Source organism: Methylobacterium sp. P5_C11, from assembly GCF_054049775.1.
The window spans coordinates 1-55730 of the sequence record NZ_JBFULS010000026.1 but is presented as its reverse complement, the minus strand read 5'-3'; the positions used below and the strand labels follow the sequence as shown (position 1 = coordinate 55730).

At 70.1% G+C, this 55730-nt stretch carries 52 protein-coding genes, 1 tRNA gene and 1 other RNA gene (1 of these 54 running past the window's edge); 27 read left to right on the top strand and 27 right to left on the bottom strand.

The genetic code is table 11. The annotated features are described in order from the left end of the window. Positions 1-403 carry the 5' portion of a thiol:disulfide interchange protein TlpA gene (gene tlpA / locus ACXJKQ_RS15590; protein WP_457106640.1) on the bottom strand. Its footprint begins 239 nt before the window's first position, so the window shows 403 of its 642 coding nt (coding positions 1-403); it begins with the start codon at positions 401-403; its stop codon lies off the left edge, out of view. A gap of 42 nt (positions 404-445) precedes the next feature. Here tlpA and argH point away from each other — a divergent pair, with 42 nt between their 5' ends. From argH to ACXJKQ_RS15575, 3 genes are all read left to right on the top strand, one after another. After that, a complete protein-coding gene (argH, locus tag ACXJKQ_RS15585) occupies positions 446-1825 on the top strand; it encodes an argininosuccinate lyase (protein ID WP_457106639.1) in 1380 nt (459 codons plus the stop codon). Positions 1826-2081: 256 nt separating this feature from the next. Then, a complete protein-coding gene (locus ACXJKQ_RS15580; RefSeq protein WP_457106638.1) occupies positions 2082-2378 on the top strand; it encodes a hypothetical protein in 297 nt (98 codons plus the stop codon). Positions 2379-2486: 108 nt separating this feature from the next. Continuing rightward, positions 2487-3200: an invasion associated locus b family protein gene (locus tag ACXJKQ_RS15575; RefSeq protein WP_457106637.1), complete on the top strand. Its 714-nt coding sequence runs from the start codon at positions 2487-2489 to the stop codon at positions 3198-3200. 8 nt (positions 3201-3208) lie between these two features. On the opposite strand, the gene ACXJKQ_RS15570 is transcribed toward ACXJKQ_RS15575, so the two are convergent. Beyond that, positions 3209-3496 (bottom strand): hypothetical protein, encoded by a 288-nt coding sequence (locus ACXJKQ_RS15570; RefSeq protein ID WP_457106636.1) that lies wholly within the window; start codon positions 3494-3496, stop codon positions 3209-3211. 405 nt (positions 3497-3901) lie between these two features. After that, complete coding sequence (locus ACXJKQ_RS15565) at positions 3902-4579, bottom strand: HAD family hydrolase (RefSeq protein ID WP_457106635.1); 678 nt, start codon at positions 4577-4579, stop codon at positions 3902-3904. 203 nt (positions 4580-4782) lie between these two features. Here ACXJKQ_RS15565 and ACXJKQ_RS15560 point away from each other — a divergent pair, with 203 nt between their 5' ends. Then, positions 4783-5103, top strand: a complete 321-nt coding sequence (locus ACXJKQ_RS15560; RefSeq protein WP_457106634.1) for a PetM family of cytochrome b6f complex subunit 7 — start codon at positions 4783-4785, stop codon at positions 5101-5103. Between the two features lie 26 nt (positions 5104-5129). On the opposite strand, the gene ACXJKQ_RS15555 is transcribed toward ACXJKQ_RS15560, so the two are convergent. The 7 genes from ACXJKQ_RS15555 to fumC all read right to left on the bottom strand — a co-directional run bounded on the left by ACXJKQ_RS15555 (position 5130) and on the right by fumC (position 9932). Next, positions 5130-5624 carry a PAS domain-containing protein gene (locus tag ACXJKQ_RS15555; RefSeq protein ID WP_457106633.1) on the bottom strand — a complete coding sequence of 165 codons (495 nt, stop codon included), beginning with the start codon at positions 5622-5624 and terminating at the stop codon, positions 5130-5132. Between the two features lie 213 nt (positions 5625-5837). Then, a complete protein-coding gene (locus tag ACXJKQ_RS15550; RefSeq protein ID WP_457106632.1) occupies positions 5838-6005 on the bottom strand; it encodes a hypothetical protein in 168 nt (55 codons plus the stop codon). Positions 6006-6066: 61 nt separating this feature from the next. Beyond that, entirely contained in the window at positions 6067-6987 is a 921-nt protein-coding gene (gene mepA, locus ACXJKQ_RS15545) for a penicillin-insensitive murein endopeptidase (RefSeq protein ID WP_457106631.1), read from the bottom strand. Positions 6988-7189: 202 nt separating this feature from the next. Beyond that, positions 7190-7816, bottom strand: a complete 627-nt coding sequence (locus ACXJKQ_RS15540; protein ID WP_457106630.1) for a ParB-like protein — start codon at positions 7814-7816, stop codon at positions 7190-7192. A gap of 81 nt (positions 7817-7897) precedes the next feature. Next, on the bottom strand, positions 7898-8128 hold the full coding sequence (locus ACXJKQ_RS15535) for a ribbon-helix-helix domain-containing protein (protein WP_457106629.1): 231 nt from the start codon (positions 8126-8128) through the stop codon (positions 7898-7900). Between the two features lie 137 nt (positions 8129-8265). Beyond that, on the bottom strand, positions 8266-8469 hold the full coding sequence (locus ACXJKQ_RS15530) for a DUF4169 family protein (protein ID WP_457106628.1): 204 nt from the start codon (positions 8467-8469) through the stop codon (positions 8266-8268). A gap of 53 nt (positions 8470-8522) precedes the next feature. After that, the gene (fumC, locus tag ACXJKQ_RS15525; RefSeq protein ID WP_457106627.1) at positions 8523-9932 is read right to left on the bottom strand and encodes a class II fumarate hydratase; all 1410 of its coding nucleotides are present in this window, start codon (positions 9930-9932) and stop codon (positions 8523-8525) included. A 121-nt stretch (positions 9933-10053) separates the two neighbouring features. Between fumC and ACXJKQ_RS15520 the strand changes: the two genes are divergently transcribed. Beyond that, positions 10054-11442 carry a cytochrome P450 gene (locus tag ACXJKQ_RS15520; RefSeq protein WP_457106626.1) on the top strand — a complete coding sequence of 463 codons (1389 nt, stop codon included), beginning with the start codon at positions 10054-10056 and terminating at the stop codon, positions 11440-11442. Here ACXJKQ_RS15520 and ACXJKQ_RS15515 read toward each other — a convergent pair. The 4 genes from ACXJKQ_RS15515 to ssrA form a co-directional block, all read right to left on the bottom strand. Further along, entirely contained in the window at positions 11439-11573 is a 135-nt protein-coding gene (locus ACXJKQ_RS15515; RefSeq protein ID WP_457106625.1) for a hypothetical protein, read from the bottom strand. The genes ACXJKQ_RS15520 and ACXJKQ_RS15515 overlap by 4 nt on opposite strands. A gap of 69 nt (positions 11574-11642) precedes the next feature. Beyond that, positions 11643-11813: a hypothetical protein gene (locus tag ACXJKQ_RS15510; protein ID WP_457106624.1), complete on the bottom strand. Its 171-nt coding sequence runs from the start codon at positions 11811-11813 to the stop codon at positions 11643-11645. Between the two features lie 63 nt (positions 11814-11876). After that, a complete protein-coding gene (locus tag ACXJKQ_RS15505) occupies positions 11877-12503 on the bottom strand; it encodes an SspB family protein (RefSeq protein ID WP_457106623.1) in 627 nt (208 codons plus the stop codon). Between the two features lie 66 nt (positions 12504-12569). Beyond that, positions 12570-12952, bottom strand: a transfer-messenger RNA (tmRNA) gene (ssrA, locus tag ACXJKQ_RS15500). On the opposite strand from ssrA, the gene ACXJKQ_RS15495 reads away from it, so the two are divergent. The 7 genes from ACXJKQ_RS15495 (at position 12944) to ACXJKQ_RS15465 (ending at position 19730) form a co-directional block, all read left to right on the top strand. After that, positions 12944-13798, top strand: coding sequence for a CPBP family intramembrane glutamic endopeptidase (locus ACXJKQ_RS15495; protein ID WP_457106622.1), 855 nt, complete (start codon positions 12944-12946; stop codon positions 13796-13798). The two genes, ssrA and ACXJKQ_RS15495, sit on opposite strands and share 9 nt — an antisense overlap. 79 nt (positions 13799-13877) lie before the next feature. Further along, entirely contained in the window at positions 13878-14672 is a 795-nt protein-coding gene (locus tag ACXJKQ_RS15490) for a thymidylate synthase (protein WP_457106621.1), read from the top strand. Further along, positions 14669-15160: a dihydrofolate reductase gene (locus ACXJKQ_RS15485; RefSeq protein ID WP_457106620.1), complete on the top strand. Its 492-nt coding sequence runs from the start codon at positions 14669-14671 to the stop codon at positions 15158-15160. Before ACXJKQ_RS15490 ends, ACXJKQ_RS15485 begins: the two co-directional genes overlap by 4 nt. Positions 15161-15442: 282 nt before the next feature. Continuing rightward, positions 15443-16627, top strand: a complete 1185-nt coding sequence (gene hflK / locus ACXJKQ_RS15480) for an FtsH protease activity modulator HflK (RefSeq protein WP_457106619.1) — start codon at positions 15443-15445, stop codon at positions 16625-16627. Further along, positions 16624-17601 carry a protease modulator HflC gene (gene hflC / locus ACXJKQ_RS15475; protein ID WP_457106618.1) on the top strand — a complete coding sequence of 326 codons (978 nt, stop codon included), beginning with the start codon at positions 16624-16626 and terminating at the stop codon, positions 17599-17601. Before hflK ends, hflC begins: the two co-directional genes overlap by 4 nt. Positions 17602-17717: 116 nt before the next feature. Continuing rightward, positions 17718-19259, top strand: a complete 1542-nt coding sequence (locus ACXJKQ_RS15470; protein ID WP_457106617.1) for a DegQ family serine endoprotease — start codon at positions 17718-17720, stop codon at positions 19257-19259. Between the two features lie 150 nt (positions 19260-19409). Continuing rightward, positions 19410-19730, top strand: a complete 321-nt coding sequence (locus ACXJKQ_RS15465) for a hypothetical protein (protein ID WP_457106616.1) — start codon at positions 19410-19412, stop codon at positions 19728-19730. A 164-nt stretch (positions 19731-19894) separates the two neighbouring features. On the opposite strand, the gene serB is transcribed toward ACXJKQ_RS15465, so the two are convergent. Then, positions 19895-20788 carry a phosphoserine phosphatase SerB gene (serB, locus tag ACXJKQ_RS15460; RefSeq protein WP_457106615.1) on the bottom strand — a complete coding sequence of 298 codons (894 nt, stop codon included), beginning with the start codon at positions 20786-20788 and terminating at the stop codon, positions 19895-19897. A 14-nt stretch (positions 20789-20802) separates the two neighbouring features. Here serB and miaA point away from each other — a divergent pair, with 14 nt between their 5' ends. Further along, positions 20803-21732, top strand: a complete 930-nt coding sequence (gene miaA, locus ACXJKQ_RS15455; RefSeq protein WP_457106614.1) for a tRNA (adenosine(37)-N6)-dimethylallyltransferase MiaA — start codon at positions 20803-20805, stop codon at positions 21730-21732. Between the two features lie 130 nt (positions 21733-21862). Here the strand turns inward: miaA and ACXJKQ_RS15450 are convergent, their stop codons facing one another. Next, on the bottom strand, positions 21863-22732 hold the full coding sequence (locus ACXJKQ_RS15450) for an NAD(P)-dependent oxidoreductase (protein WP_457106613.1): 870 nt from the start codon (positions 22730-22732) through the stop codon (positions 21863-21865). 289 nt (positions 22733-23021) lie between these two features. Here ACXJKQ_RS15450 and ACXJKQ_RS15445 point away from each other — a divergent pair, with 289 nt between their 5' ends. From ACXJKQ_RS15445 to ACXJKQ_RS15425, 5 genes are all read left to right on the top strand, one after another. Beyond that, a complete protein-coding gene (locus ACXJKQ_RS15445; protein ID WP_457106612.1) occupies positions 23022-25082 on the top strand; it encodes a carbon starvation CstA family protein in 2061 nt (686 codons plus the stop codon). 7 nt (positions 25083-25089) lie between these two features. Next, positions 25090-25311 carry a YbdD/YjiX family protein gene (locus ACXJKQ_RS15440; protein ID WP_457106611.1) on the top strand — a complete coding sequence of 74 codons (222 nt, stop codon included), beginning with the start codon at positions 25090-25092 and terminating at the stop codon, positions 25309-25311. Between the two features lie 293 nt (positions 25312-25604). Then, a complete protein-coding gene (locus ACXJKQ_RS15435; RefSeq protein WP_042672671.1) occupies positions 25605-25790 on the top strand; it encodes a DUF3606 domain-containing protein in 186 nt (61 codons plus the stop codon). A gap of 93 nt (positions 25791-25883) precedes the next feature. Then, positions 25884-26318, top strand: a complete 435-nt coding sequence (locus tag ACXJKQ_RS15430; RefSeq protein ID WP_457106610.1) for a tellurite resistance TerB family protein — start codon at positions 25884-25886, stop codon at positions 26316-26318. Positions 26319-26642: 324 nt separating this feature from the next. Further along, positions 26643-29927, top strand: a complete 3285-nt coding sequence (locus ACXJKQ_RS15425) for an efflux RND transporter permease subunit (RefSeq protein ID WP_457106609.1) — start codon at positions 26643-26645, stop codon at positions 29925-29927. A 325-nt stretch (positions 29928-30252) separates the two neighbouring features. On the opposite strand, the gene cynS is transcribed toward ACXJKQ_RS15425, so the two are convergent. Further along, complete coding sequence (cynS, locus tag ACXJKQ_RS15420; protein WP_457106608.1) at positions 30253-30741, bottom strand: cyanase; 489 nt, start codon at positions 30739-30741, stop codon at positions 30253-30255. A 309-nt stretch (positions 30742-31050) separates the two neighbouring features. Between cynS and ACXJKQ_RS15415 the strand changes: the two genes are divergently transcribed. From ACXJKQ_RS15415 to ACXJKQ_RS15395, 5 genes are all read left to right on the top strand, one after another. Next, complete coding sequence (locus ACXJKQ_RS15415) at positions 31051-32943, top strand: sigma 54-interacting transcriptional regulator (protein WP_457106607.1); 1893 nt, start codon at positions 31051-31053, stop codon at positions 32941-32943. Positions 32944-33090: 147 nt separating this feature from the next. Then, positions 33091-34392, top strand: a complete 1302-nt coding sequence (locus ACXJKQ_RS15410; RefSeq protein ID WP_457106606.1) for an EAL domain-containing protein — start codon at positions 33091-33093, stop codon at positions 34390-34392. Between the two features lie 150 nt (positions 34393-34542). Continuing rightward, positions 34543-36132 (top strand): tRNA (adenosine(37)-N6)-threonylcarbamoyltransferase complex ATPase subunit type 1 TsaE, encoded by a 1590-nt coding sequence (tsaE, locus tag ACXJKQ_RS15405; RefSeq protein ID WP_457106605.1) that lies wholly within the window; start codon positions 34543-34545, stop codon positions 36130-36132. A gap of 19 nt (positions 36133-36151) precedes the next feature. After that, positions 36152-36892 (top strand): nucleotidyltransferase family protein, encoded by a 741-nt coding sequence (locus ACXJKQ_RS15400; protein WP_457106604.1) that lies wholly within the window; start codon positions 36152-36154, stop codon positions 36890-36892. Positions 36893-37017: 125 nt separating this feature from the next. Continuing rightward, positions 37018-37094, top strand: a tRNA-Arg gene (locus tag ACXJKQ_RS15395). 542 nt (positions 37095-37636) lie between these two features. On the opposite strand, the gene ACXJKQ_RS15390 is transcribed toward ACXJKQ_RS15395, so the two are convergent. The 6 genes from ACXJKQ_RS15390 to ACXJKQ_RS15365 all read right to left on the bottom strand — a co-directional run bounded on the left by ACXJKQ_RS15390 (position 37637) and on the right by ACXJKQ_RS15365 (position 46051). Then, entirely contained in the window at positions 37637-39331 is a 1695-nt protein-coding gene (locus tag ACXJKQ_RS15390) for an AMP-binding protein (RefSeq protein ID WP_457106603.1), read from the bottom strand. Between the two features lie 65 nt (positions 39332-39396). Then, on the bottom strand, positions 39397-40308 hold the full coding sequence (locus ACXJKQ_RS15385) for a hydroxymethylglutaryl-CoA lyase (protein WP_457106602.1): 912 nt from the start codon (positions 40306-40308) through the stop codon (positions 39397-39399). Then, positions 40305-42323 carry an ATP-binding protein gene (locus ACXJKQ_RS15380; RefSeq protein ID WP_457106601.1) on the bottom strand — a complete coding sequence of 673 codons (2019 nt, stop codon included), beginning with the start codon at positions 42321-42323 and terminating at the stop codon, positions 40305-40307. The genes ACXJKQ_RS15385 and ACXJKQ_RS15380 overlap by 4 nt, the downstream gene beginning before the upstream one ends. Before the next feature lie 10 nt (positions 42324-42333). Then, positions 42334-43122 carry an enoyl-CoA hydratase/isomerase family protein gene (locus ACXJKQ_RS15375; RefSeq protein WP_457106600.1) on the bottom strand — a complete coding sequence of 263 codons (789 nt, stop codon included), beginning with the start codon at positions 43120-43122 and terminating at the stop codon, positions 42334-42336. Positions 43123-43132: 10 nt separating this feature from the next. Then, on the bottom strand, positions 43133-44734 hold the full coding sequence (locus tag ACXJKQ_RS15370) for a carboxyl transferase domain-containing protein (protein WP_457106652.1): 1602 nt from the start codon (positions 44732-44734) through the stop codon (positions 43133-43135). Between the two features lie 147 nt (positions 44735-44881). After that, positions 44882-46051, bottom strand: coding sequence for an isovaleryl-CoA dehydrogenase (locus ACXJKQ_RS15365; protein ID WP_457106599.1), 1170 nt, complete (start codon positions 46049-46051; stop codon positions 44882-44884). Between the two features lie 173 nt (positions 46052-46224). Between ACXJKQ_RS15365 and ACXJKQ_RS15360 the strand changes: the two genes are divergently transcribed. Then, positions 46225-46827 (top strand): TetR family transcriptional regulator, encoded by a 603-nt coding sequence (locus ACXJKQ_RS15360; protein ID WP_457106598.1) that lies wholly within the window; start codon positions 46225-46227, stop codon positions 46825-46827. A gap of 665 nt (positions 46828-47492) precedes the next feature. On the opposite strand, the gene ACXJKQ_RS15355 is transcribed toward ACXJKQ_RS15360, so the two are convergent. Continuing rightward, complete coding sequence (locus ACXJKQ_RS15355; protein ID WP_457106597.1) at positions 47493-48314, bottom strand: LuxR C-terminal-related transcriptional regulator; 822 nt, start codon at positions 48312-48314, stop codon at positions 47493-47495. Between the two features lie 688 nt (positions 48315-49002). Between ACXJKQ_RS15355 and ACXJKQ_RS15350 the strand changes: the two genes are divergently transcribed. Next, on the top strand, positions 49003-49206 hold the full coding sequence (locus ACXJKQ_RS15350) for a hypothetical protein (protein ID WP_457106596.1): 204 nt from the start codon (positions 49003-49005) through the stop codon (positions 49204-49206). A gap of 94 nt (positions 49207-49300) precedes the next feature. Here ACXJKQ_RS15350 and ACXJKQ_RS15345 read toward each other — a convergent pair whose 3' ends face one another. Both ACXJKQ_RS15345 and ACXJKQ_RS15340 read right to left on the bottom strand, forming a co-directional pair. Further along, on the bottom strand, positions 49301-50764 hold the full coding sequence (locus tag ACXJKQ_RS15345) for a polysaccharide biosynthesis/export family protein (RefSeq protein ID WP_457106595.1): 1464 nt from the start codon (positions 50762-50764) through the stop codon (positions 49301-49303). Positions 50765-50783: 19 nt separating this feature from the next. Beyond that, complete coding sequence (locus ACXJKQ_RS15340) at positions 50784-51650, bottom strand: glycosyltransferase family 2 protein (RefSeq protein ID WP_457106594.1); 867 nt, start codon at positions 51648-51650, stop codon at positions 50784-50786. A 313-nt stretch (positions 51651-51963) separates the two neighbouring features. Here ACXJKQ_RS15340 and ACXJKQ_RS15335 point away from each other — a divergent pair, with 313 nt between their 5' ends. Continuing rightward, positions 51964-53232 carry a glycosyltransferase gene (locus ACXJKQ_RS15335; protein WP_457106593.1) on the top strand — a complete coding sequence of 423 codons (1269 nt, stop codon included), beginning with the start codon at positions 51964-51966 and terminating at the stop codon, positions 53230-53232. Here ACXJKQ_RS15335 and ACXJKQ_RS15330 read toward each other — a convergent pair. After that, positions 53207-54394, bottom strand: a complete 1188-nt coding sequence (locus tag ACXJKQ_RS15330; protein WP_457106592.1) for a glycosyltransferase family 4 protein — start codon at positions 54392-54394, stop codon at positions 53207-53209. The two genes, ACXJKQ_RS15335 and ACXJKQ_RS15330, sit on opposite strands and share 26 nt — an antisense overlap. 452 nt (positions 54395-54846) lie before the next feature. Between ACXJKQ_RS15330 and ACXJKQ_RS15325 the strand changes: the two genes are divergently transcribed. Beyond that, on the top strand, positions 54847-55068 hold the full coding sequence (locus ACXJKQ_RS15325) for a DUF6894 family protein (RefSeq protein ID WP_457106591.1): 222 nt from the start codon (positions 54847-54849) through the stop codon (positions 55066-55068). The last annotated feature ends 662 nt before the right edge of the window (positions 55069-55730 follow it).

Sequence of the window (55730 nt, the reverse complement as noted above, 5' to 3'; positions counted from 1 at the left end):
TGCGGGTGTCGACGTTGATGGCGACGACCTGGAAATCCGGACCGCCGAGCTGCGCCTGGAGGTGGTCGAGGGCCGGCATCTCGGCCTTGCAGGGCGCGCACCACGTCGCCCAGAGATTCACGAGGAGCAGACGGCCCCTGAGATCGGCGAGCCCGGTCTCGGCGCCGTCCGGACCCTTGAAGCGGATGTCGGGCGCGGGCCGGGCCTGGGGCAGCGCCTGCATGGCGGCGACTTCGCCCTTCGCGGCGGCCTCGACCCGCGCCAGCGCCGGCTTGGCGTCGGCGCAGGGCTGGAGGGCGCCCCCCGTGTTGCCGGGCAGGAGACCGCTCCCGTATAGGGCGAGGCCGAGGACGGCGAGCGCGGCGACGCCCGCGCCGGCCAGGATGGGTGTGCGGCCGGGCATCAGGCTTGCCTGCCGGGACGTTCAGGGCGCGGAAGGATCGACATGAGCAACCGGATGTGGGGCGGCCGCTTCGCGAGCGGCCCGGCGGAGATCATGGAGGAGATCAACGCCTCCATCGGATTCGACAAGCGCCTCGCGCCCCAGGATATCCGCGGCTCGCTGGCGCATGTGGCGATGCTCGGCAAAGCCGGCATCCTGCCGGCGCAGGATGTGGCTGCAATCGAGGCCGGGCTCAAGGCCGTGCGCGACGAGATCGAGGGCGGCACCTTCGCGTTCAGGCGCGAGCTCGAGGACATCCACATGTCGGTGGAGAGCCGGCTGACCGAGATCGTCGGCCCGGCGGCCGGGCGCCTGCACACGGCGCGCTCGCGCAACGACCAGGTCGCCACCGACATGAAGCTGTGGGTACGCGACACCCTCGAGTCCCTCGATCAGCAGGCGGCCGACCTGCAGCGCGCCCTGGCCGACAAGGCGCTCCAGCACGCCGGCACCGTGATGCCGGGCTTCACCCATCTGCAATCCGCCCAGCCCGTGACCTTCGGCCACCATTGCCTCGCCTACGTGGAGATGCTGGCCCGCGACCGGGGCCGGTTCCGCGACGCCCGGGCACGGCTCAACGAGTGCCCGCTGGGCGCGGCGGCGCTCGCCGGCACGTCCTTCCCGATCGACCGGCACGCCACCGCGGCGGCCCTCGGCTTCGACCGGCCCACCGCCAACTCCCTGGACTCGGTCGCCGACCGCGACTTCGCCCTGGAGGCGCTCGCGGCGGCCTCGATCTGCGCCGTGCACCTGTCGCGCTTCGCCGAGGAGCTGGTGGTCTGGACCTCGGCCCAGTTCAACTTCGTGCGGCTGTCGGACGGGTTCACCACCGGCTCGTCGATCATGCCGCAGAAGCGCAACCCCGACGCCGCCGAGCTGGTGCGGGCCAAGAGCGGCCGGATCGTCGGCGCGCTCACCGGCCTGCTCATCGTCATGAAGGGCCTGCCGCTCGCCTATTCGAAGGACATGCAGGAGGACAAGGAGGGCACGTTCGACGCCCTCCAGGCGCTGTCCCTGTGCCTCGCCGCGATGACCGGCATGGTGAAGGACCTGGAGCCCAACGCCGAGGTGCTCGCCCGGGCCGCCGGCTCCGGCTACGCCACCGCCACCGACCTCGCCGACTGGCTGGTGCGGGAGCTCGGCCTGCCGTTCCGGCAGGCGCACCACGTCACCGGCCGCCTCGTCGGCGCGGCCTCCGCCAAGGGCGTTGGGCTGGAGGCGCTGTCGCTGCCCGAGATGCAGGAGGCGGAGCCGCGCATCACCGACGCGGTCTACGCGGTGCTCGGCGTCGAGAATTCGGTGGCGAGCCGCACCAGCCATGGCGGCACGGCGCCCGACAACGTTCGGCGCCAAGCGCAGGCCTGGATCGAGCGGCTGGACTGACCGGATCCCGGGCACGATCGACGCCGCTCCTCGGCCGAGGCGATCGGGTAGCCCGGGAGTCTGGGGAACCGAGGGGCGCGGCCTCGGCCGCCCTTGGGACGGTGCTTCGCGGCGCGGCCGTGTCGAGCGCGCCGCGCGGGTTATCCACAGGCCTCCACCGGAATTGTGCGTTGCAACCATCGTCCGGCACGCGCGTTCAGCCTCTGGCTAAGTCCGCTCGGCTACAAGCTTCGCTGTTGGGATCGGAGTTCGCAGGATGCCTGTCGAGAGTTGGCTGGACCCGGAGGATGTGACCAGCTTCGCGGCGCATGCCACGGCCATGATCGATGCCGCTTTGACCGGTTCGGGCCTGACGCGCGACTGCTACTGGTCGGCCGTGCGCAAGGGCTACAACACCCCCTACAACGACCCGCCCCGCAAGGAACCGGCCCACGCGCGCGCCGCGCCTGTCCAGCCCAACGCGATCGCCGCGCCCTCCGCCCCGGCGGTCGAGACCATCGCGGTGCCGGCCGCCGTTATCGCGGCCCGGGCTTCGGAAGCCCGCGCGCTCTAAAGGACAGGGTAACGCGCGCCGCCATCTTGCCGACGTTTTACGCAAGCTTCACTAATCCAGAACCCCGGTGCGGCGCCTGACGGTGCCGCCCGTCGTCAGGAAGTGAAGATGGTTTGCGTCAGCCGCCTGCTCCCGGCCGGAGCCCTTGCCCTGCTCGCATCCGGGCTCGCAACAGGTCTCCTTGGAGGGCTGGGCGGCGCGTGCCTGTCCGCCACGGCCGTCGCCGCACAGGAGGCCGCGCCGGCGGCGGGTGCGGACGACGCGGCCCCGTCCCGGCGCGGGCGCCGGCACGGGCGCGCGAGGCATGCCGAGAAGAAGTCGGCCACGCCGCCCGGGATGCAGCAGGCCACCCCGGTGGCGATCTTCGGCGACTGGAACGTGTTCGTGAACGGCGACGGCCGCAGCAAGCTCTGCTACGCCATCGCCCAGCCGCAGACGCGCTCGCCCAAGACCCTGAAGCGCGACACCGCCTACCTGTTCGTGAGCGTCCGGAAGGGCGAGAACGTGCAGAACGAGGTGGCGGTGATGCTGGGCTTCCCGTCGAAACCCGCGGCCTCCCAGATCAAGCCCGGCGCGGCGGCCGCCCCTTCCGATCCGAGCCTCAATCTCGGCGCCAGCCGCTACGGCCTCGTGGTGAAGGACGGCAACGCGTGGCTGCAGAACCCCGCCGAGGAGGCGCGGGTCGTCACCGAGATGAGCGCCCGCAACCCCAAGCTCGTGATCAAGACCACGTCGCTCCGCGGGAGTCCGACGAGCGACGAGTACGCCCTCGGCGGGTTCGCGGAGGCGATGAAGCGGACCCGCGACGAGTGCAGCAAGTAGCGCGCGGCTCAGGCGCGGCGCAGGGCCGGCCGACCCGCGCGCGCGGCCGGCCGGGTCTGGGCGTTCATGCGTGCCCGGGCGGCGCGGGCGGCCTGCTCGGCGGTGCGGAAGACGACACCGTCCAGACCGTCGAAATCCCGCGCCGATGAGAAGAATCGGACCCCGCGCCCCTCGGGTACGGCGATTCCGGCGGTGATCTCACCGATCTCGATCACCCGGGCCGGTGCGGTGCGCGGGGCCATCGGGTCGGCGGGATCGGGGCGGTCTTCGGGCGTGAACTCTGCGAAACTGTGCATCGGATTGGGAACTCCCTCGGCCGCGGCGCAAGGCCGTGCCGGATCGCGTCGGCTGCTACGGAGGATCGGCGGGCTATCGTCGACAGCGCCGACGATCGGCACGGGAGCAGGGCGCGTTCGGGAGCGGGAATCGAAAGGACTGCGTTCGACTGATCATCGGACGTCCTCCAGACTGAAGGACCGCGCGGCGCAGGGGCCGTCGCAGTGCTTTAGCGTTTGATCACGCGGCGCAAGCGACGCTTCTCAAATCACCGCGGCCGGAGCGTTCGGCGCCTGGGGCGCGGCTGTTCCGACACCTTGAAGATGGAGGCGGTGCCGCCGGCCGTCAACGGAACGGACTTGCGAATTTCGCGGCCCTTCTGGCAGGAAGCCGGTCCCGGCCGCGCTCCGGAGAGACGGGATCGTTCAGGCCGCGGCGAGGACCGCAGCGAGGGCGGAGAAGTCCGAGAAGATCCGGCTGGCGCCCGCCCGCAGGAGGTCTGCCCCCGCCGGGTCGTGCCCCCAGTGGCCGCCCCCGGTGAAGCCCGCCACCCGCATGCCGGCGCTCCGGGCGGCCGTGACCCCGGGCACGCTGTCCTCGATCACCAGGCAGGCGGCCGGATCGACGCCCATGCGCGCGGCGGCGAACAGGAACAGGTCGGGGAAGGGCTTGCCCCGGGACACCTGCACCGAGGAGAAGACGCGCTCGCCGAACAGGGGCAGCAGCCCGGTCAGGGTCAGGGAGTGGCGCAGCCGCACGGGATCGCTGCTCGAGGCCACGCAGACCGGCAGGTCCAGGGCGGCCACGGCCTCGGCGACGCCGCGCATCGCAATCAGCTTCGCGTCGAACAGCGCCAGGGTCTCGGCCTTCACCGCCTCGACGAAGCCCGGGGGGGCGGTGATTCCGTAATCGCGGGCGATATGCGCCATGATCGAGGGCATCGCCGTGCCGGTGAAGCGCGCGCCCACGGTGGCGCGATCGATATCGACGCCGATCCGGTTGAGCCCCGCGGTGAGGCAGGCGAGGCTCAAGGGTTCGCTATCGACCAGAACGCCATCGCAATCGAAGATCACGAGGCCGAGGTTCTCCGCACGCGCGTCCAAGGTTCACCGTTCCCGCACACGGCCCGCCGCCGCCGGGCGAGGCTGTGGCACGCGTCCGGTGACCGGGCAACAGGCCGTGCCGGCGTTCGCACCGGCCGCTTGCACCGGGCGTCGCGGACCCATACTCCCGTGGCGGGCGCGCCCGCGCACCCGCCACAGCCCACAGGGCAAGGTCGACACGGCACGGCTCAGAAGGCCCCGCGATGTTCCGCTTCCTGGCCCGGGTCCTGGGCTTTCTGCTGATGGCCGGCGGCTTCGTCGCGCTGGTCTATGACGGCGCCCGATCGATCGCCAACAACGGCCTGCGGGTGACGCCGCTCTCCGACCTGATCGCCACCCTGTTCAAGGACAAGGCGGGCGCCCTGCAGGGCAGCGTGGAGGGGGCGGCCCCCTGGCTCTGGCACATTCTGGGCCTGCCGCTCACGCTGGCGCCGGTCTCCCTGATCGGCCTCGGCCTCGGCGCGGCGCTGCTCTGGCTCGGCCAGCCGGGCCGCGAGCCGATCGGCTTCCTGACGAGGCCCTGAGCGTCGCGCGGATTCTGGGCCGGATCCTAGCGGGCCGCGAGCTTGGCTTCGGCCTCGGCGAGGGCGCGTTTCAGCCGCTCGATCTCACCTCTCAGCGCATGGTGCTCGCTCACGTCGAACTGCGATGCGAAGAAGTAGACGACCCGGCCCTCCGCATCCCGCACCGGCCCGACATAGAGGGCGTTCTGGAAGGTCGTGCCGTCCTTGCGGTAGTTGAGGAGGTCGACCTGGACGTCGTCCCCCTGCCGGATGCCGTCCCGGAGCCGGTCGACGGCCGCCGGATCGGTGTCGGGACCCTGCAGGAAGCGGCAGTTGCGGCCGACCACCTCGAGCCGGGTGTAGCCGGTCAGCTTCAGGAACGCGTCGTTCACGAAGACGATCGGGTTGTCGTACTGGGACGGATCCGTGATGATCATCGGCATCCGGGTCGCGCGCACGGCCGCGGCGAAGGGGTCGCCCCGGTGCGCCTCCGCCTTCAGGTTGGCCGGCACATGGCTCGTCGCGGTCCCGCCCGTCTCCATCCAGATCGGTTCCCCTCGCGCCCCGCAGGACGGCCCTTCGGGGGCGTCCCTCGGGTTACAAGCCGGAATTCGCCACCGACGTCCAGCCTCGCGTCGGCGTTTCCCGATGTCGCGGACGCGAAGGCTGTCCCGGTATCCGCGCTGCCCTGTCGGAGCGGTCTCGGCGGCATCGGCGTCAGCGGCGCGGCGGGGCCGCAGATCGCCGCCTGAGCCTCACGGGCTGCTGCCGGGCCGCGTCTGCGCGCCCGGCGCCGCGGGCGCGGAGCGGTTGCCCCCCGCCAGGGGGGGCGTGCTGTTCGGGCTGCGCAGCACGATCAGCACGCTGCCCAGGACCGAGAGGGCGACGGCGGTGGCGAGGAGGAGGAAGAGCCAGCGGGGCATCCGGTGGCGTTAGCACATCGGGCCGGCGGGTCGAACCGGCCGAAGCGCTGCACCACCCCGTCTACGGCGCCTTCAGCACCGTCCGGCAGGCCGAGGGCAGCGCCGCCATGGTCATGGCCGGCTTGGGCTTCGGCGGCACCTTCGGGGGCTTCGGGTGGAGCACCTTGTCCGAGAACCAGTAGCCGAGGTCGTCGCAGCCGTCGCCCGGAGGCGGCGCGCCCTGAGGCTGGCACTCCTCCTGGCCGGCCGGGCAGGAGAGGCGGATATGGTAGTGATAGTTGTGCCCGTACATCGGGCGCACCTTGGACATCCAGCGGCTGCCCGCGGCGTCGCGGCAGAGCGCCTTCTTGATCGCCGCGTTGACGAAGATGCGCTCCACCTCCGGCTGCTCGGCGGTCATCTTGATCAGCTGCAGATGCGTCGGCGTCCACACCTGCGGATCGATATCGAGGCGGTCGGGCCGGACCATGTCGGTCGCCGAGGTCTCCTCGCGCTCCGCCCGGCTCATGCGGTGGTCGGGCATCGGCGTCAACCAGACATCGGCGTCGATGCCGATCTGGTGGGAGGCGTGGCCGGTGATCATCGGGCCGCCGCGGGGCTGGGCCATGTCACCCACGAGCAGCCCCGGCCAGCCGACCCGGGCGGCCTTCTGCGACAGGCGCTCGATGAAGTCGACGAGGTAGGGCGTGCCCCACATCCGGTTGCGCGACGGACGCATGACCTGCCAGTTCTGGCCGTCGAGCGGCAGCGCCTCACCCCCGGAGAAGCAGCCCTTGGCGTAGAAGCCGTAGATATGGGCCGGACCGGAGGACGCCCGGGTGACGCGGCCGAACAGGGCCTTGGCGGGGGTCGAGGGCGCGTCGGGATGCTCCAGGGGCGGCAGCGGCTTCGGGGTGAGGCTGCCGCGGTCCTGGGCCTGGGCGGCGGCGGGCAGGAGCAGGGCGGCGAGCGCGAGGCTCTGGGCGAAACGCGGCATCGGCATGCGGGGTTGTTCGTCCGGCTGGAGAGGGCGGGCGCGGGTGCCCGCGGGACCCTCGCTCAGGGCCGGGGCGATTTTCGGGCAGGCAGCCCGCATCCCCGCGAGCACCGGCCCGGGCACCGAGCCTGCCGATCGGGTTCTCCCTCAGGCCGGTCTCGCGATCCTTCCGACCGCGCGATGCGGACACGCGGCCGCGCCGCGGCCCTCAATGCTGACGGCGGGTCACCGGGCCGGACCAGCCGGGGAGGTAGTCGGCATCCTTGGACTTGGCGAGCGACATCGCCTTCTCCAGGGCGGAGGAGAAATCGCCCTCGATGCGCTTCTCCTTGACGTTGCGCCGCAGGAAGTCGGCCCACAGGAACTCGCTGAACGGGGTCGTGTCCTTGGCGAAGCCGCCGGCCCGGCGCAATTCGCCGGCGAGGCTGCGGTACGGATCGTCCGCCAGGGCATCCACCGACCTCGGGATCTCCTTGAAGGCCTGGCGCACGCCCTCGGCATCGTAGGGATGCACCCAGGACTTGTGGTCGCACACCGTCCAGAACGCGTCCTTGTCGAGGTAGTGCAGGTCGGCCACCACGGTGACGAGAACGCTCTCGACCCCCTCCTCGTGGAGGGCGCAGGCGAGGTGGTGGTGATCGATGATGTAGTGGTGCTTCTTCGGCCCCAGCAGCGTCGGGATCATGTGGGCGCCGAGGAATGCCTTCTTCTTCTCGCCGTCGTATTCCCGCCAGCGGCGCCGCTTCTCCGACACCTCCCGATAGCCCACCGTCATCTGCGTGGGGCGCAGCTCCGCGATCGGCACGGGTTTCAGCAGCGGCTCTCGGTTGGTCATGGGCGATGCTTCCGGCGTGGATTTGTCACGCAAATGTCACAACGCGGCCGCGATCAGAAGAGCGAAGGGGCGGGACCCCTCTCACGTTTCCGGGATGAGGCCCGCGCGAACGGTCTCCAGGACGAACACGCGAATCGCCGACGACAGGTTCTGGCCGCTGCGTCGGGCATCGATCGTGCCGACGAGCGCCTGGACCGACTGGCCACGGGCTTCGGCGATCTCCCGGAGCGCGCCCCAGAACGGATCCTCCAGGGATACGCTGGTGCGGTGGCCGGCGATCATCACCGAGCGCTTGGTGATGCCCGCACTCATGCCGACGCGGCCGCCCTTCCCGTCTTTGCGAGCGGAGCGAAGCAATCCAGGGCAGCGCGATCCTGGTCGGCGTGGCGCAACTGGATTGCTTCGCTCCGCTCGCAAAGACGGTGAGGCTGCCGCATCCGGATCCGCTTTCAGTCAGCTGCGTCAGGATCCGGCGCGCCCCGCTCCAGGCGATGGCCCTCGTGGCGCTCGGTCTCCAGGGCCTTGCGGCGCTGCTGGAGCGTCTTGGCCTTCTTCGGCTGCCCGAAGGCGATCCGGTTGGATTCGGCCTTCGTGTCGGCGTCGGCACGGGCCTTTGCCTTGCGGACCTGACGCAGGTTGATGATCTCGGCCATGGATCGCCTCCCGTGACCGGCGCAGGAGACCCCGCGCCGGCAAGTCCCCAACCTTAGTCGGCGCTCGGCGCCAGCATGGTCTCTGGCCGGACCACGCGCTCGAACTCCGCCTCGGTCACGTAGCCGAGGCGCAGCGCCTCCTGCTTGAGGGTGGTGCCGTTCTTGTGCGCGGTCTTGGCGATCTCGGCGGCCCTGTCGTAGCCGATCGAGGGGGCCAGCGCGGTCACCAGCATGAGCGAGCGGCTCATCAGGTCGGCGATCTTGTCCTCGTTGGCCTTGATGCCGACCACACAATTGTCGGTGAAGCTCACCGCCGCGTCGGCGAGCAGGCGCACCGATTGCAGCACCGCGTTGGCGATCACCGGCTTGAACACGTTGAGCTCGAAATTGCCCTGGCTGCCGGCGAAGCTCACCGTGGTGCCGTTGCCGATCACCTGGGCGCAGACCATGGTCAGGGCCTCGCACTGGGTCGGGTTGACCTTGCCGGGCATGATCGAGGAGCCGGGCTCGTTCTCGGGCAGGGACAGCTCGCCGAGGCCCGAGCGCGGACCCGAGCCGAGGAAGCGGATGTCCTGGGCGATCTTGAACAGGCCGGCGGCGAGCGCCGCGAGGGCGCCCTGGGTGAACACCAGGGCATCGTGGGTGGCGAGCGCCTCGAACTTGTTCTCGGCCGAGGTGAAGGGCAGCCCGGTCAGCTCGGCGACCTTGGCGGCGAAGCGCTCCGCGAATTCCGGATGGGCGTTGAGGCCTGTGCCGACCGCGGTGCCGCCCTGGGCGAGCGCCAGGACCCCAGGCAGGGTCGCGGCGACCCGCGATCCGCCGAGCGCCACCTGTGCGGCGTAGCCGGAGAATTCCTGGCCCAGCGAGACCGGCGTGGCGTCCTGCAGGTGGGTGCGGCCGATCTTGACGATCGACTCGAACGCCTTGGCCTTGGCGTCCAGGGCGCCGTGCAGGTGGGACAGCGCCGGCAGCAGGCGCCCCTGGATCTCCCGCGCCACCGCGATGTGCATGGCGGTGGGGAAGGTGTCGTTGGAGGACTGGCCGCGGTTGCAATGGTCGTTCGGGTGGACCGGCGACTTACCGCCGCGCTTGCCCCCGAGGCGCTCGTTGGCGAGGCTGGCGATCACCTCGTTGGCGTTCATGTTCGACTGTGTGCCCGAGCCGGTCTGGTAGACGACGAGGGGGAACTCGTCGTCGTAGCGGCCCTCGACGACCTCGGCGGCCGAGGCCGCGATCGCGTCGGCCAGCGCCGGCTCGAGGGCGCCCAGATCCTTGTTCACCAGGGCGGCGGCCTGCTTCACGACGCCCAGGGCGTGCACCAGCGGCGCCGGCATCCGGTCGGTCCCGATCTTGAAGTTCTGGATCGAACGTTGGGTCTGCGCACCCCAGTAGCGATGCGCCGGGACCTCGATCGGACCGAAGGTATCGGACTCGGTGCGGGTGGCGGTCTCGGTGGGCGACATCGTGGCCTCTACGTCTGGTGCAGTGCGGTGCCTACTTAAATGAGGCGCGGGTGAATCGCGATGCCGGTTTTCCCGGCACCCCGACAAGAGCGGACCTCTGTTCCCGCCGGACAAGGAGCCGATGAGCGCGACGATCGACCTGCCCGAGCCCCCCACCCGGTTCCGCCCCGCCGTGCCGCCGCGCCTGCGCGAGCCCCTCGGCCTGTTCGCGTTCCTGCGGGCGGCTCGGAAGAACCCGATCACCACCTGGATGGACGCGCATTTCAAGCTGCCGGTGGTGGCGGCCGAAGGCGCGATGGGCCGGATCACCCTGGTGAGCGACCCGGCGCTGATCCGTTACCTGCTCATCGAGAATGCGGACGGCTACCGCAAGGACGACCTCCAGCGCCGGGTCCTCGCCCCCGGGCTCGGCAACGGCCTGCTCAGCGCCGAGGGCGACGAGTGGCGGCTTCAGCGCCGGACGCTGGCGCCGATCTTCAACGCCCGCACGGTCCAGGGATTCTCCGAGGCGATGAACGCGGCCGGCGCCCGCCTCGCCCGCCGCCTCGGCCGCCGGGCTGGCAAGCAGGTCGACGTGGCCCTCGAGATGACCCGCGTCACCCTCGACGTGCTGGAGCGGACGATCTTCACCCAGGGTTTGCCGAGCGATCCGGATGCTCTGGGCCGCGCCATCACGCGCTTCCTGGAGGCGGTGGGGCCGATCGACCCCCTCGACGTGTTCGGCGTGCCCGATTTCGTCCCCCGGATCGGCCGCCTGCGGGCGCGGCCGGCGGGGCGCTTCTTCGCCGAGGTGGTCGACGAACTCATCGCCCGGCGCAAGGCGCTGATGGCGCGGGGCGAGGCGCCCCGGGACCTCCTTACCCTGCTCCTCGCGGCGCAGGATCCCGAGACCGGCAACGGCCTCTCCGACCTCGCCGTGAAGGCCAACATCGTCACCTTCATCGCGGCTGGGCACGAAACCACCGCCAATTCCCTGACCTGGGCTCTGTACTGCCTCTCGCAGGATCCCGCCGCGCAGGCGCGGATCGAGGCCGAGGTCGATGCGGCCGGGCCGGGGGACTTCGCCATCGAGGCGCTGCCCTTCACCCGGGCGGTGATCGAGGAGGCGATGCGGCTGTTTCCGCCGGTTCCGTTCCTCAGCCGGCAGGCGATCCGGGACGACCGGCTCGGCCGGATCAAGGTCCCGCGGGGCTCGCTGGTGATGATCGCGCCCTGGGTCCTCCACCGCCACCACTTGCTCTGGGAGGATCCCGACGCCTTCGTGCCGGAGCGGTTCCTGCCGGAGCGGCGCGACGTGATCGCCCGCTTCGCCTACCTGCCGTTCGGGGCGGGGCCGCGGGTCTGCATCGGCCAGAGCTTTTCAATTCAGGAGGCCGTGATCGTGCTGGCGCATGTGGTCCGGGCGGTGCGCTTCCGGTTACCGGAGGATCACCTGCCGGTCACGCCGCTCCACCGGGTGACGCTTCGGCCGGAGCACGGCCTGCGCATGGAGGCCGTGGCGCGGGGCTAATCGCTCCGGCGTGCCTCGAGCTTGCGCGTGTTGTGGTCGTAGATCCGGCTCGCGATCCAGACGCCGGCAAAGGTCACGGCCGACATCGCTAAAGCGATGCCAAGAATCTGGTTTGCATAGGCCTGGGTCATCCGATCAATCCTCCAGGCGCAGGAATCTGATCACCAGCTGACCCATCAAATGTAGGACGATTGCCGCTGTCAGCAAAGTCCACCCCCCTCGGCGAGCAGATCCAGATGCCGCTGTGCGAGGGGATTGATCACGGCGATGCCGATCGTCGCGATTGCCGACGCGTTCAACAGAATCGCGACCAGCTTAAGGCCCTCGTCGAAGCGCTTCGCGCGATGCTTCCGCGAAGCGACCGACAGCATCGGCTGCGGACCGTGTCGTCCACCGCATGAAGCCCGGGGCCGTCGATTCGGCCCGGGACAGGTTCAGCTCTTCTTGCGGAACGCGTCCAGGCTCACGACCTCGGCGCTGCCTTCCTCGCCTTCTTTCTTGGCGGCGGGGCGGGGCGCCTTCTCGTCGGCCTTGCCGGTGGATTTCTCGCCCTGCGCGGCCGGCGCCGGAAGCCCTTTCGGGGCGCTCGCTCCGATCGTGGCGACTTCGGCGGCCTTGGGGCGGACCTCGCCGGGTTCGGAGCCTGCCCCCCGCGGTCCCGGCTTGGCCGGTGCGGTGTTCGCCTCCTCGGGCGTCTCGCCAGCCTCGCTGAGGTCGAACTTCAGGCCGAACTGGACGGAGGGGTCGAAGAAGCCCGACAGGGCGTCGAACGGCACCAGCAGCCGCTCCGGCACGCCCGAGAAGGACAGCCCGACCTCGAAGGCATGCTCGGTGACGTTCAGGTCCCAGAACTGGTGCTGCAGGACGATGGTCATGTCCTGCGGGTACTTCTCGCGCAGGGCCTGCGACATCCGGACCCCGGGCGCCTCGGTCCGGAACGAGACGTAGAAATGGTGCTCGCCCATCAGCCCTTCGCGGGCCGCGTCGGTCAGCACCTTGCGCACCACGCCGCGCAGGGCGTCCTGTACCAGGAGGTCGTAGCGGATCAGGTCGTCTGCCATCTGCGGTCGCGCTCTAGCCCGGTCTGCGCCCGGCGCCCCGCCGCGGATGGCCGGACCGAGGAATGAAGTGGAGGCTTCTGGTGCCAGGTGCCTCCGGACCCCGCCTATGCGGTGCTACCCGCTAGGACTTCAGATCGGTATTGGGGACCGCTTACGCGGCCACCGCCACCGGAGCAAAGTTGTCGTTGGCAACTCTTGCGAAGGCCCGATAACGGCGGAACCATGCCGAGCGAAAGTCCAACCTTTACGCCCTCGTCGATCCTAACTTCGCCCCCGCCGGAGCCCAGGCTCGTGACACGCCCCTTGCGGCAGCATGTCCTGGGTTCGGGTGGAGGCGCCGGGTACCGCCCCCGGGTCCGATAGGTTTATTGCGAAGAACGTTTATCGCCATAGCCGGCCTCGCGACCGGCACCCAAGATATAGAGGGGATCGGTCCGGTTTTGAAGCCCGATCGTGTCGCGCCGCTGTCTCAGGGCGAGTCTCTCGGCGAGGCTGTTGCCGGAAGCGCGCAGTCGCGTCCCGGCGCGTCGCCCGATGTCCCGCGTCCCGGCGTCGGACGGGCGATCTGGAGCCTCATCGCCCTGGTCGCGCTCGTCGTCTTCTACCTCGGTGCCGCGAGCCTGCTCGCGCTGGGAAGCGTCCGCGTCGGGTTCGATCTGTGGAGCGGGATCGACCCGTTCCTGCCGCCGGAGCGGCGCCCGTTCCTGGGCGCGGTGGAACTGGCCCACCGTGCCTTCGCCACCGATGCCCTCCGGCAGGTGTTCCTTGCCGGTCTGGTGGTGGGCGCCGCGTGGTGGCGGGACCGGACCGGCTGGCGGCGGCGCCTCGCCCTCGATCGTGAGCGCCCGAACGGGATGCGGCCCGTGGCGCTGCTGGGTGTCCTCCTCGTCTGGCCGGTGCTGCACATCGTCTGGGTGACCGGCACGGCGGAGCTGTTCGGCGCGAGCTTCGGCCAGCACGTGCGGCTGTCGCCGTTCATGAGCCAGGCTGCGGTCGCGGCGTGGCTTGCCTATCTCGCGATCCTCGCCCCGGTGGCCGAGGAGCTGCTCCTGCGCGGCGAGGCCTATGCCCGGACCGAGGCGGTTCTCGGACCCAGGGCCGCCATCCTGGTCACCGCGATCATCTTCGCCGCCGCCCACATCTCGTCCTGGGGGCTCGCCCGGCCGGTCTCGCTGCTGCCCCTCGCCCTGGCGCTCGGCTGGCTGCGCTGGCGCACCGGCCGCCTCTGGCCCGGCATCGCCCTGCATGGCTGGTCGAACCTCGCCCTCGTCACCTACCTGCTCTGGCCGCCCTGACCGCCGGGCCGCGTGACGACGGTGGACAGATGCCGCCGTCGAACTTGCCGGGCGCTCCGCCCGCGCGCAGGAATGCACGATGGACGCTTACCAGGACCTGCTGCGGCGCATCCTCGACGAGGGCGCCGCCAAGGACGACCGCACCGGCACCGGGACGCTCTCGGTGTTCGGCCACCAGATGCGCTTCGACCTCGCGGCGGGCTTCCCGCTGGTCACCACGAAGCGCCTGCACCTGCGCTCGATCATCCACGAACTGCTCTGGTTCCTGGCCGGCGACACCAACGTGGCGGCGCTCCGGGCGAACGGCGTGACGATCTGGGACGAGTGGGCGGACGCGGACGGCGATCTCGGCCCGGTCTACGGCAAGCAGTGGCGCTCCTGGGAGAAGCCGGGCGGCGGCACCGTCGATCAGATCGCCTGGGTGCTTGACGAGATCCGGCGCAACCCCGACTCCCGTCGCCTGATCGTCTCGGCCTGGAACCCGGCCGACCTCGACCGCATGGCGCTCGCCCCCTGCCATTGCCTGTTCCAGTTCTACGTGAGCGAGGGGCGGCTCTCCTGCCAGCTCTACCAGCGCTCGGCGGACGTGTTTCTCGGCGTGCCGTTCAACATCGCGAGCTACGCGCTCCTGACCCACATGATCGCCCAGGTGACCGGCCTCGGGGTCGGCGATTTCGTCCACACCTTCGGCGATGCCCATCTCTACCGGAACCACCTGGAGCAGACCCGCACCCTGCTGACCCGCGCCCCGCGCCCGCTGCCGCAGCTGCGGATCAACCCGGAGGTCCGCGACCTCTTCGCCTTCCGATACGAGGACTTTTCCGTCGCGGGCTACGACCCGCATCCGGCCATCGCGGCCCCGGTGGCGGTATGAGCCCGATCGTCTCCCTCGTCGCAGCCGTCGCCCGCAACGGCGTGATCGGCCGCGACAACGGCCTCGCCTGGCATCTCTCCAGCGACCTGAAGCGGTTCAAGGCGCTGACCATGGGCAAGCCGATGCTGATGGGCCGGCGGACCTGGGACTCGATCGGGCGGCCGCTGCCCGGCCGCCGCACCCTGGTGCTCACCCGGGACCGCGGTTTCCGCGCCGCGGGGGCCGAGATCGTCCACGACTGGGAGGCGGCGCTGGCCGCCGCCGCCGGGACGGAGCTGATGGTGGTGGGCGGCGCCGAGATCTACGCCCTCGCCCTCCCGTTTGCCGACCGGCTCCACCTCACCGAGGTCGCCGCCGAGCCCGAGGGCGACGTGCGATTCCCGGCCTTCGACCACGGCCGGTTCCGGGAGACGCGCCGCGAGGCGCATCCGGCGGGACCCCGGGACGAGCACGCCTTCGCCTTCGTCGATTGGGAGCGCGTCCGCTGAGGCGCGCCGCCGCATTTGCGTTCCACGCCGCGCATGCCCACCTGCCTGCCTTGACAGCATGGGGCGTGCGCCCGCAGGTGCCTGTCGGGTGCGCGCTCACGCCGGGTCTGCACATCCTGTGGGATCATGCGCGCGGGCAGGTTCTTAGAGACCCCGATCGGCCGCGATCGCATCGCGGCCGGGCCGGATGGTCGGGACTAGGCGGGCGAGCGTGGCCGTTCAGGCAGGGGGCGCGGGCCGGGATGCGGGCCGGGCGCGGGCAGGCAGGAGACGACGGCTAGAATGCCTTGGAGCAATCAGAGCGGTGGCGGGGGGCCCTGGGGTCGGCCCGGCGGCAACGGCGGCGGTCCCTGGGGTGGCGGCGGTGGCGGCGGCAAGACGCCGCCGAGTCTCGAGGACCTGTTGCGGCGCGGGCAGGATCGCCTGCGCGGTCTGATCCCGGGCGGCGGCGGCACGGGTGGCGGCTACGGCGGCGGCGGATCGACGGGTGTCGGCGGCGGCCGCAGCGCGGCGGTGATCGCCGTCCTGGCCGTGGCGATCTGGCTCGCCACCGGCTTCTACACTGTCTATCCCCGTCAGGTCGGCATCGAGACGATCTTCGGCCGCTACATCGGCACCAAGGGCGAGGGCCTGCGCTACAACTTCCCCTATCCGATCGGTGGCGTGGTCAAGCCCGACGTCGGCTCCCAGAATTCGATCCAGATCGGCTTCCGTGCCGGTCCCGGCGGCCAGGGCCGCACCCGCGACGTGCCGGACGAGAGCCTGATGCTCACCGGCGACGAGAACATCGTCGATCTCGACTTCGAGGTGCAGTGGCGGGTCAACCCGCTGAAGGCCTCCGACTTCGTGTTCAACCTCCAGAACCCGGAGGGCACCATCAAGGCGATCTCCGAGAGCGCGATGCGCGAGGTGATCGGCCGCCGCAACATCCAGGCGATCCTCACCAACGAGCAGTCGAGCATCGCCCAGGAAGTCAAGGAAATGGTCCAGAAGGCCCTCGACGAGTACGGGGCCGGCGTCCGCATCGAGGTGGTGCAGCTCGTCTCGGTCAACCCGCCGCCGGAGGTGCGTCCCGCCTTCATCGACGTGAACGCCGCCCAGCAGGACGCCGACACGGCGCAGAACGAGGCCAAGACCTACGCCAGCCGCGAGGTGCCGCAGGCCCGCGGCAAGGCGTCCCAGATCGTCCAGCAGGCCGAGGCCTACCGGACCAAGGCGACCGCCGACGCCACCGGCCAGGCGGCCCGGTTCAGCGAGGTCTACGCCTCCTACAAGGCCGCCCCGGCGATCAGCCGCGAGCGGATCTTCCTGGAGACGATGGAGAAGGTCCTGGGCTCCGTGAACAAGGTGATCATCGACCAGAACGGGACGCAGCCCGGGGCGGCGACCGCCGCCGGCGTGCTGCCGGTGCTGCCGCTCGCGGAGTTCGGCGCCCGCGCCCAGACCCAGACGGGAGCCGCCCGATGAAGCAGGCCCTCCGCACCGGCCTGATCGCCATCGCCGCGATCGTCGCGATCGGCCTCTATGCGTCGATCTTCACCGTCGGCCAAATGCAGCAGGCCCTCGTCCTGCAGTTCGGCCGCGTCCGCGCCGTCCTCAACGCCACCGGCGAGGAGAAGCCAGGCCTGTACTTCAAGATCCCGTTCATGGAGAACGTGGTCATCTTCGACAAGCGCGTGCTCGACCTCGACCTGCCGGTGCAGACGGTGCTCACCGCCGACCGGCAGAACCTGGAGGTGGACGCCTTCGCCCGCTACCGGATCCTCGATCCGCTGCGCTTCTATCAGGCGGTGGGCAATATCGGGCTGGCCAACCAGAGGCTCGCGAGCTTCACGAATTCCAGCCTGCGCAACGTGCTGGCCCGCTCGACCCGCGACGCCATCGTGAAGACCGATCGCGGCCAGCTGATGCATCAGATCCAGGAGGACGTGAACCGGCAGGCCAAGGCGCTGGGCATCGAGATCGTCGATCTGCGCATGACCCGCGTCGACCTGCCCGCTCAGAACTCCGCTGCCGTCTACCGGCGGATGAAGACCGAGCGCGAACGCGAGGCCGCCGACATCCGGGCCAACGGCGACCAGATCGCCGCCACGATCCGCGCCAAGGCCGAACGCGAGGTCACGGTGATCCTGGCCGAGGCTACCCAGAAATCCGAGCAGCTGCGCGGACAGGGTGACGCGGACAAGAACCGCATCCTCGCGGACGCGTTCGGCAAGGACCCGGACTTCTTCAGCTTCTATCGCTCGATGCAGGCCTACGAGACCGGGTTGAAGGGCTCCGACACGCGGCTGGTGATCAGCCCCAGCTCGGACTTCTTCCGCTACTTCAGCGACCCGCAGGGCAAGGCGGCCGCCTCGGCGCCGCGTGGTCCGCGCGGACCGGTCGATCCGAGCGCGACCACCGGGTCGACGACCGGGGCCGCGGTCGGGACGCCGCGCTGATCGGGGCGCGAGTTGGCGCTCCGGAGCCCGGAGACTACCTTACAGGAAAACCCGCGGGCGGCCGAACCTCGGTCCAGTCCCGCGGGGCCGGAAACGCGTTCTTGAAGAGGTCGACCATGCACCCCGTCGCGAGCGCCCCCGAGGCGTCGTTCGACCGCGCGCAAGCGCAGCCCCGCTCCCGCGCGCGCGCGCTCATGGCCTCGATCCTGATCGGCGCCTCGGTGGCCACGGCAGCCCTGCCGATTCCGGCCTTCGCCAAGGGGCCGGCCTCGCTGGCCGACCTCGCCGAGCAGGTCACGGACGCGGTGGTGAACATCTCCGCCTCTACGACGGTCGAGGCCCGCGGCAGCCGCACCATGCCGCAGGTGCCGCCGGGCACCCCGTTCGAGGATCTGTTCGAGGAGTTCTTCAACCGGCGCGGCGGCCGCGGCGGTGGTGGTGGCGGCGAGGCAGAGGGTCCTCGTCAGCAGCGCAAGTCGAACTCCCTGGGCTCCGGCTTCATCATCGACGCCGCCGGCCTCGTGGTGACCAACAACCACGTCATCGGCGACGCCAACGACATCCAGGTCATCCTGCACGACGGCACCAAGCTCAAGGCCGAGATCGTCGGCAAGGATTCGAAGATCGACCTCGCGGTCCTGCGGGTGAAGCCCACCGCCGATCGCCCCCTGAAGGCGGTGCCGTTCGGCGATTCCGACAAGATGCGGCCGGGCGACTGGGTCATCGCCATCGGCAACCCGTTCGGCCTCGGCGGCTCGGTCTCGGCCGGCATCGTCTCGGCCCGGGGCCGGAACATCGAGTCCGGACCCTACGACAACTACATCCAGACCGACGCGGCCATCAACAAGGGCAACTCGGGCGGTCCGCTGTTCAACATGGACGGCGAGGTGATCGGCATCAACACGGCGATCCTGTCGCCGACCGGCGGCTCGGTGGGCATCGGCTTCGCGGTCCCGTCGGGCACGGCCAAGCCCGTGATCGACCAGCTGCGCGACTTCGGCGAGGTCCGCCGCGGCTGGCTCGGCGTGCGCATCCAGAACGTCGACGACGCCACCGCGGAGGCGCTCAATCTCAAGGGTGGGGCGCGGGGTGCCCTGGTGGCCGGCGTGGACGAGAAGGGGCCTGCCAAGACCGCGGGCATCGATGTCGGCGACGTGATCCTGAAGTTCAACGGCGCCCCCGTGAAGGCGTCGGGCGACCTGCCGCGCATCGTCGCCTCGACCCCCGTGGGGCAGAAGGTCGACGTGGTCGTGATGCGCAAGGGCGAGGAGGTGACCAAGCCCGTCACCCTCGGCCGCCTGGAGGACAGCGACAAGCCGCAGCTCGCCAACATGCGCCAGCCGGAGCCCGAGAGCGCCACCCGTCAGGCGCTCGGCCTTAACCTCTCCGGCATGACCGACGAGCTGCGCAAGAAGTACTCCATCAAGGACACCGTGAAGGGCGTGGTCGTCACCCGCGTCGACCCGAACTCGACCGCCGCCGACAAGCGGATCCAGCCCGGCGAGGTGATTGTCGAGGTCGGCCAGGAGGCAGTGAGCACGCCGGCCGAGGTGACCAAGCGCATCGACGGCCTCAAGAAGGACGGACGCAAGTCGGTCCTGCTCCTGGTGGCCAGCGCCACCGGCGACGTCCGCTTCGTGGCCGTCGGACTCGACTGAGCGGCCTCACCCGCACCGCCGAAGGCCGTCGCTCCACGCGGAGCGGCGGCCTTCGTGCATTAAGGGGATCCGCAGTGACGCGCCGCCGCGGAGCGGCACACCGGCTGTGCGAGTCGGGAAGCGTGTGCTTGCAAACCCCTTGCAAACCCCATGACGGCCGTCGCCTTCGATACCCTGAAATTCGCCCGCGCCCTGCGGGACAAAGCGAAGTTGTCGCCCGAGCAGGCGGAGGGCTTCGCTGACGCGCTGGTCGATGTGCGCGATGGCAATCGGGCGACCAAGGGCGACATCCGCGACGTGCGGACCGAACTTCAGGGCGTTCGAAGCGATGTCGAGGCTCTGCGCATTCAGACGCGCGGCGACATCGAGGCCCTGAAGGCAGAGATGATCAAGTGGATGTTCGGTACGGTCGGTCTCCAAACTATCGTGATCCTGGGTGCGGTCATCACCCTGGTCCGAAGTCTGCACTGACCGCTGAATCGTCCTGTCGGGCCAAGGCCGACATCGAGGCCGTAAAAGGCGCGATCGCCTCCGCGAAGATCGAGACGGTGCGCTGGCTGGTCGGTGCGGTCGGCGTTCAGACCCTTGCGGGTCTCGGCACGGTCATCGCCCTGACCCGCACCCTGCACTGAGCCTCACCCCACGAATTCCGCCGCCGCGTAGCCCTGCAGGTACAGGAGCGCGGTGAGGTCGCCGTGCTCGACCCGGACCCGCGCGGCAGCCGCGACCGCGGGCTTCGCCCGGAACGCCACGCCGAGACCGGCCTCGCCCAGCATGTCGAGATCGTTGGCGCCGTCACCCACCGCGAGCGTGTCCGCAGGGCCGAGGCCCAGCGCGTCCCGCAATTCGATGAGCGTCGCGCGCTTCTCCGCCTTGCCGACGATCGGATCGGCCACCGTGCCGGTGAGCCGCCCCGCGGCGACGTCCAGCAGGTTGGACCGGTGCTCATGGAAGCCGATCATCGCCGCGATGGGTCCGGTGAACAGGGTGAAGCCCCCCGAGACGAGGCAGGTCTGAACGCCGTGCGCCCGCATCGTCCGCACCAGGGTGCGGCCGCCCGGGGTCAGGGTCAGGCGCTCGGTGATCAATCCGTCGACCGCCTCGACCGGGATGTGCTTCAGGAGCGCCACGCGCTCGCGCAGCGCCGGCTCGAAGGCGATCTCGCCGCGCATCGCCCGCTCGGTGATCGCCGCGACGTGGTCCTTGAGGCCGAGCGTCCCGGCGAGTTCGTCGATGCATTCCTGCTCGATCATGGTCGAATCCATGTCGGCCAGGAACAGGCGCTTGCGGCGGTGGGCGTCGGCGGGCAGCAGGGCGAGGTCGATCGGCTCGCCCGCGAGCGCCGCGCGGAGCCGCTCCGTGAGGGATGCGGCGGCCGAGGGCTCGCCCGGCACCAGAACCTCGGCCGCGACCTCCCCGTGCAGGATCCGGGGCCGGTGCTCCGTCCGCAGCACGGCGCGCGTCTCGGCCAGCACCGCGTCGGTGATGGACGGCCGATCCGGGTTTGCTATCAGGACCGCGACCAGCATCGTGGAGGTTCGCCTTGCCGCCAGACCGGGAAAAAGCCGGGGCTCGCCCGGCGGCGATCCTCATCGCAGGGCCCACCGCGTCGGGCAAGTCGGCGCTGGCCGCCCGGCTGGCGGAGCGCCACGGCGGCGTGGTGATCAACACCGATTCCATGCAGGTCTACGCCGATCTGCGACGCCTGACCGCCCGGCCCGACCCGGACGAGGAGGCCCGGGTGCCCCACCGGCTCTACGGCCATGTCGACGGCGCCGTGAACTACTCGGCCGGACACTTCTCCCGCGACGCGGCGGCGCTGCTGGCGTCGCTCGACGGGCGGTTGCCGGTTTTCGTCGGCGGCACCGGCCTGTATTTCCGGGCGCTGGAACAGGGGTTTTCGGAATTGCCGTCGGTGCCCGATGAAGTGCGGCAGCAGGTGCGGGACGCGGCCGAGGGCCGCCCGACCGAGGCGCTGCATGCCGATCTCGCCCGGCACGACCCCGCGGGGGCTGCCCGCCTGCGACCGAGCGACCGGATGCGCGTGATGCGCGCCCTGGAGATCTTTCTCGCCACGGGCCGCCCGATCGCCAGCTTCTACGGCGATCCGGTCCCCGGCCCGCTGGCGGGACGGACCCTCGAAAAGATCTTCCTGGCGCCGGACCGCGCCGTGCTGCGCGCCCGGATCGATGCCCGGTTCCGGACCATGATCGCCGAGGGCGCGCTGGACGAGGTCGCCGGCCTGCGGGAGCGCCGGCTCGACCCGATGCTGCCGGTCATGCGCGCCCACGGGGTGCCGGGCCTGATCGCCCATCTCGATGGGACCCTCGGTCTCGAGGCGGCGATCGCACGCGGTCAGGCGGATACGCGGGCCTACGCCAAGCGCCAGTTCACATGGTTCCGCCACCAGATGGGGGAGGACTGGCGCTGGGTGGATCCGGAGGCCGCGGAGGTCGACGATCTGTTCGGATGAGATCGTCTCATCCGCCGCACGAAGTGGGCTGACCCGTCTCCGAAAGCCGCGCTGGTCCCCTCTACCGCACGGGAGAGGGAGCCTGTCGCGTCCCCCCTTGTCGTTGAGTCCCGGGAGGGGGCCGACGGTGTCAGCGCTCCAGACGCGCCACGAGGCTCGACGTGTCCCAGCGGTTGCCACCCATGGCCTGGACCTCGGCGTAGAACTGGTCGACCAGGGCCGAGACCGGGAGCTTGGCGCCGTTGCGGCGGGCCTCGTCCAGCAGGATGCCCAGATCCTTGCGCATCCAGTCGACCGCGAAGCCGAAGTCGAACTTGCCCTGGTTCATGGTCTTGCCGCGGTTCTCCATCTGCCAGGAGCCGGCGGCCCCCTTGGAGATCACGTCGAGCACCGCCTCGACGTCGAGGCCGGCGCGCTTGGCGAAGTGGACGCCCTCGGACAGGCCCTGGACCAGCCCGGCGATGCAGATCTGGTTGACCATCTTGGTGAGCTGGCCGGAGCCCACCGGACCCATGAGGCGGCAGGCGCGGGCGAACGACCCGATCGCGCCCTCGACCTTGGCGTAGGTCGCCGCGTCGCCGCCGCACATCACGGTGAGCACGCCGTTCTCGGCACCGGCCTGGCCGCCGGAGACCGGGGCGTCGATGAAGCCGACGCCCTTGGCCTCGGCCGCCGCGGCGAGTTCCCGGGCGACCTCGGCCGAGGCCGTGGTGTGATCCACGAAGATCGCGCCGGGCTTCATGCCGGCGAGCGCGCCCTCGTCACCCAGCACGACGCTGCGCAGGTCGTCGTCGTTGCCCACGCAGGCGAACACGATCTCGGCGCCCTCGGCGGCCTGCCGGGGCGTGGGGGCGGAGGCGCCGCCGTAGGTCTTCACCCAGGCTTCCGCCTTCGGGCTGGTGCGGTTGTAGACGGTGACGTCGTGGCCACCCTTCTTGGCGAGGTGGCCGGCCATCGGGCCGCCCATCACGCCGAGACCCAGGAATGCGACCTTCGCCATTGTCGTGCGCTCCTCGCAGGCCCGGACCGCGCCGGCACCCTTCCTTCTCCGACGGCGGGCGGCGACGGAGCTCGGCAGCCGGGCCGTGAAGGGGGTCGGGGCCGTGCCGGGGACCCGATGTGACAGATTGGGCGTCGTGCCGCCGCCGACGCTGCATCACAGCTCGGATCGCTTGCGTCAACGGCGGACCAATAGGATAACCCGCCGGTGTAGCCCGGGACCTCGAAGTCCCCGCCGGAGCCCGCGTGCGTGGCGCCGCGCGCGAGGCGGATCGGTGAGGGAGCGGATCATGGGCACGGCGATCGGCAGGCACGGGCCCTGGGCCCTCGTGGGCGCGCTCGGCGCCGCGGCGCTGGCGATCGTGGCGAGCCAGCGGGGCGAGACGATCAACGCCCTCTGGATCGTGGTCGCCTCCGTCTGCGTCTACCTGATCGCCTACCGCTACTACGCGAAATTCATCGCCGACAAGGTGATGCGCCTCGACCCGAAACGGGTGACGCCGGCCGTGCGCCACAACGACGGCCTCGACTACGTGCCCACGAACCGGAGCGTGCTGTTCGGTCACCACTTCGCGGCGATCGCGGGCGCCGGCCCGCTGGTCGGCCCGGTGCTCGCCGCCCAGATGGGCTACCTGCCCGGCATGCTCTGGATCCTGGCGGGCGTGGTTCTCGCCGGCGCCGTGCAGGACTTCATGGTCCTGTTCGTGTCGATGCGCCGGGACGGCCGGTCCCTCGGCGAGCTGATCCGGGCCGAACTCGGCACCGTGCCGGGCATCATCGCCCTGTTCGGCACCTTCCTGATCATGGTGATCCTGCTCGCCGTGCTCGCGCTGATCGTCGTCAAGGCGCTGGCCGAGAGCCCGTGGGGCACCTTCACGGTGATGTCGACGATCCCGATCGCCATGCTGATGGGCGTCTATTCCCGCTACATCCGCCCGGGCAAGATCGGCGAGGTCTCGATCCTCGGCTTCGTCCTCCTGATGCTGGCGATCATGGGCGGCGGCTCCGTGGCGTCGAGCCCGGTCTGGGCTCCGGCCTTCACCTTCACCGGCCCGCAGCTCTGCTGGATGCTGATCGGTTACGGCTTCGTGGCGTCGATCCTGCCGGTCTGGCTGCTCCTCGCCCCGCGCGACTACCTGTCGACCTTCCTCAAGATCGGCACCATCGTGGGCCTCGCGCTGGGCATCGCGGTCGTCGCCCCGCACCTGCAGATGCCGGCGATCACCAAGTTCGTGGACGGCACCGGCCCGGTCTGGGCGGGCAGCCTGTTTCCCTTCCTTTTCATCACCATCGCGTGCGGCTCCGTCTCGGGCTTCCACGCGCTGATCTCCTCGGGCACCACGCCGAAGCTGATCGCCAGCGAGGCCGATGCCCGCTTCATCGGCTACGGCGGCATGCTGATGGAATCCTTCGTGGCGATCATGGCGCTGGTCTCGGCCTGCGTGATCGACCCGGGCGTGTACTTCACCATGAACTCGCCGGCCGCGCTGGTCGGCACGACCCCCGAGACCGCCGCCGCCGCGGTGACCAAGCTCGGATTCGCCACCACCCCGGAGGTGATCACCCAGACCGCCGCGGATGTCGGCGAGCACACGATCATCTCGCGGGCCGGCGGCGCGCCGACCCTCGCGGTCGGCATGGCCCACATCATCTCCTCGGCCATCGGCGGCAAGACGATGATGGCCTTCTGGTACCACTTCGCGATCCTCTTCGAGGCGCTGTTCATCCTGACGGCCGTGGATGCGGGCACCCGCGCCTGCCGGTTCATGGTGCAGGATCTCGTCGGGCTGGCGGTGCCGGCGTTCAAGAACACCACGTCCTGGGGGCCGAGCATCGCGGCCACCGCCATCTCGGTGGGCGCCTGGGGCTACTTCCTCTACCAGGGCGTGACCGACCCGCTCGGCGGCATCAACACCCTGTGGCCGCTCTTCGGCATCTCGAACCAGATGCTGGCCGCGGTGGCGCTGACGCTGTGCACGGTGGTGATCTTCAAGATGAAGCGCGAGCGCTACGCGTTCGTGACCATCATCCCGACCGCGTGGCTGTGCATCTGCACCCTCACGGCCGGCTGGCAGAAGATCTTCTCGGCCGATCCGAAGATCGGCTTCCTGGCCCATGCCGAGCGCTACGCGGCCGCCGCCGCGGAGGGCAAGATCCTGGCCCCGGCCAAGAACGCCGACCAGATGAGCCAGATCATCCTCAACGACCGGATCGACGCGGTCCTGGCGGCCCTGTTCATCGGCCTCGTCGTCGCCATCGCGGGCTTCGGCATCGCCGCCTGCCTGAAGGCGTGGCGCGCCGATCGCTGGACCGCCCTGGAGACCGAGCCGCGTATGGTCGCGGCGGAGTAGGCGCGCCATGCCGCAGCAATCGAACCTGCGGGATCGCCTCCGGACGCTGTCCAAATGCGTCTGCGACGGCGCCCGGCTGATGGTGGGGCAGGGGGACTACGCGGCCTATGCCGACCATGTCCGCCGCACGCACCCCGACCAGGCGCCGATGACCGAGGTGGAGTTCTTCCGCAACCGGGAGAACGCCCGCTTCGGGGTCGGGAATACGTCCGGATTCCGCTGCTGCTGAGGGACCCGGTCCGAGGCGGGTGTCTCGGCCGGCCCCATCTGCCATCGCGCGCGCAGCCGAGCGGCCCTGGTCCGGCGACGTCGACCAGCGAGGCGCTGCCTGGATGACTTCCCGCCGCCCGCAAAGACGGGTCCGCCGCGTGACGGACGCGTCGGTGGATGCGCGCAACACCCCGGCCAAGACATGCGCCGCCCATTCCGAGCCCGGACCCGATCGGGCGCGGCCGGCGTTCTCCAGGCGATAAGGGCCGCCCGACCCTCGCGCAATGCGGAGAGCCGATGACCGACGACAACATGCAGGACCCGATCGAACCCCGGGCCGTCAACATCGCCCATGCCTGGGAGCGGGCCTACTGGGCGCGCCGGTTCATGGTCCCGGTGGAGCAGGTCGAGGCCGCCGTGGCGGCGGTCGGCGACGATCCGGCGCGCGTGGCGGCTCATCTCGGGCGGGATTGGCCCGGCCACGAGCCCGCGACCTGAGGGCTGGACTGCCGGCATCCCGGGCTTAAGCTCGGCCGCATCTTGACTCGGCGCCCACAATATCCGCCATCTCAGGCCCGACGGGAGGTCGGCATGAGCATTTTCCAGGACGCCATCCTTCGGTTCGGCCGCACGATCATGTCGTACGCGGGCGACGCGGTCTTCCTGCAGGCGGCGGTCTCGTCCGCCGCCAACGTCATCGTTGCCGACGGCGACGTGGCCGAGGAGGAGATCGAGTCGGCGATCAGCGGCATCCGCGCCAACCCGATCCTCGAGAAATCCTACGACACCCTGCGGGTCGAGCAGGAACTCTACGAGGCGATCGCCCGGGCCAAGACCCGGGCCGGGCGTCTGGAGAATCTGCGCCTGATAGGCGCCATCGCGGAGCGGCCGGTCGAGCAGCGCCAGGACGTCTTCCTGATCGGCGCGGACGTCGCTGATTTCGATGGGATCAGCGAGGTCGAGCACAAGGCGCTCGACGAGATCGCGGCGGCGCTGTTGGTCGACAAGTCCGCCCTGCTGCGCTGATCCGGCAGGCGCAGGGACGCTGCGCTTAGACCGCTCTCCAGCCCGGCCCTCTTCCTGAGGTGCCGGAGCGCGGCGGAAGCCGCGAAGGAGCGCTCGAGGAGGCGCTGCGATCCCTGAAGCCCTCCCGCGAGATCCGCCGACGCGGGCACCTCTCGATGAGGGCGCGTGTGGGAGGCGGGGCATGACGGGGCCGCCACCGCGATCCTGCGGCGACGCGGCCCGTCCCTTGCCTGACCGGACGTGATAGCGAAACAGTCTGGGTTTAGCCGGTGAGCCGGTACACAACGCGGAGTTGCCGGCCCGGGGCCGGCCGGCGGAGACCGCATGGGCCTCGTCCTCTACGCGCTCAAGTTCCGGATCACGACCTACGTGCTCGCGGTGCTGATGATGCTCGGCGGCGTCGGCGCGATCGTCGTGATGCCCAAGGACGTGCTGCCGGTCGTCGACATCCCGGTGGTCGTGGTGGTCTGGACCTATACCGGCCTGTCCGCGCCGGAGATGGAACAACGCATCACGACCTACGCCGAGTACGGGATCTCCAACAACGTCAACAACATCCGCCGCATGGAGTCGACGACGCTCCAGGGCACGGCGGTCCAGCGGATCTACTTCGACCCCTCGGTGAGCCTCGATCTCGCCATCGCCCAGGTGGTCTCCTCGACCAACTCGATCCGGGCCGTGATGCCCACCGGCACGCAGCCGCCGGTGATCGTGCGCTACTCCGCCTCGTCGGTGCCGGTGATCCAGCTCGCCCTGACCTCGGCCAAGCAGAGCCTCAACGAGGTCTACGACTACGCCCAGTACCGGATCCGCCAGACCCTGGCGCAGGTCCCGGGCTCGACCCTGCCGTCGCCCTTCGGCGGCGCGCCCCGGCAGATCATGGTCGACCTCGACCTCAACGCCCTCCAGGCGCTGGGCCTGACGCCGCTCGACGTCACCAACGCCATGACGGCCCAGAACCTGACGGTGCCGTCGGGCCTCGCCAAGATCGGCGAGCAGCAATACCCGGTCCAGCTCAACGGCACCCCGCCCTCGATCGAGACCCTCAACCTCGCGCCGATCAAGGTGGTGGCGGGCCAGCCCGTGCTGGTGCGCGACGTCGCCTATGTCCGCGACGGCGGCCCGCCGCAGGTCAACGTGGTCAGCGCCGACGGGCAGCAGGCCGTGCTGATGCAGATCATCAAGAACGGCACCGCCTCGACGCTCAATGTCGTCAATAACGTCAAGGGGGCGATGCCGACGATCCGCGCCGCGGCGCCCGAGGGCCTGTCGATCAAGCCGCTGTTCGACCAGTCGGTCTTCGTCTCGAACGCCATCGCGGGCGTGCTGCACGAGGCGCTGACCGCGGCGGCGCTGACGGGGCTCGCCATCCTGCTGTTCCTCGGCTCCTGGCGGTCGACGGTCATCGTGCTGATCTCGATCCCGCTCTGCGTGATGACCTCGCTCGCCGTGCTGGCGGCGCTCGGCGAGACCATCAACGTGATGACGCTGGGCGGCCTCGCCCTCGCGGTCGGCATCCTCGTGGACGACGCCACGGTGGCGATCGAGAACACCTACCGGCTGTTCGAGGAGGGCGAGGAGTTCCGCGAGAGCGTGGTCCACGGCGCCGCCGGCATCGCCAAGCCCGCGCTGATCTCGACGCTGGCGATCTGCGCGGCCTTCACGGCGGTGTTCGCGCTCACCGATACGCCGAAGTACCTGTTCACCCCGCAGGCGCTCGCGGTCGTGTTCGCGATGCTGACCTCCTACCTGCTGTCGCGGACCCTGGTGCCGCTCATGATCGACGTGATCGTGGCACCGGAATACCGGCAGAAGCACGCCAAGGATCACGATGCGTACCGGGACCAGCATGAGGCCCCGCGGCGGGGCCGGATCGCCCGCGCAGTCGGCCTCGTCGGGGCGCCGGTCATGCGGCTCGCCGGCCGGATCCATGGCGGCTTCGAGCGCGGTTTCGCACGGTTCCACCGGGGCTATGTCGGCCTTCTCCACGCGGTGCTGCGCCACCGCATCGTCACCCTGGGCGCTGTCGGCGGCGTGCTCGGCATGACCGGCGTCCTGTTCGTCTTCGTCGGCCAGGACTACTTCCCGCAGATCGAGGCGAGCCAGATGACCATGCATCTGCGCACCCGCGTCGGCATGCGCATCGAGACCGCCCGGCAGGTCTTCGCCGAGGTCGAGGGCACCGTCCGCGAGGTCATCCCACCGGACGAGGTCGACCAGATCCTCCAGAACATCGGCCTGCCGTCGAACAACTACAACTTCGCGTTCTCGGACGGCTCCTTCGTCTCCTACAACGACGGCCAGATGCTCATCAGCCTGAAGGAGGGTCACGGCCCGGTGGCGGGCTACACGAAGCGCCTGCGCGACGTGCTGATGAAGCGTTTCCCCGACGTGACCGTGTACTTCCAGCCCGCCGACATGATCACCCAGATCCTGAATTTCGGCGTCCTCACGCCGATCGACGTGCAGGTCTCCGGCCGGCACAAGGAGAAGGACCTGGAGGTCGCCCAGCGCATCGTGCAGCGGCTGAAGCACACCAAGGGCCTCGTCGACGTCCACCTGCAGCAGATCGTCAACGAGCCGCAATTCTACGTCGATGTCGACCGGCGCCTCGCCGCCGAACTCGGGCTGACCGAGCAGCAGGTGGCGCAGAACATGAACATCTCGCTGTCCGGCAGCTACCAGGTGACGCCGAACTTCTGGCCCGATCCGAAGACCGGCATCCCCTACCAGCTCTGGGTGCAGACGCCCGAGTACCGCAACAGCTCGCTCACCGACCTGCGCAACACGCCGATGTTCGTGCGCGCCGCCGCGACCTCCGGCTCCGGCCCCGGCGTGCTGACCCTGCTGTCGAGCCTCGCCGACATCCGCCGGACGCCGACGCAGACCATGATCAGCCACGTCAACATTCAGCCGACCTTCGACATCTTCGCCTCGGTCCAGGACCGGGACCTCGGCGCGGTGGCGCGGGACATCGACGCCATCGTGCAGGACGAGCAGAAGAACCTGGAAGCGCCCGACAAGATCGCGGTGCGCGGGCAGATCGAGAACATGCGGGGGGCCTTCTTCCGCCTGGAGATCGGCCTCGGCATCGCGCTGATCGCCGTCTACCTGCTGATGGCGGTGAACTACCAGAGCTGGGGCGACCCGTTCGTGGTGATCGCCGCCCTGCCGATGGCCTTCTGCGGCATCACCTTCGCGCTGTTCGTCACCGGCACGACCTTCTCGATCCCGTCGATCTTCGGGGCGATCATGTCGGTGGGCATCGCCTCGGCGAACTCGATCCTGCTCGTCACCTTCGCCAAGGAGCACCGGGAGGCGACGGGCTGCAGCGCTCTGGAGGCGGCGATCACGGCGGGCGAGACCCGCCTGCGGCCGGTGCTGATGACCGCCTCGGCGATGTTCCTCGGGCTGATCCCGATGGCGCTCGGCACCGGCGAGGGCGGCGAGCAGAACGCGGCCCTCGCCCGGGCCGTGATGGGCGGCATCGCCTTCGCGACCCCCGCGACCCTGCTCCTGGTCCCGTTCCTCTACGTGCTGATGCGCGGTGGCCCGGCGCAGCCGGTGCAGGATTACCTGGAGCCGGAGGGTCAGCCGGCTGCGGGGTAAGGCAGCCTGGCCTCCACCGCGCTCCCTCCCCCGCAGAGGCTGCGGTGTTCACACATCCCCAGGGAACATCGACGCTGGCGGCAGAGCGCGACAGGCCCCCTCTCCCGAGCGGGAGAGGGTTGGGGTGAGGGATGAGGACTCGCAGGATCGAGCACGCCATCGACGCGCATGAGCGGCGCGCTTCGTTCGGACAGACCTGATCCCTCACCCTGTCCCTCTCCCGCTCGGGAGAGGGGACCCGCGCTCCACCGGGCATCGATGTTGCCAAACCGAAAGGGTGAATCCGCAAGCCCGCGGAGGGGGAGGGGAGGCCCCTTCGGACCGCTCAGCCCTCCTTGAAGCCGTATTCCGGCGTGTCGTCGTCGTTGCCGTAATACTTGTACGGCAGGAACTTGCCCGACATGGTCAGCCGCACGCGGTCGCCCTTGTTGTTGGCCTCGCGGGCCATGTCCATGTTGAAGTCGATCGCCGACATGATGCCGTCGCCGAACTCCTCCTGGATGAGCTCCTTGAAGGTCGTGCCGTAGACCATCACCAGCTCGTAGAACCGGTAGATTAGCGGGTCGGTGGGCGGCATCGACGGGATCGAGCCGCGATAGGGCGGCTCGTTGAGCATCCGCTCCTCGGCCTCGGTGAGCCCGAACAGCGCCGCTGCGCGCTGCGCCTGAGCCTTGGGCAGCTTCATCTGGCCCATGCAGGCGGCGGTGATCAGGAACGGCGAGAGGCCGCCGATGGCCTCGTGGATATGCTTCCAGGTCCAGCCCTTCTCGCGCTTGATGTCGAGAAGCTTCTCGGTGAGGTCTTCGCGCTTCATCGTCGGTTCCCGGGTTCGAATCTGCCWGGGTCGGGTGAGGCCGCGTGGTCCGCGGCCWCACCCACCCCGATGCGGGGTGCACGTCCGGATCGCGACCGTTGAGGGAGGATACGGTCGCGACCGGACGCGGACGTCTGCCGGGCGTCGACGCAGCGTGCCTTCGGGGCGGCGCCGGTCGACGGGCGGACGGGGATCGAATGGCAAGCGGTATGCCAGAGGCCCCGAACGTCGAATCGCCAGTCCCCGCAAGATGTTGACCGATCGGATCTTGCTCACGACATTTCGTCGGCGACGAGATATCGTGATCCGATGACGAAATCTCGTGAGGCAGGCGGAGCCGACACGTTCGGGCCGGTTTTCGAGGCGAGCCCGGATCCGATGCTGGTGCTCGCGCCCGAGGAGGATCGGATCGCCGACGCCAACCCCGCCGCGGCGCGCCTGCTGGGCCACGGGCGGCCGGCGCTGCGGGGCGTGCGGGCGAGCGCGCTGTTTCCGGGCCAGCTCGCGGCCCTGACGGTCTTCACACAGGCCACCCTGGCGAAGGGGCATTGGTGGACGCGGACCCTGTCGCCCCGCGATGCCGCCGGTCGCGACCTGCGGGTCGAGACCGTGGCCTTCCCGCTCCCGGGGGCGCCGACCCGCCTCCTCGTGACCCTCGCGAACCCGGACGCCCTCCACCGCCGACAGGTCGACGGCGAGGCCGAGGCCCACATGCGCGCGGGACTCTCCGAATGGCAGCGCATGGAGCGGATCTTCCGCGACATCGAGCGCAGCAACCAGCTGATCCTGCGCGCGGCCGGGGAGGGGATCTACGGGGTCAACGCGGAGGGCGTCACCACCTTCGTCAACCCGGCCGCCGCGCGCATGCTCGGCTGCGAGGCCGCCGACCTCGTCGGTCGGGATATGCATGCCGCCGTGCACCACACCCGCCCGGACGGCAGCCACTATCCCCATCGCGACTGCCCGATCTACGCGGCCTTCCGCGACGGCGCCGTGCATCAGGTCGATCACGAGGTGTTCTGGCGTGCCGACGGGACGTCCTTCCCGGTCGAGTACACCTCGACGCCGATCCGTGACCGGGGGCGTCTGCTCGGCGCCGTCATCGTGTTCCGCGACATCAGCCAGCGCCGCGAGGCCGAATCCCGCCTGACGAGCGCGCTCGCCGAGGTCGATTCGCTGCGGGAGCGCCTCGAGCTCGAGAACGCGTATCTCAAGGAGGAAATCCGGGCCGAGCGCCACCACCAGGGCATCATCGGCCGCTCGCCGGCCATCGCGGCGACGCTCCGCCAGATCGACCGCGTCGCCGGAACCGACGCCACGGTGCTGATCACCGGCGAGTCCGGAACCGGCAAGGAGCTGATCGCCCAGGCGATCCACGAGGCGAGCCGCCGCAGCGCCCGCCCGATGATCCGCGTGAACTGCGCGGCGATCCCCCGCGATCTGTTCGAGAGCGAGTTCTTCGGCCACGCCAAGGGCAGCTTCACCGGGGCGCTGCGCGACCGGGTCGGGCGGTTCGAACTCGCCGACGGCGGCACGCTGTTCCTCGACGAGGTCGGGGAGATTCCCCTCGACCTCCAGGGCAAGCTGCTGCGCGTCCTGCAGGAGCGCTCGTTCGAGCGGGTCGGCGAGGCCCGCACCCGGGCGGTGGACGTGCGCGTGGTCGCGGCCACCAACCGGGATCTGCGCGCCGAGGTCCGGGCCGGCCGCTTCCGGGAGGACCTCTTTTTCCGCCTCAACGTCTTCCCGATCCAGGCGCGGCCCCTGCGCGAGCGGCCCGAGGACATCCCGCCGATCGCCCAGCATCTGCTCGGGGCCGCCGCGCGCCGCCTCGCCATGCCGGAGCCGCGCCTTTCGGAGGGCGATGTCCGCCGCCTCTGCCGCCATTCCTGGCCGGGAAACGTCCGCGAGCTGGAGAACGTGATCGAGCGGGCGGTGATCCTGTCCGCTCGGGGCCGGCTCCGCCTCGATCTGCCCGCCGGCGAAGGAGCCGGGCACGCCGCGGCCGCCGCACCGGCCGCCGCGCCCGAAGGGCGGCCTGCCACCGAAGCCGAACGTCGTGCCCGCGACCGCGCCGAGATCGTCGCGGCCCTGGCGCTGGCGGGCGGCCGCATCTCCGGACCGGGGGGCGCGGCCGCGCTCCTCGGCCTGCGACCGACGACGCTGGCTTCGCGCATCAAGGCCCACGGGATTCCGCGCGCCTGATCCCGCGTGACAGGCCCCCGCCCCCGCGAAACGCTGTTGACGAAGGCCATGCGGCCGCGTCCGCGCGGCGATCCTTCGGATGCCCTTAAGATCGCCGTGTCACCGTGACGCCGGGCGTTTCCATCGCAGTCGCAGCACCACCGGCCAATGCAGGACCTATCCGACCCCGTCACCCTCCCGGCCGGTGCCATCCTGTTCGAGGAGGGGGAGATCGGGCGCTGCGCCTACCTGATCCTGAGCGGGCGCATCGCGATCGTCCGGCGGTGCGACGGCGGCGAGATGGTGCTCGCCCGGCGCGGCGTCGGGGAAGTGTTCGGCGAGATGGCGATCCTCGATGCCCTCCCGCGCTCCGCCAGCGTTCGGGCCGAGCAGGATTGCGTGCTCGTGCCGGTTAGCGCGGAGCAGATCCGCCGGCAGCTCGCCGGCGCCGATCCGATCCTGCGCCTCTGTCTCGAAGGGCTCATCGCCCGGCTCCGCGAGACCCTGCCGCGCGTCGGGCCGGTCGAGGCGGGGAGCCGGCCCGTGCCGCCGTCGCCGGCCGCCCGGGCCGATTTCGACGCGGCGGTCGCCGCGCTCGCGCAGGAGCGGGCCCTGCGGCGGGCTCTGGCGCGGGACGAGTTCGTGCTGTTCCTGCAGCCGATCGTGCGGCTCGCCACGGGACGTCTCGCCGGGTTCGAGGCGCTGATCCGGTGGCAGGATCCCGAGCGCGGCCTCGTGCCGCCCGCGGCCTTCATTCCGGCCGCCGAGGCGAACGGCCTGATCGTGGGGATCACCGCCTGGGTGATCGGCGAGATCGGCCGGATCGTGCCCGGGATCCTCCAGGCCGCCCGGCACGCGCCCGCCGCCGTCGAGCCGTCCCTGTTCGTGAGCTTCAACGTCTCGGCCCAGGATCTCGCCCGGTCGGACATCCCGGCCCTGATCGACGCGATGCTGCGCCGGACCGGCCTCGCCCCCGGCGCCCTGAAGATCGAGATCACCGAGAGCACGCTGATGCAGGATCCGGCCGCCGCCGCCGCCGCCCTCGCGCGCTGCCGCGCCGCCGGCCTCGGCATCGCCGTGGACGATTTCGGCACCGGCTATTCCTCCCTCAGCCACCTCAGCACCCTGCCGATCACCACGTTGAAGGTCGACCGGGCCTTCGTCCGGGCGATGCTGGCGGAGCCGCGCGACCGCCGGATCGTCCAGACCATCCTGCGGCTCGCCGAGGAGATCGGGGTGGCGGCGGTCGCGGAGGGCATCGAGGGCCGCGCCGAGGCGGCGGCCCTGGCCGCGATGGGCTGCGCCCTCGGCCAGGGCTACCATTTCGGCCGCCCGATGCCCCAGCCGGACGCCCTAGCGACGGTCGCCGCCTGGGATGCCGGGCGCTGGCGCTGCTCCCCGGCCGATGCCGCGGACCGCGGCCGGCGAACGGGCCGGGCACCGGCGCGCGCCCGCGTCGCGTCGCCCTGAGCGGCGCCGAGTCTCCGCGTCGACGGTCTTCGCGCCCGGGAGCGTGGTTTCGATGCACCGGGCGAGCGGTAAGCGTGCGGTTCCGGGCGGAAACACTTGCATCCGGTGCGTGTTTTCGGACCATGCGTCTTCGGGTCTCGGAGGCGGGCATTGGGCGGAGACGATCGAGACGGGCAGAGGGCCGACGGAGCGGCGGGTGAATCCGCGCGCCCCGCCCCCTGGGAATTCGTGCTGCCGGAGGAGACGGCCACCGAGGATCTCGGCCTGTTCCTGTCGGAATTCCTGATGCCGGGGGACGTGGTGGCGCTCTCCGGGGGATTGGGGGGCGGCAAGACGACCCTCGCCCGCGCGGTCATCCGCGAACTCGCCGGCGACCCGCGCCTGGAGGTGCCGAGCCCGACCTTCACGCTGATCCAGCCCTATGCGGCCCGCGACGGCCGGCCGATCATCCATGCCGATCTCTACCGGCTGCGCGACTCCGACGAGCTGGTGGAACTCGGCTTCGACGAGATGGCCGAGGAGGCGATCTCCCTGGTGGAGTGGCCCGACCGGATGCCGCCCCGCGACGGCCCGGTCCTCACCGTGGACCTGTCCCTGCGCGCCGAGTTCGGCCCCGAGGCGCGGCTGGCCCGGATCGACGGCACCGGCGGCATGCGCGCCCGCCTCGACCGGGCGCGGGCGGTGCGCCGGCTCCTCGACCGCAGCGGCTGGGACATCGCCGAGCGCGTTCTGATGCAGGGCGACGCCTCGTCCCGGGCCTACGAGCGCCTGACCAAGCCCGACGGGACCAGCGCCGTGCTGATGATCGCCCCGCCGCGCCCCGACGGGCCGCCGGTGCGGGACGGCAAGCCCTACAGCGCGATCGTCCATCTGGCCGAGAGCGTCCACGCCTTCGTGGCCCTCGACCGGGGCCTGCGGGCGCTCGGCTTCTCGGCGCCCAGGATCTACGGCGAGGACCTCGCCGAGGGCCTGCTGATCCTGGAAGATCTCGGCAGCGAGCCGGTGATCGAGGGCGGCGCCCCGCGGCCCGAGCGCTACGCCGAGGCCGTGCGGCTGCTCGCCAAGCTCCACGCCAACCCGCTCCCCGCGGTCCTGCCGGTGGCGGACGGGATCGAGCACGTGCTGCCGCCCTACGACATGGAGGCGCTCCTCTTCGAGACGGAGCTGATGCCCGACTGGTACGCCCCGGCGATCCGGAACGTCAGCCTGTCGGCGGCGGCGCGGGCGGCGTTCGTCGACCTGTGGCGGGAGGCGCTCCAGGCCGCGATCCCGGACCGGCCGACCTGGACGCTGCGCGACTACCATTCCCCCAACCTGATCTGGCTGCCGGAGCGCGACGGGCTGGAGCGGGTCGGGCTGATCGACTTCCAGGACGCCGTGATGGGCCACCCGGCCTACGACGTTGCCTCGCTGCTGCAGGATGCCCGGGTCGATACCAGCGCCGAGTTCGAGCTGCGGCTGCTCGGTCTCTACGCCCGCGAGCGCCGGGGCCGGGATCCGGCCTTCGATGTCGGCGCCTTCGCCACCGCCTACGCGTTGCTGGCGGCGCAGCGCGCCACCAAGATCCTGGGCATCTTCGCGCGCCTCGACCGGCGCGACGGCAAGCCCGGCTACCTCGCCCACCTGCCGCGGATCGAGGGCTATCTCGCCCGCAACCTCGCCCACCCGGCGCTGGCCGGGCTGCGGGCCTGGCACGCGGACCACCTGCCGGGCCTCATCGCGCCCGCTCCCGAACCCTGACCACCGGATCCGTCACCGCATGAGCGAGCCCAGTCCCGCCGTCAGCCGCGCCTTCGTCCTGGCCGCGGGGCTCGGCAAGCGCATGCGGCCGGTGACCGCCACGGTGCCGAAACCCCTGGTGGAGGTCGCCGGCAAGGCGCTGCTCGACCACGCCCTCGACCGGGTCGCGGAGGCGGGGATCGGGACGGCGGTCGTCAACGTCCACTACCTCGCCGACCTGATCGAGGGCCATCTCGCCCACCGGTCCGAGGGGCCGGCCACGATCGTGTCGGACGAGCGCGCGGCGCTGCTGGAGACGGGCGGCGGCATCCGCAAGGCTCTGCCGCTCCTGGGCGAAGCGCCGTTCGTCGTGCTGAACTCGGATTCGTTCTGGCTCGAGGGACCCGCCTCCAACCTGCGCCGCCTGATCGACCGCTGGGACGGGGCACGCATGGACGGCCTCCTGCTGGTGGCCTCCACCGCCACCAGCCTCGGCTACGAGGGGGCTGGGGATTTCGTGATGGATCCGGACGGCCGCCTGGCGCGGCGCGGGGAGCGTACGGTGGCGCCGTTCATCTACGCGGGGGTGGCGGTCCTGCGCCCGAGCCTGTTCGCCGACACGCCGGAGGGCGCCTTCTCGCTCAATCTCCTGTTCGACCGGGCGATCGCGGCGGGGCGGCTGTTCGGGATGCGGCTCGACGGCCAGTGGCTGCATGTCGGTACGCCCGAGGCGATCCGGGCCGCGGAAGAGCGGGTGCGGGGAAGCGCCCCGGCTCCGTGATCGTTCGACGGCATGGCGCGACGCACGGGCCGAGACGGTCGTTGTCCGAAGTCTCTTGCCAAGCCGGATTCGAGCCTCTAGAAGCCCCTTCACACCGGCGGGCCAAGACCTCGCCGCCGTGTCAGGCGCCCGTAGCTCAGCTGGATAGAGCACCAGACTACGAATCTGGGGGTCAGAGGTTCGAATCCTTTCGGGCGCGCCATTCGACTTAGCCTTGACTAGCTGAACGGCGAAGCTTCCGCTTCTCGGAAAACTGCACTCTGAAGTGCTGCGCTTCGCTGGTACCATTGGGTCTGACCGTCCCATGGCCGGTTTCAGTCCGAGACAGATCCAGGCTGAAGCATCATCAAGCCGCCATGCCGACGTCGGGTCGCTGCCGCTGCCTTGCGCGTGAGTCTCTCGGGTCGTTGGCTAAAAGACCCCTTTGATCTGTCGGCGGGTGGGTGTCGGCTGCAAGGGCCGGGAGGACTCGGAGGCCGTCACGGATCTGCGCGTGCGCCTGTAGTGCGGGGATGCAGTCCCGCCTCTCCGACCCGTCCGATCTCGGAACCCTCCGCCGTCAGCCAAGGAACGCTCCACCATTGGGGAGCCAATCCAGTCCATGCCGACATAGTCGCCGGGCGCGAGCCCACGCGCGACATGGGCCTGGAAGATCGCGCGGTCGATCGGTCCATCCAGCGCGAACAGGACACGCGCCGACCCAATCGGACAGGTCCGTCAGGCGCTCTGGAGGGCTGCGCCTTGCTAGGCGGTCTCCGGCCGTCGGAGACCCAGTTGCTCCTCGACCTGCCGACGCATCACGTATTTCTGAACCTTGCCCGAAACCGTCATCGGAAATTCGTCCACGAACTGGATGTATCTCGGGATTTTGTGATGCGCGATCTGTCCCACGCAGAAGGTGCGCACCTCCTGCTCCGACAGGGTTTCCCCCACGCGCGGCTTGATCCAGGCGCAGAGTTCCTCGCCGTAAGTCCGGTCGGCCACCCCGAAGATCTGAACATCCTGGATCTTCGGATGAAGAAAGAGAAACTCCTCGACTTCGCGCGGATAGATGTTCTCGCCGCCACGGATCACCATGTCCTTGATGCGGCCTACGATGTTGCAATACCCCTCGCCGTCCAGCGTCGCGAGGTCGCCGGTGTTCATCCATCCGGCGGCGTCGAGCACCTCCGCAGTCCTCTCGGCGTCGCCCCAATATCCGAGCATGACCGAGTAGCCGCGGGTGCAGAGTTCGCCGCGCTCGCCCCGCGGGACCACGCGCCCCTCCGGATCCACGATCTTGACTTCGAGATGCGGGTGGATCCGCCCGACGGTGGTGACGCGCCGCTCCAGCGGGTCGTCGCTCGCGCTCTGAAAGCTTACCGGGCTGGTCTCGGTCATGCCGTACGCGATGGTGACGTCCTGCATGCTCATGTGCTCGACGACCCGTCGCATCACCGCGATCGGGCACGGCGCGCCCGCCATGATCCCCGTCCGCAGCGAATGCAGGTCGAACTGCGCGAAGTCGGGATGGTCGAGTTCGGCGATGAACATGGTCGGTACGCCGTAGAGCGCTGTGCAACGCTCCGCCTGCACGGTCTCCAGCGTGGCGCGGGGATCGAAGCCCTCGCCCGGGTAGACCATGGCGCAGCCATGGGTCAGCGCCGCAAGGTTGCCCATCACCATGCCGAAGCAATGGTAGAGCGGCACCGGGATGCAGATCCGGTCCTCGGCGCTCAGCCGCATCGCGCGGCCGACGAAGTAGCCGTTGTTGAGGATGTTGTGGTGGGTCAGCGTCACACCCTTCGGAGAGCCGGTGGTGCCGCTGGTGAACTGGATGTTGGCCGCATCGTCGAACTGGATCACCCCGGCAAGGTCGCGCAACGCGGCGTGCTCGGCCGCGCCGGCACGGCGCGCGAGGGCATCGAAGGGGATCGTTCCCGGAGCCGGCGGTCCGCCGATCTGGATGACCGTGCGCAGGTGCGGCAGGCGGGCGGCGGACAGACGGCCCGGCTCCGAGGTGGCGAGCTCGGGGGCCAGGGTGTCGAGCATCCCGAGATAGTCGCTGGTCTTGAACGCGGTCGCCGTCACGAGGGCGGTGCAGCCGACCGTGTTGAGCCCGAATTCCAGCTCCGTCAGCCGGTAGGCCGGATTGACCGTCACCAGGATCAGCCCCGCCCGGGCGGCGGCGAACTGGGTCAACACCCACTCGGCGCGATTGAGCGACCAGATGCCGACCCGGTCGCCGCGCCGGAGGCCCAGGGCGAGCAGGCCGGCCGCGACGGCGTCGACGTCATCCTTCAGCGCGCGCCAGGTCCACCGCGTGCCCTGAGCGTGCGCGACCAGGGCGGTCCGGTCCGGCCAGGTCGCGGCGGCACGGTCCAGGGCCTGGCCGATGGTCAGGCCGAGCAGGGGCTCGCCGATCGCCCCATGGACATAACTCAGCCCCCGGTCGCTCATGTCGTCCTCCCCTGTGCCTTCGAACACGCGCCACGCTCGGTCACCGGCCGGAGCCGGCCGCTGGGTCAGGGTGTCGGCTGTGCGGCGGCCAGAGCGCGCGCGACCTTCGAGGCCGGCGCAATGCCCAGGTGGCGCGCGATCGACCGGCCGGCCTCGGCGAGGGCATCGAGATCGATGCCGGTCGCGATGCCCATGCCGTGCAGCATGTAGACGACGTCCTCGGTGGCGACGTTGCCGGCGGCGCCCGGCGCGTAGGGGCAGCCCCCGAGCCCCGCCACCGCGCTGTCCACCACCGACACGCCGAGTTCCAGGCAGGCGAGGATGTTGGCCAGGGCCTGCCCGTAGGTGTCGTGGAAATGCAGGGCGATCGCCTGCACCGGTACGTCGGCGGCCACCCGCTCGATCAGCCGTTGGGCCTTGAGCGGCGTGCCGGTCCCGATCGTGTCGCCCAGCGCGATCTCGTGACAGCCCATCGCGTGCAGGGACGCGGCGACGCGGGCGACCGCCTCCGGGGCGACATCGCCCGCGTAGGGGCAGCCCAGGACGCAGGACACGTAGCCCCGCACCCGCAGGTTCTTCGCACGCGCCGCCTCCAGCACCGGAGCGAAGCGGTCGAGGCTCTCGGCGATCGAGCCATTGATATTGCGCCGGGAAAAGCTCTCCGAGGCGGCGGCGAACACCGCGACCTCGCGCACCCCGCAGGCGAGAGCCCGCTCCAGGCCCTGCAGGTTCGGGACGAGCACGGAGTAGACGACCTCGGGCCGGGGGCGCAGCCGCGCCAGGACCTCGGCAGTGTCGGCCATCTGCGGCACCCATCGGGGCGACACGAAGCTGCCGGCCTCGATGTGGGTCAGCCCGGCCTCGGCCAGGGCCTCGATCAGCGCCGCCTTGACCGCGATCGGCACCGTCGCGGGCTCGTTCTGGAGCCCGTCCCGCGGCCCGACCTCGACTACGCGCACCCGGCCCGGATAGCTCATGCGGGCCGCTCCTCAGTCGCGAAGGTGACGATCTCGGTGCCCTCCTCGACCCTGTCGTCGACAGCGTGGCGGACCTCGGCGATGGTGCCGTCCTGCGGGGCGCGGAGGGTGATCTCCATCTTCATCGCCTCGATCACAAGGAGTGGCGCGTTCCTCTCCACCACGTCGCCGGGCCGCACCCAGACCTGGGTCACGCGGCCAGGCACGGGGGCCTTCACCCGGTCGCTGCCGGCCGCCTCGGTCCGGGGCGGGGCGAGGGGATCGACGTGGATGAGCGTCGCGTTCCGCCCGCCGACGACCACCGTCAGCGCCGCGTCCTGTCGGACCACGCGGAGCCGCCGCCAGATGCCGTCCAGCATCAGCCGCGCCCCCTCGGCGTCCTCGGCGAGGGCGGCCCGGACGCTGCCGCCCGGCAGGTCGAGGCGGGCGCCGCCGTCGGGCAGCGGATACGCCCGCACGGCGACGGGCGGATCGTCGCTCCGGCGGAACAGCAGGTCCTGGTAGGCCTCCCCGTTCATCCGCCAGGCATCCGTTTCGGCCCAGGGCGACCAGGGATCGCCGCCCGCCCGCGCCTGCGCGGCGACCGCCGCGCGCTGGTCGCGCAGCACGGTCAGGGCGGCGGCGGCCCAGACGGCGGACTCGATCCCGTCGGCCGGGCGCGTCGCCATCAGGTCGGCCGCGTGGCGGGCGATGAAGCCGGTATCGAGCTCGGCCCTCCCGTAGGCGGGATGGGCCGCGATGGCGCGCAGCAGGCCGAGATTGGTCGTCACGCCGACCACCTCATACGCGGCGAGCGCGGCGGCGAGCTGCCGGACGGCGGCGGGGCGGTCCTCGCCCCAGACGACCAGCTTGGCGATCATCGGGTCGTAATCCGGCGTGATCCGGTCGCCCTGCGCGATCCCGGAGTCGACGCGCACCCGGCCCGGCACCTCCTGCGGCTGGCGCAGGTGGACGAGCGTGCCGACCGTGGGCAGAAAATCCCGTTCCGGATCCTCGGCGTAGACCCGTGCCTCGATGGCGTGGCCCTGCAAATGCAATCCCTCGGCGCCGAGGGGCAGCCGCTCGCCTGCGGCCACGCGCAACTGCCACTCCACCAGATCGAGGCCGGTGACCATCTCGGTCACCGGATGCTCGACCTGCAGGCGGGTGTTCATCTCCATGAAGTGGAAGGCCTCGCCCTCGGCGATGAACTCCACCGTGCCGGCGCCGACATAGCCGACCGCCCGGGCCGCCGCGACGGCGGCCTCGCCCATCCGCGCGCGCCGGGCCGGGTCCATCCCGGGGGCCGGTGCCTCCTCGAGGACCTTCTGGTGGCGCCGCTGGATCGAGCAGTCGCGCTCGAACAGCGAGACGATGGTGCCGTGGCTGTCGGCGAAGACCTGGATCTCGATGTGCCGGGGTCGGGTCAGGTATTTCTCGATCAGCACCCGGTCGTCGCCGAAGGAGGCCTGCGCCTCGCGCTGGGCGCCGGCGAGCGCGGCCTCGAACTCCGTGGCCGACCCGACGACGCGCATGCCCTTGCCGCCGCCGCCCGCCGACGCCTTGATCAGCACCGGGTAGCCGATGCGGGCGGCCGCCTCCTTCAGAACTGGGAGGTCCTGCGCCGCGCCGTGATAGCCGGGCACCAGGGGCACCCCGGCGCGCTCCATCAGCGCTTTGGCCTCGGCCTTCGAGCCCATGGCGCGGATCGCGGCAGGGGGCGGGCCGATGAATACGAGGCCGGCTTCGGCGCAGGCGGCGGCGAAGTCCGCGTTCTCCGACAGGAACCCGTAGCCGGGATGGATCGCCTCCGCCCCGGCGCGGCGGGCGACGTCGAGGATCCGCGCGCCCACGAGGTAGCTCTGGCGCGCCGGGGCGGCGCCGATCGGCCAGGCCTCGTCGGCCATCCGGGTGTGGCGGGCGCCGGCATCCGCCTCCGAATAGACCGCGACCGTGCCGATGCCGAGGCGCCGGGCTGTGGCGATCACCCGGCAGGCGATCTCCCCGCGGTTGGCGATCAGGATCTTGCCGAACATGGCCGCCCCCTCAATCCCGCCGCCACGGGGGCGGGCGCTTGTCGAGGAAGGCGGCCATGCCCGCCTGCCCCTCGTCGGAGGCCCGGCGCTGCGCGATGCGCCGCCCCGTCTCGCGCCCCAGGTCGGGGTCCACCGGCCGCCCCTCGCACAGGAAGACGAGGTCCTTGGCTTCGGCCTGCGCGCCCGGGGCGCCCTGAAGGATGTTGCGCAGCACCTCCGCGCCGGCCGCCCCCAGCCGGTCGTCCGGCACCACCTCGTGCACGAGGCCGATCGCCCGGGCGCGTTCGGCGGAGAAGACCTCCGCAGTCTGGAACAGGCGCCTGGCCCAGCGGGGGCCGATCGCGTTGACCACGTAGGGGCCGATCGTCGCCGGGATCAGGCCGAGCCGCACCTCGCTCAGGCAGAAGCGCGCCCCCTCGGCGGCGATGGCGACGTCGCAGCAGGCCACGAGCCCGACGCCGCCGCCATAGGCCGCCCCCTGCACGAGGGCCAGGGTCGGCTTCGGCAGCCGGTCGAGGCTGTGCATCAGACCTGCAAGGCCCGCGGCGTCCGCGCGGTTGCTGTCCAAGGACTGGCCGGCGATCCGGCGCATCCACGCGAGGTCCGCCCCCGCCGAGAAGCTGGGGCCGGCACCCGCCAGGACCACCGCCCGGATTCCGGGATCGGCGCCCAGCCGGTGCAGGGATGCGGTCAGCGCGGCGATCAAGGCATCGTCGAAGGCGTTGTGCTGGTCCGGACGGTTGAGCGTCAGGGTGGCGACCCCGTCGTCGTCGACCGCCTCCAGCAAGGTGCTGCTCATCCCGCGCCTCCTACATCCGAAACAGGCCGAAGCGGGTCTCGGGGATCGGCGCGTTGAGGCTCGCCGAGAGCCCGAGCGCCAGGACGCGGCGCGTGTCGGCGGGGTCGATCACCCCGTCGTCCCAGAGCCGGGCGCTCGAGTAGTAGGGGTGGCCCTGCTGCTCGTATTGCTCCCGGATCGGCGCCTTGAAGGCCTCCTCCTCCGCCGCCGACCACGTGCCGCCGCGGCCCTCGATGCCGTCGCGCCGGACCGTGGCCAGGACCGAGGCGGCCTGCTCGCCGCCCATCACGCCGATCCGGGCGTTCGGCCACATCCAGAGGAAGCGCGGCCCGTAGGCCCGTCCGCACATGCCGTAATTGCCGGCCCCGAAGCTGCCGCCGATCAGGACGGTGAATTTCGGCACCGCCGCGGTGGCGACGGCGGTGACCATCTTGGCCCCGTCCTTGGCGATACCGCCTGCCTCGTAGCGCCGGCCGACCATGAAGCCGGTGATGTTCTGGAGGAACACCAGGGGCACGCCGCGCTGGGCGCAGAGTTCGATGAAGTGCGCGCCCTTCTGCGCGCTCTCCGCGAACAGGATGCCGTTGTTGGCCACGATCCCGACCGGGTAGCCCCAGACATGGGCGAAGCCGCAGACCAGGGTCTGCCCGTAGAGCCGCTTGAACTCGTCGAAGTCGCTGCCGTCCACGAGCCGGGCGATGACCTCGCGCACGTCGTAGGGGGTCCGGCGGTCGGCCGGCACCGCCGCGTAGATCTCCTCGGCGGCGTAGCGCGGCGGCTCGGGGCGCCGCAGCGCGAGGGCGGGCCGCTTCACCGCGTTCAGGCCGGCCACGATCCGGCGGGCGATGCCGAGGGCGTGGGCGTCGGTCTCCGCGATGTGATCGGTCACGCCCGAGGTCCGGCTGTGCACGTCGGCACCCCCGAGTTCCTCGGCGCTGACCACCTCGCCGGTGGCGGCCTTCACCAGCGGCGGCCCGCCGAGGAAGATCGTCCCCTGGCCACGGACGATGATCGACTCGTCGCACATCGCCGGCACGTAGGCGCCGCCCGCGGTGCAGGAGCCCATCACCACGGCGATCTGGGCGATCCCCTGCGCCGATAGGGTGGCTTGGTTGTAGAAGATGCGCCCGAAATGGTCGCGTCCCGGAAAGACCTCGTCCTGGTTGGGCAGGTAGGCGCCGCCGCTGTCGACCAGGTAGAGGCAGGGCAGCCGGTTCTGCTGCGCGATCTCCTGCGCGCGGAGGTGCTTCTGCACCGTCATCGGGAAATAGGTGCCGCCCTTCACGGTCGCGTCGTTGGCGACGATCATGCACTCGCGCCCCGCGACGCGCCCGATGCCGGCGACGATCCCGGCCGAGGGGACCTCGCCGCCGTAGAGGCCGTGCGCGGCGAGTTGGCCCACTTCCAGGAAGGGCGAGAACGGGTCGATCAGCGCGCGGATCCGGTCACGGGGCAGGAGCTTGCCGCGGGCGCGATGCCTCTCCCGCGCGGCCTCGCCGCCGCCGAGGCGGACGCGGTCGGCGGTCTCGCGCAAGTCCGCCACCAGGGCGCGCATGGCCTCGGCATTGGCGCGGGCCTCGGGGGTACGCGGATCGAGCGCGGATTCGATCATCGGCATGGCGCCCGTCCCCCGTTCCGACCGGATTCACGCATCGCCCGCTGCACCGACGATGGCCGCAGAGAACCCATCGCCCCTCGTGCGGGGGGAGGGGGGCGTCGTGGGCTCAAGGGCGCGACGTGCGAACATCGTAGCCTCCCCTCAGTCCGTCTCGGCGAACAGCTCGCGGCCGATCAGCATGCGCCGGATCTCGCTCGTCCCGGCGCCGATCTCGTAGAGCTTGGCGTCGCGCAGCAGCCGGCCGGTCGGATAGTCGTTGATGTAGCCGTTGCCGCCGAGCGCCTGGATCGCCTCGAGCGCCACGGCGGTCGCCCGCTCGGCCGCGAACAGGATCGCGCCGGCGGCATCCTTCCGCGTCGCCTGCCCGCGGTCGCAGGCCCGCGCCACGGCGTAGACATAGGCCCGGGCGGCGTTCGTCGCCGTGTACATGTCGGCGATCTTGCCCTGCATCAGCTGGAACGCGCCGATCGGCTCTCCGAACTGCCGGCGCTCGTGGACATAGGGCAGGACGACGTCGAGGCAGGCGCGCATGATGCCGAGCGGCCCCGCCGCCAGCACGGCGCGCTCGTAGTCGAGGCCCGACATCAGCACGTTGACGCCGCGCCCGACGGTGCCCAGCACGTTCTCCTCCGGCACTTCGCAATCCCGGAAGACCAATTCGCAGGTGTTGGAGCCGCGCATCCCGAGCTTGTCGAGCTTCTGCGCGGTGAAGAATCCGGAAAATCCCTTCTCGATCAGGAACGCCGTGATGCCCCGCGGGCCGGCTCCGGGGTCCGTCTTGGCGTAGACCACCAGCACGTCGGCATCGGGGCCGTTGGTGATCCACATCTTGGTGCCGTTCAGGACGTAGCGGTCGCCGCGCCTCTCGGCCCGCAGGCGCATGGAGACGACGTCGCTGCCGGAGCCCGGCTCCGACATGGCGAGCGCGCCGACATGCTCCCCCGTGATCAGCCGCGGCAGGTAGCGCCGCTTCTGGTCTTCGCTGCCGTTGCGACGGATCTGATTCACGCACAGGTTGGAATGCGCGCCGTAGGAGAGCCCGACCGAGGCCGAGGCACGGCTGATCTCCTCCATCGCCACCGCGTGCTCGAGGTAGCCGAGGCCGGCACCGCCATAGGCCTCCTCGACCGTGATGCCGAGCACGCCGAGCGCGCCGAACTTGCGCCAGAGATCCGCGGGAAAGGTGTTGGTCGCGTCGATCGCAGCCGCCCGGGGGGCGATCTCGGCGCGGGCGAAGCGCTCGACCGCGGCCCGCAGGGCGTCGGCGGTCTCACCCAGGCCGAAGTCGAAATCGCCGAGGCCGCTGGGCATGGCTCGTTTCCTCACCTGCGTATCGGCCGCGCGCCTCGTTATAAACGAACGTACGTTCGATTCGCCGGACTGGCAAGACGATTTACGAACGGTCGTTCGTTAACCTATAGCCGATGCCGGAGTGCACATTCTGTCGTGTTTGGCGTGCGCTATACCGTCTTCGGAGTGTCTCCGTGGGTCGCACCGCCGGATCGAATGGACCTCGCACGGCTGCGGCCATCCGCCAGGCCGGGCTTCGGCTCATCTATCGCCACGGGTATGAGGCGATGACCCTGCGCGCGCTGGCGGCCGAGGTCGGGATCCAGGCCGCCTCGCTCTACAATCACATCCGCAGCAAGCAGGATCTGCTGTTCGACATCATCCGCGACCACATGGAGACCCTGCTGGTGCAGACCGATGCGGCGCTGGCGACCGCCGCCGAGGAACCGGCGAGCCGGCTTCGCGCCTTCGTGGCCCACCATGTCACCTATCATGTGGAGAAGAAGCAGGACGTCTTCATCGCGAACTTCGAACTGCGATCCCTCGATCCCGAGCATTACACGGCGATCGTCGCGATGCGCAGGGCCTACGAAGACAGATTGGTCGCGCTGCTCGACCTCGGCGTCGCCGCGGGAGACTTCGAGATCCGCGACACGCGGGTTGCCGGCTACGCGATCCTCGGCATGCTCACCAGCGCCTGCACGTGGTACAGGCCCGAAGGTCGGATGACCAAGACGGAGGTCGTCGATCTCCATACCGATCTGGCGCTCCATGGGTGCCTTCGGCGCCAGCGATAACGGCTCGAACCCTCAGGGACGGCGCATCCGAAGCCCGTCGTCGGGGCTCTGACATGGGCGCGGATCGGGCGGCCGATCAAGCCGGAGGCCTTGCGCGCAATGGGTTTGCGGAGCAACCGTTCCGCGTCTGGAGCCCGCACGGCTTCCATGACCGCACGCGACGGCTCGGAAGCTGACGATGCGGAGAGTCCGTCCCGAGCCGGCACCAGCCCGTCCGGGGAGCGGGTTCGCCCCCCCCGGTTGGATGGGCGAGAGCGGAGGCTGCGCTTGGCGAGCGCAATTGCCGGCCTGCGTCAGCACCCGAAGATTGTGGGCGGTTCAGATCAACGCCCACGCCGCCCGGACGTGATCGAGACCGCGCATCGTCAACCGTCGAAAGCGACCGGCCTGCTGCGTCCGCCCGAATATCGGCTCGACGACCGGCTTCCTGCGGCGACAGCCTCCGGCGCCAGTGTCCTTCAGGTGGGCGGCCAAGGGGCAGCCTGCCTGAAGCGACGCCGGAAGGGGGCTATGACATGCCAGGCGCGGCCTTCGCGGCGTCGCGGGCGCAAAGGGATCGCGCATCCCGACGCGCGCGATCCGGCGATTGCCGGTCCCCGACGGCTCGGCGGATGACCGCCCGGATCTCGGAGCCCGTCGCGGCACCGGAAGACAGGCCGGACCGATCAGGCGGCGGGGACCTTGATGCTCGCCTGGTCGGAATCCTCGCGGAGGAAGTATTTGTTTGTCAGATACGCGACCTCAGTCCGGTTCTTAGCGCGCAGCTTTTTCATGATATTGCGGACGTGAACCTTGACGGTGCTCTCGCACATGTTGAGTTCGTACGCGATGATCTTGTTGGGCGTACCCTTCCGGAGCGCGCGGGCGACGCAGAGCTGGCGCGGCGAGAAGATCTCGTCGTTGGCGGTCTCGACCGGCTCGTCGACCTTGATATTGGYCAGGAGCGGCAAGAGGCACTCGGCCGGGATGTAGACGCCGCCCGCTTGGACGAGCTGCAGAGCCTGAAGGGCGATATCGACCGAGGTCGTCGTCGGAATGTAGCCTTTGATTCCGAGCTTGATGATGCGCACGATCTGATCGAGGTTCTCGCCGTCGGAGATCATCGCGACGGGGGGCACGCTGCCGTCGCCCTGGAGAGACGCCAGCTCGCGCGTCGTCTCATTCCACTCGTCCTCGGTGAGATTCCCATCGGGCCGGCAAAGGACGACCACGCTGGCGGTGGCGTGGGGCATCTGCCGCTTCCAGGCTTTGATGTCCGGGAAGACCTCGAACGAGCCGTGCTTGTCGGCGGCGCTGAGCGACGAGGCGAGGCACCGACCGACAAGCTGCCGCCGATCGATGATGACGGTGAGATTGGCGTGTGTCCGGGACTTGTCCCGCGGCTCGACGGCGGCTGGATCTCCACCCTCACCCGCGAAGCCACGGTGGCTTTCGGCCGTGCTCTGCTCACCGATGATGAGCTCGCGCCGAGTACCAAGACTGGCCATTAGTCATTCCCTCCTCTTGAAGGAAGCCCAGCATCAGCGTGGACCTGTCTACTCATGGGCGCACTCACGACCTTGCGGCGGAGAAATGCGGCCGCATCCGCCGCCCTGGAACGCCTGCTGTTGATCGCTGATACAATGCTAACTTCGCTAAAATCGTCTGTAAATACCCTATCTGCCATTAACAGGCCGGAAATTTGCGCCAATACAATTTTCATCGACTACGTACGTACAGCGTAGTGGGGTGAATATTTTCAACTGCGTTCGCTCTTGGGGTGGGTTGGGAGAATAATAGACTCGGGAAGTAGATTTAAAGTAAATAGTTCGAAGTGTTCGTTGTCTTGTCGGGCAAAGTGGGGCGCTTCGAAAAGGCCCGGTTTCCGAAAGACTTCCCACCGGATGGTCTTTCCGGCGAGCGGGGCCGCTTTTGGCGGCGCCATCCGTCATCTAAATATTTGATATCAGAGTATTTCTTTTTCTAGAAGATGCAGAGGCGGCATTGGGGCAAAAAGGCAACAGGCGCGTCGCACGGCGCAGGGCTGCTGGCCATGAGGACTGATTTCGTACGTAAATTTCCGCGCCGACCGCGGTTGTGGCGCTGGATCTGTGCCGCGACCCTGCGCCGCTTCCTGCGTGGCACGATCATCGGAACGATCGCCCTGACCCGAATCGCTCAGGCGTCGAACGGACGATGGAGGACGGCATCGGTTTCGGTGCGACGATCCCCGGGAGCGAGCGGACGTCGGGAGGCGCGGGCAGGGCCGATCGGGCCGCTGCGGCGACCGCCTTCGCCGCTTCGCGATGGCCGGTCATGGCCGTGCCTCCGATGCACGAGCCCACCGCCTTCGCCAGTCCCGAGCCCGCAGCCGACGGCGTCGGGCTGCGGGCCGTGTGACTGCGGGACTGCGAGCTGCGGTGTCCCATGCGGCAATCGGCATCTGCGCCCACCTCCGGACGACCCGTCCCTGCCGCTTCGCGGACCCGTTCAGTCAGGGATTCTGGGCCGTGACACTGGTCGGCAGGCGGAACGACGCGCCGGTCTCGCTCCGCGCGGCGCCCGCACCGGTCGACGAGGTGTGGACGTCCCCGGCCGGCGAGAGAGTGAGGCTCGGCATCTCGACCTTCACGGTATCGCCCGGCTCGACGAGCATGTCCTCGGCGGCCGGCATCACGGTGGACTTGCCGTCGATCACCCGGATGATCGTGTAGACCGGGCTCGATGCGGCGGCCCGGGCACGTTCGGCGAGAAACCGCGGGGCGGTCACTTCAGCCTCGCGGATCAGGCGCTGCGTCGTCTCGAGGCGGCGGTTGATTTCCTCCAGGCGCGCCGCGGTCTTCCGCCCGTCGGTCACGATCTCATCGATGCGCTTGTTGCGCAGCTCCAGGATCGAGATGCTGGCGCGACCGATCTCTTGCTGCGCCTTCAGGCGCGTCGCGTCGAGACGTAGCCGGTCGCCTTCGAGTTGCGCGACGTTCCGCTCCAGCGCCAGCTGGCGCGGCGCCGCCGTGAGACCCTTCTCGACCAGGATGGCGACGCTCTGAAGCTCCTTCTGGAACAGTTTCGTCTGGGTATCCTGCGTGACGAGCTGGCCCTCGATGGACTCGATTTCCTTCGCGAAGAAGACCTTCAGCTGCTCGAGGGCGCGCGTCTGCTCCTTGAAGGACTCCCAGCGGACGCGAAAGATCTGCGTCTCCTGGGTGACGATCAGGCCGATGCCGGGTTTGCTCTCCTGTCCCTTGAGGAAGGGCGGCACCTCGAAGGTCTCGAGCCCCTTGCGCTCGGCTTCGAGCCGCGCCTGGCGCACGAGCAGCCCGTCGCGCTCGTTCATGAGAACGGACATCTCGCCCTGCGCGGTGATGGCATCGCGTTCGAGGCGCAGAAGACCGGCGTCCGCGACGCGCATGAGGCCGCCACCGATCGTCAGCGCCTGCAGGACCGTCAGATCCGGCCGGAATGGGTATTCCCCAGGCTTGTCGACCTGTCCGACGATGTAGAACGGCCGGAACTGCGTCACGTTGAGCGAGGTGTCGGGCTTCTCCGCGAGGCCGAGCCGGCGTTGGAGCCGGTCGGCGATCACGTCGGCCAGTTCCGCCGGCGTCCGCCCGGCAGCGACGACGGAGCCGGCCACGGGCAGCAGCATGGCGCCGTCGGCTCCGACGGTGAATTCCTCGCCCAGGGCTTCCCACTCGAACAACTGGTCCTGCGTGGCGCGCCATTCGTAGACACGCAGCCGCACCTTGTCCTGAGGTCCAAGCCGATACTCCGCGGCATCGGCCGGGACGCCCACGCAGGCGAGGCCGAGAAGGCAGACGGGCATCAGGCGGCGGAGCCGGCCGCGCAATGTCGAACGCGGGCGTGCCGAGACCGGGGCCATGCCGGCCGGGATCCCTCCGAGGGTCGTGGTGCGCTCCAGGTCCGTCGGACCTGGCCCATGTCGATCCCGCCGGGCCATGCTCGATCTCCAGATGGTCTCAAAGCTCAAGGATGGCCTCCGGCCTCAGCCGGCCAAGCAGCAGGTGGGCGGTACCGAGGACGTTGCCACGCAGGCGTCCGCGCCGGTCGATATAGGCTTCGGGCCACAGGCTCCGGATGACGTTGGCCGTCACGTTGCGGGCGACGAGCCGGAGCGCGTAGGGCAGCGGCATTGTTCCCTTGCGGACGAGGTAGAAGGGGTTGGCCACCTGCGAGTAGCCGAGGCGGTAGCCGCTCACGCGGCCTGCCTTCACGCCCAAATGAACACCGAGGATCGTCGTGACGGAGACGACGCGCCCGTAGCGGCGAAGCTGGCTCGTGAAATCGGTGTCTTCCTGCCAGCCATAGAGCGGCAGCCGTTCGTCGAACCGCAAGGTTCCGATCAGCGCGGTCCGTATCGTCATGTTGCACCCGTAGGCGCCGAAGTGGTCCTTCACCTTCGCCGGCCCGGCCGCGCGCGTGGCCCGAAGCTCCGCCAGTCCTTCATCGAAGCTGAAGCCGGCGCTGCACGCGCCATCCTTGACGACGTTGCCCATGGCGACGGCGAAATCGGCGTTCTCCTCGAACTGTTCTTCGACGCGCTCGAGATAGTCGTCGGCGGGAATGAAATCATCGTCGAAGAAGGTGATGAGGTCGAAATTTTCCTGACACCGATCGAGCGCCTGATTGCGCTGCGCGCACAGGCCGCGTTTTCCGTAGACGCTCGTGACCGGAAAGGATCGCGCCTCGACCGTGCCGATATGGCTCGCATCCGGACTTGAGATCATGACCGCGTCGGGCAGGCGGCTCTGCGACTCGAGATGTGCGAGCAGCCTCTCGACCGCGCCGATGCGCCCGACCGTCGGTATCACCACTACGAGTCGCATGTGCGCCCAGGGCCTCCGGAAATCCCACGGCGACACTACCGGCGGCGGATAGGGGCCGGTCCGCCTCCTTTCGGATGATGCCCCGCCCCTCCGGTACGTCCTGCGAGCGCGCCGAAGGCCGGCCCACCCTCCGGCGCGCACAATGGGCGGATGCCGAAGATCCAGTGTTACCGCCTGTGTGCGGCGGACAACGTCGTTCAAACAGCTATTCTGTCGCTGCTCTCATCGTGCACGGTCAGATGTGGTCTGCGGATGCACGGTCGAAATCGGTGAGAACCGGAGAATTCAGCTGTTAAACGCTCTCACACCGCCCATGGCCCGCCAGCCCCTGATCGCGGAGCCGCCCGTCGCCGAGCCGCCCGTCGCCGAGCCGCCCGTCGCGGCGGTGCGCGGCGTCCCGCTGCCGATCGACGACGCGGGCTCCGCGAAGGTCGCCCTCGTGCACGATTGGTGTCCGGCCTTCCGCGGCGGCGAGCGCGTCGCCGCCCGGCTCGCCGGACTTCTGAATGTCAGGAATGTCTACACGCTGTTCGATTTCCTGCCGGATGCCGTGAAGAACGAGCATTTCCCCGATCTGACGTTCCACACGTCGGTCGCGAACGGGCTGCCGGGGATCGAGCGCTATTACCGCGCCCTGTTCTTCGCCTGCCCGTTCCTGATCGAGCAGTTCGACGTCACGGCCTACGACGTCGTCGTCAGCTCCTCGGCGGCGTTCGCCCGCGGTGTCCTGACACGGCCGGAGCAGCCGCATCTCTGCTACGTCCACAGCCCGGCCCGGTATGCCTGGGACGAGCAGTTCTCCTATCTGGGGCAGGCGAAGCTCGGCTACGGTCCGCTCGGACTTCCGATCCGCTACATGCTCCACGGGTTGCGGACCTGGGATACGCGCACCGCGCATGGCCCGGACCTGATGCTCGCCAACTCGCGCTACGTGCAATCCCGCATCCGCCGGATCTACGGGCGCGATGCGCGGGTCGTGCATCCGCCGGTCCCGACCGACGACATCCCGTTCGTCGAAGCGAAGGATGACTACTTCGTCACGGCTTCCTTCCTGGTGCCCTACAAGCGCGTCGACCTGGTCGTGCGGGCCTTCAACGCGATGCCGTCGCGCCGCCTCGTCGTGGTGGGCGAGGGGCCGGACCTGGCGGCGCTGCGTGCCCTCGCCGGCCCCAACGTCACGTTCGCAGGGCATCTGCCCCGGAAGCAGTTCGTTCGGGTCATGGCCGAAGCGCAGGCGATGGTCTTCGCCGGGTGCGAGGATTTCGGGATCACGATGGCCGAGGCCCAGGCCTGTGGCACGCCCCTCATCGCCTTCGAGCGCGGGGGCGCGAACGACATCGTCCGCACCCTCGGAAGCAGCGAGCGGCCGACCGGCCTCCTGTTCCGGGAGCAATCCGAGGCTGCGATCATCGCGGCGGTGGAGCACTTCGACGCGTGCCGGGGACGGATCCTGCCGGAGTTCTGTGCGACCAGCGCCGCGCGCTTCTCGGTGGAGCGCTTCGATCGGGCGATCCTGCAGGCGTTCGAGGATGTGAGAGCCCTCAACCGCGAGCGGCTCAGCGCCCCTCCGGACCTGGACTGAGCCGGGCCGTCGAGGTCGGCCGCGTCTCCGGGGCAGCCACGCCGGCCGGCATCCGGTCCACGACGGCCATGAGGTCGAGGTAGCGGACTGCCGAGTCGGACCACCGGAAGGCCTTGACGCGCTCCTGACCGGCCCCGGAGAGGTGTCGGCGCAGGGCCGCATCGGCGCGCAGCCGCCGGAACGCGGCGAGCCATTCCCGGGGTTCGTTCGGATCGGCGTAGAGGGCGGCCGGCCCGCAGATCTCCGGAAGGCTGCCGGTGTTGGCGACGACCACCGGGCACCCGAGCACCATCGCTTCGAGCGGCGGTAGCCCGAACCCTTCGGTCAGCGAAGGGAAAGCCAGACAGAGCGCGTCCTTGAGGAGCGCGGCGAGCGCGGCGTCGTCGATCCTGCCGAGCCAGCGCACATTCCCGTGTTGCCGGCCGTCGACCGCACCGAAGATGCCGGGCACGGCCTGCCCGACCACGGCGATCGACAGTCCGTCCTCGGCGAGCGCGTCGGCGAGGCCCAGGATGAGGGCCGTGTTCTTGTGGCGCGCCTGAGAGCCCAGAAGCACGATCGTGTTCCGATCAGCGCCGTCTCGCGCCGCCGAGGCCTGCGGCCGGGTCCAGGCTTCGACGTGCTCGTGCCCGTCGGGGACGACTGCGATCCGCGCGGCGGGCCGCATCCCGTAATGACCGATCATCTGCGCGGAGAAATGTGAGACCGTCGTCAGCGCGGCGACGCGCCGACACAGGGCCGGCACGAGCGTCCGGTACAGCAGGCGGAAGGCCGGCGCGTAGCTCTCGGGCACGATGCGCGTGTTGACGTCGTGGAGGCACAGGATCTGCCGCCGGATCGCCAGGGGGCCGGTATTCCCGAGGCTGAGCAGGCCGTGCGGTACGTGGCGCGGCAGATCGATCTGCTCCCAGAGATGGCCGGTCCGGCGGCCCACCGTCCGGGTGGAGATGGCGCGCAGGTCGAGGGTGTCCCGGGCATCCGGCGGCATCAGCAGTTCGAGACGAAGCCTCTCCGTCCCGGGATGTCCCTCCGCCAGCATCCGATCGAGGGTGCACACGATCTCGCGCGCGTAGCGCTGCACGCCCGTGAGGGGTTGAGAGAGGAAGCGGCCGTTGATCACCCAGTGATGCATCTTGGACCGACCGCGCCCATCACGATCCATACTGCGACCGCCCCCTCTGCTCGCACGCGGAGCCGGACCTGTCAGGTTCGCCGAAAGTCGTAAGGCCGTGCGATCAAATGATCCGTTCAGCCGAGCCGGTGCGGTCCCTCTCGTTTCAGCGGCACGGGCGACGACCCCTGTTCGGGCACAGCCCTGTCGACGCCCCCACGCCAGGACCGGCACACGGGATCCGGTCCAGCGCCGTGAAAGCCGGGCGGAGGCTGGCGGAACAGGGCCGCCCGCCCCGCACCCTCCTCCGATCAGAGGGGCGCCCCCGAGGCCTCTCCGAATGGCTTACGTCAGGCCGCCGGAACGGATCTGTCCGGGCATCGTCCAAGCAAACTACCACAATTGCCAACTGACATTTCTATTTCGTCATCAATAAACATTTGTATCGCGGGCTCCGGACAATAGCACCGAACCAGCATCGACCTCTTACCGAGGAGAGAGCCTTGGCGGCTCGTTTTTACTTTGAGATCGCAAGCGCCGAAGAGACGATCCGAGATTGGGAAGGCGTCGAGGCCTCGGGACTCGAGGAAGCCCTGATCGAGGCGCGCAGCGTCATCGCCGAGATGGTCGAGGAGATCACCGCGTGCCGCCGGGGGCCGCCCTGGACCCTGCTCGTCCGGAACGAGGCCGGATGGTTGGTCGGCCGGCTGCCCATCCGGAAATGATGGAGGGAGGGCGAGACGGTGGCGGGCGACGCTCTGCGGCTCTTAAGATGTCGTTAACCTGTCACCCGGAGGATCCGTGTGAGCCCTCGCATCGTGACAGCCATGGCCGGAATGCTTCTCTCCTCGTACGAACCGCGCGCCGCCGCTTGGGCGGATACCGTGGCCACCCAGATGGCGTCGGCGGCCCACGCGCTTCGCGCCCGTGGCGATGCCAGAACGGCCGAATCACTCCTCGAAATGGCCCGGCGCAACCGGATCGTGGGACTCAAGCTGCGCGCAGATCTGGGATCGACTCGGGTTTCGAGCCCGTGACCTGACCACCCGGTATCGGCCCCCGATCGCACCAGCTGACGACCGATCGCGCATCTCTGTGCACGACCGGAGCGCGGTGGAGATCCGCGGTCGCACGTCCGGGAACGGGGGCGCTCGGTGTCAGGATTGGAGCCAGCCGTTGATCGAGGCTCAGGCGCCGTCGTCTGCCTCCACCCCCGTCAGGTGTTGAGCGACCGGCCTTTCGCCAGCACCATCGGCCACCTGACCCGGGGAGAGACGACCCGAAGCGCGAGCGTCTCAATGCCGTCGGTGCGACCGGCCGCAAACCAAGTCAGAAAAAGTACCGATACGTATACGTCGCCGCCGATTAAGACGACCGACGCCATTTC

Excerpts from the sequence above, each read along its gene's own strand:
- ACXJKQ_RS15345 (WP_457106595.1), bottom strand. The coding sequence starts at position 50,764 with ATGGCCCGGCGGGATCGACATGGGCCAGGTCCGACGGACCTGGAGCGC.
- ACXJKQ_RS15550 (WP_457106632.1), bottom strand. The coding sequence starts at position 6,005 with ATGCCCCGCTGGCTCTTCCTCCTCCTCGCCACCGCCGTCGCCCTCTCG.
- ACXJKQ_RS15515 (WP_457106625.1), bottom strand. The coding sequence starts at position 11,573 with ATGACCCAGGCCTATGCAAACCAGATTCTTGGCATCGCTTTAGCGATG.
- ACXJKQ_RS15380 (WP_457106601.1), bottom strand. The coding sequence starts at position 42,323 with ATGTTCGGCAAGATCCTGATCGCCAACCGCGGGGAGATCGCCTGCCGG.
- ACXJKQ_RS15435 (WP_042672671.1), top strand. The coding sequence starts at position 25,605 with ATGCAGGACCCGATCGAACCCCGGGCCGTCAACATCGCCCATGCCTGG.
- cynS (WP_457106608.1), bottom strand. The coding sequence starts at position 30,741 with ATGAAGCGCGAAGACCTCACCGAGAAGCTTCTCGACATCAAGCGCGAG.
- ACXJKQ_RS15445 (WP_457106612.1), top strand. The coding sequence starts at position 23,022 with ATGGGCACGGCGATCGGCAGGCACGGGCCCTGGGCCCTCGTGGGCGCG.
- ACXJKQ_RS15400 (WP_457106604.1), top strand. The coding sequence starts at position 36,152 with ATGAGCGAGCCCAGTCCCGCCGTCAGCCGCGCCTTCGTCCTGGCCGCG.
- ACXJKQ_RS15375 (WP_457106600.1), bottom strand. The coding sequence starts at position 43,122 with ATGAGCAGCACCTTGCTGGAGGCGGTCGACGACGACGGGGTCGCCACC.
- ACXJKQ_RS15365 (WP_457106599.1), bottom strand. The coding sequence starts at position 46,051 with ATGCCCAGCGGCCTCGGCGATTTCGACTTCGGCCTGGGTGAGACCGCC.
- ACXJKQ_RS15470 (WP_457106617.1), top strand. The coding sequence starts at position 17,718 with ATGCACCCCGTCGCGAGCGCCCCCGAGGCGTCGTTCGACCGCGCGCAA.
- ACXJKQ_RS15535 (WP_457106629.1), bottom strand. The coding sequence starts at position 8,128 with ATGAGTGCGGGCATCACCAAGCGCTCGGTGATGATCGCCGGCCACCGC.
- ACXJKQ_RS15570 (WP_457106636.1), bottom strand. The coding sequence starts at position 3,496 with ATGCACAGTTTCGCAGAGTTCACGCCCGAAGACCGCCCCGATCCCGCC.
- argH (WP_457106639.1), top strand. The coding sequence starts at position 446 with ATGAGCAACCGGATGTGGGGCGGCCGCTTCGCGAGCGGCCCGGCGGAG.
- ACXJKQ_RS15440 (WP_457106611.1), top strand. The coding sequence starts at position 25,090 with ATGCCGCAGCAATCGAACCTGCGGGATCGCCTCCGGACGCTGTCCAAA.
- ACXJKQ_RS15390 (WP_457106603.1), bottom strand. The coding sequence starts at position 39,331 with ATGAGCGACCGGGGGCTGAGTTATGTCCATGGGGCGATCGGCGAGCCC.
- ACXJKQ_RS15335 (WP_457106593.1), top strand. The coding sequence starts at position 51,964 with ATGGCCCGCCAGCCCCTGATCGCGGAGCCGCCCGTCGCCGAGCCGCCC.
- ACXJKQ_RS15575 (WP_457106637.1), top strand. The coding sequence starts at position 2,487 with ATGGTTTGCGTCAGCCGCCTGCTCCCGGCCGGAGCCCTTGCCCTGCTC.
- ACXJKQ_RS15330 (WP_457106592.1), bottom strand. The coding sequence starts at position 54,394 with ATGGATCGTGATGGGCGCGGTCGGTCCAAGATGCATCACTGGGTGATC.
- ACXJKQ_RS15415 (WP_457106607.1), top strand. The coding sequence starts at position 31,051 with ATGACGAAATCTCGTGAGGCAGGCGGAGCCGACACGTTCGGGCCGGTT.
- ACXJKQ_RS15560 (WP_457106634.1), top strand. The coding sequence starts at position 4,783 with ATGTTCCGCTTCCTGGCCCGGGTCCTGGGCTTTCTGCTGATGGCCGGC.
- ACXJKQ_RS15465 (WP_457106616.1), top strand. The coding sequence starts at position 19,410 with ATGACGGCCGTCGCCTTCGATACCCTGAAATTCGCCCGCGCCCTGCGG.
- ACXJKQ_RS15450 (WP_457106613.1), bottom strand. The coding sequence starts at position 22,732 with ATGGCGAAGGTCGCATTCCTGGGTCTCGGCGTGATGGGCGGCCCGATG.
- fumC (WP_457106627.1), bottom strand. The coding sequence starts at position 9,932 with ATGTCGCCCACCGAGACCGCCACCCGCACCGAGTCCGATACCTTCGGT.
- hflK (WP_457106619.1), top strand. The coding sequence starts at position 15,443 with ATGCCTTGGAGCAATCAGAGCGGTGGCGGGGGGCCCTGGGGTCGGCCC.
- ACXJKQ_RS15530 (WP_457106628.1), bottom strand. The coding sequence starts at position 8,469 with ATGGCCGAGATCATCAACCTGCGTCAGGTCCGCAAGGCAAAGGCCCGT.
- mepA (WP_457106631.1), bottom strand. The coding sequence starts at position 6,987 with ATGCCGATGCCGCGTTTCGCCCAGAGCCTCGCGCTCGCCGCCCTGCTC.
- ACXJKQ_RS15350 (WP_457106596.1), top strand. The coding sequence starts at position 49,003 with ATGGAGGACGGCATCGGTTTCGGTGCGACGATCCCCGGGAGCGAGCGG.
- ACXJKQ_RS15490 (WP_457106621.1), top strand. The coding sequence starts at position 13,878 with ATGGACGCTTACCAGGACCTGCTGCGGCGCATCCTCGACGAGGGCGCC.
- ACXJKQ_RS15430 (WP_457106610.1), top strand. The coding sequence starts at position 25,884 with ATGAGCATTTTCCAGGACGCCATCCTTCGGTTCGGCCGCACGATCATG.
- ACXJKQ_RS15505 (WP_457106623.1), bottom strand. The coding sequence starts at position 12,503 with ATGGCAGACGACCTGATCCGCTACGACCTCCTGGTACAGGACGCCCTG.
- ACXJKQ_RS15555 (WP_457106633.1), bottom strand. The coding sequence starts at position 5,624 with ATGGAGACGGGCGGGACCGCGACGAGCCATGTGCCGGCCAACCTGAAG.
- ACXJKQ_RS15580 (WP_457106638.1), top strand. The coding sequence starts at position 2,082 with ATGCCTGTCGAGAGTTGGCTGGACCCGGAGGATGTGACCAGCTTCGCG.
- ACXJKQ_RS15425 (WP_457106609.1), top strand. The coding sequence starts at position 26,643 with ATGGGCCTCGTCCTCTACGCGCTCAAGTTCCGGATCACGACCTACGTG.
- ACXJKQ_RS15520 (WP_457106626.1), top strand. The coding sequence starts at position 10,054 with ATGAGCGCGACGATCGACCTGCCCGAGCCCCCCACCCGGTTCCGCCCC.
- serB (WP_457106615.1), bottom strand. The coding sequence starts at position 20,788 with ATGCTGGTCGCGGTCCTGATAGCAAACCCGGATCGGCCGTCCATCACC.
- ACXJKQ_RS15370 (WP_457106652.1), bottom strand. The coding sequence starts at position 44,734 with ATGATCGAATCCGCGCTCGATCCGCGTACCCCCGAGGCCCGCGCCAAT.
- ACXJKQ_RS15410 (WP_457106606.1), top strand. The coding sequence starts at position 33,091 with ATGCAGGACCTATCCGACCCCGTCACCCTCCCGGCCGGTGCCATCCTG.
- ACXJKQ_RS15485 (WP_457106620.1), top strand. The coding sequence starts at position 14,669 with ATGAGCCCGATCGTCTCCCTCGTCGCAGCCGTCGCCCGCAACGGCGTG.
- hflC (WP_457106618.1), top strand. The coding sequence starts at position 16,624 with ATGAAGCAGGCCCTCCGCACCGGCCTGATCGCCATCGCCGCGATCGTC.
- ACXJKQ_RS15385 (WP_457106602.1), bottom strand. The coding sequence starts at position 40,308 with ATGAGCTATCCGGGCCGGGTGCGCGTAGTCGAGGTCGGGCCGCGGGAC.
- ACXJKQ_RS15340 (WP_457106594.1), bottom strand. The coding sequence starts at position 51,650 with ATGCGACTCGTAGTGGTGATACCGACGGTCGGGCGCATCGGCGCGGTC.
- ACXJKQ_RS15510 (WP_457106624.1), bottom strand. The coding sequence starts at position 11,813 with ATGCTGTCGGTCGCTTCGCGGAAGCATCGCGCGAAGCGCTTCGACGAG.
- ACXJKQ_RS15540 (WP_457106630.1), bottom strand. The coding sequence starts at position 7,816 with ATGACCAACCGAGAGCCGCTGCTGAAACCCGTGCCGATCGCGGAGCTG.